Below are 56,499 nucleotides of genomic sequence, written 5' to 3'. Positions count from 1 at the left end.
AGGCCGTCAACCCGGGTCTCAAGCCGGACATGCCGGTGGCCATGGCCGAGATCCAGTTCTTCACCCGGCAGGAGTCATGAGCGTACGGGCCGAACTCACCGTCCCCGAGGACGTCATCACCCCCGGTGACACCGTCACCGCCCACCTGCGTGTGTGGAACGAGAGCCGCATCGTCGACGCCTACCGTCTGCAGCTCGTCGGTCCGCCCGCCGAGTGGCCGGACACCGATGCGCAGCTGGGCAAGCTGCCCGTCTACCCGGGCAACCACGAGAAGATCAATATTTCGCTCACGCTGCCGCGCGACAGCGAACTCGCCCCGGGGCGGCTGATGTTCGCGGTACGCGTCGCCTCGGTGGAGGACCCGGCGGCCGTCGCCGTTCCCGAAGCGGTCATCACCGTGGGCGAGTTCCACGACCTGGCCGTCGAACCGGTGCGCTCGCGGGTGCGCGGGGCCCTGTGGAGCAGCAACCTGGTCGTCCTGGAGAACACCGGCAACGCCACCACGGCCGTACGGCTGCGCGTGGCCAACGAGGCCGAGGACGCGCCCCTGCGGCCCAGGCTGCGGCGGGCCCGGCTCACCCTCGAACCGGGCGAACAGGCCCGGATCAGCCTCATGACGCGCGTGCTGAACCCCAAGTTCACGGGCACGGCCGCCGACTGGTCCATCGGGGTCACCGCCGGCCGGGGTGACGGCCAGGAGCACACCGTCGCCTACGTCCACCGGCAACACCCGCTGGTGCCCAAGCCCGTCCTCAAGGCGCTCATCGCGGTGACGGCCCTTCTGCTGGCGTTCGCGGCGCTGTGGTTCTCCCCCGTCGGCGGCAAGAAGCCGGAGGCGAAGACCGAGAGCGCCAAGGGGCCCACGCAGCTGGACGAAGTGAAGAAGGCGGAGAAGCAGGCGGCGGACCAGAAGAAGAAGGACGAGGAGAAGCAGAAGGACGACGAGAAGAAGGCGGAGAAGGACAAGGCGGAAAAGGACGCCCTGAAGAAGAAGCCGTTCCAGGAGTCGCTTTCCGTGGACACGAAGAAGAAGAGGACGAGCGACACGTACACGGTGGAGAGGGGCTACCGGCTGCTCCTCAAGACGGTGCAGATGAGCGCCTCCGGCCCGGACAACGCCACGGTCTTCCTCACCGCCGGCGGCGATCCGCTGCAGACCACGAACGTCAAGAACATCAAGGACTACACGCCGCAGGCGCCACGCTCGCTCAAGGAGGGCGAGAAACTCACCGTGCAGATGGACTGCCCCACCGAAGCACCCGCCCCGACCCCTTCCGCCTCCGGCACCCCATCCGCTCCCCCGGCGGCCGCCTGCAACGCCACAGCGGTCGTCGTCGGCGAGCTGATCCCGCTGACGGGCCCGAATGCCGAGCCGGACAAGCCTGCGGCCTCGTCCTGAACGCCACCACCCCTTCCTTCCCCAGGAGTCCGACCCTTGAGCATCGTCCAGCACGTAGACGACACCCTTGAAAAGGAGTTGCGGCGCGTCCCCCTGCACAGCGTGAACGCCCAGGTCGTCTTCGAAACGCCGAACTCCGACTGGTCCGCGCGCCGTTCGGGGCTGTGCGTGAACCTCTTCCTCCACAGCATCGAGGAGGACACCACGCAGCGGCAGACCGGTGACTCCAGCATCATCGACGAACACGGCGTCGTGGTGGGCTACCACCGCCCCGCCCGCCACTTCAGGCTCGGCTACGCCCTCACGGTGTGGGGGCAGAGCCCCCGCGACGAACACCGGCTGCTCGGCACCCTCCTGGAGTGGTGCGTGGCCACGGAGCAGCTCACCCCATACCCGGGCCTGTCCGCGGGCCCCCTGATCCTGAAGCTGCGCGAGACCCCGGAGGGCGCGGAACCCCTGGCCACCAAGCTCTGGTCCAGCCTCGGCACCCCGGCCCGCCCCGTTCTCGACCTCATGGTGACCGTGCCCGTGACCCGCCCGGGCACGACGGTGGAGACCGAGCCGGTCAAGGGCCTCACCCTGCGGGCGGCACGGCTGGACCCGCCGGTCACGCCCGAGGACCCTCCGGCCCGCGCGCCGCGGCCGCGCGGTATGCGGCGGCCTCGGCGGAACGTCGAGGAGATCGTCTGATGCAGCCACCCCGGCGCCGCCACACCCACATCTGCTCGGAGGCCAATGATGTCCGTGTACAAGCCTGAACGCGCGGCGCGCCCGCCGCGCCCCGCCGTGTCGGCACCGGTACAGCATCGCCGTCTGCTCGATGCGGAGGCCGCGCGGAAGGACACGTGGCATCGGCAAAGTCTCTTGCAGCTCAGCCATCCCCACCTGACCGCAATGCAGTTGTGGGCGCTGGGCGAGGCGGCATCCGCGCATTCGCTGGACCGCTCGGAACTGGAGAGAGACGGCGAAGTCGTCATTCACCGGAACATCGGACTCGAGCTGGAGGAGCAGCGATGGCGAGTGACCGACGCCGACGGGGCCAAGGTTCCCACGAAGACGGTCATCATCAAGCGCCCGCACTTCGAGCTCCAGGCGGAGAGCTCGGGCGACACCACATCCGTCCTCGAGATGGTCACCGACTCGCCGGGGGTCACCCGGGCCGAGGAGTGGCTGGCGATGAAGCGGGAAATGTGCGCACTGGTGGATGAGCTGAAGGCGGCAACGGGCAGGAGAAAGCGCCCGGTGAGGTCCGGAAAGGTCGCCGGCGGGACTCCCGGCTATCTCATCCACCCGCCACAGCTTCCCGGGAAGGCGCCGGCCTGGAACCCCTTCCTCCAGGTGACTGCGGGGATTCCGCTGGCCGCCATTCCCCGGCTGCTCCGCACCCTGCACGACGACCGTCTGGCCACGGTCGTGTCGCCCGGTACATACGCCGACGAGAAGCTGGTGAGCCGGCTGTCTCCGGTATTCGGCAGAGTGGGCCGACCGTCGGCCGAACTCACCGGCATGGCAACTTTGCTGGTGGCCATGCTGACCGAGGGCGCTTCGCGCGGCTGCTCCGCCATCCCCTTCCTCAAGGGCGCATTCGCCGTGATGCCGCGCACCGCCCTGTCCCACATGTTCATGCTGTTGCCCGAGGCAGACCGTGAACTGCTGGCGTCGAACCCCGACGCATGGGCCGAGTCCCTGGCCGGGATCAGCGGCCGGTCTCTCGATGAGCCGGTCATCGCCCCGTCGTTGGCCGCTCCTGGGACCGATCTGCCCGTCGCGCGGCTGACCACCAGTTGCGGCTCATGGCTCCGTGCCATGCTTCCACGCGTCACTGATCAAGGCATGACCGCCGGCGTCGACCTCCTGACGGTCGAAGGCAAGCTGGCGGGACTCACTGATCGATCCGCTCACGGCCGGGCTGCGGCTCTGTCCCGTGACGTGGCCGTGCTGTCCCCCGCGGACAGCTCGTTCTCGCCGATCCTGCTCCCCCAGGAACCCGAACGGCTCGAGAAGTTGCTGACTCAGCTCCACCGACTGCACGACGCGGGCTCGCTGGGCGGGCTCGGCCCGGTGCACGACACGGTGACGTACTCCGGCAACCGCTCGCTTCCCGCGGCCGTTCTGGAAATCCGCCGCCCTGCGGAGAAGTCCTGGACGCAGTACATGGACAACTATCTCGACCGCATCTACCAGGCTGTCGGCGACGCTCTCGCTGCCGCGGGCGGCACAGGAAGGTAGAAGGAGAACCATCGCAGCTTGTTCACAAGACTGCGGCAATTCTTCACACGACGGTAGAGGCAGGCCGGGGGCCGGGGGCGAGCCGTCGAGCTGCGGTTCACTCACCCCCGCCCCCGCGTGCCGTTCGGCGGCGTCAGCAGCTCCGTGTCCGTCCAGCGCAGTCCGGGGGTGCCGGGATGGAAGGTGGTCGGTGGGAGCGGTCAGTACCGACCACCAGTCACAGGGTCCGGGGCTGTGATACTGGTTAGTAGCGGGATTGCCATTGGGTGCAGCGCACAACCAGGACCGCGTGAGCCAGGCGGGCCAGCTTCCGCCGGAACTCTTCGAGCGATCGGGTATTGAGGACTCTTACGGCCTCCTCCTGCGCCAGCTCAGACTTCCGTTGCTCCGTCAGCTGCTTGAACTCCTCGTCGTCCCCTGCCCGCAGTCGCCGCAGCACCCCCTTCCCGTCACTCAGTTCGCGCAGTGCATTGAGGATGGCCTCCGCGTCCGGCGGAAGCGTGCCGCCGTCGCGCTGGAGAAGTTCATCGGCTGCGCCAGTCATGCGGTTGACGTACTTTGAGCTCTGGTAAAGGGCCTTGCCCAGGTCGTCCCCGTAGTGGCGCAGGTCCTTGAGAGCATCGCCGAACTGCTCGTTGAACGATTGCCCGTAATCCGATCCGACCAGGTCGTCAGCGGTGATCCTCTTGGCCTGCAGACGGTGGACGATGTCGAAGACCGGTCCGGCCGCATGGTACGCCTCCATGGCGTAGACCTGGGCGCGAGCGTTGAGTTCGGCGATGCCCGGCTTGGAGCGCCAGCCCTCGCCACCGGGTCCGAACTCATGAGCGAGGAAGGAGCGGGCCAGGTTCTGGGCGCCGCGCATGTGTATGCCGTAGAGGACGTTGCGGGCACGCATAACTGCGTTCTCGTCGTGCTCCTCCAGGTTCCTGACGAGTTGCTCGTCGTCCATGGCGACGTCTGCGGCACCGTATCCCTGCATGCGCAGTACCCGGGCCACATCACGGACGTACGCGCCATAGAGCCGGTCCGCCGAGCCGAGGAGGGACTCCGTCCGGCGTGCCTGCAGGAACCGGTCGGCTGCCTTCCGGCCCGTACCGCTCTGCGGGGCCATGACGGCGTCGGTGACGGCCCGCGAGAAGCTCTGCCACTCCTCCTCCGGCATGAAGCGTCGGATTTTGGCGAGTGAGGCGACTTCCTGGACGCGCTGCCAGCCAGGGAGAGTGGTGGGGCGGCCGCCACGCATCTGCCACGAGGCGTCGTCGGTCACGGGATTGCTCTTCGGGGGCTCGACCAGGTCGACGTACACATTGGTGTCGAAGGTGACGCCGGATTCGGTGCCCCACACCTCGCGCATGATCTTGTTGAATTCAGCCAGGACCCGCCAGGTCCCTTGGCCGCCGAGGACGGCGACGTCATAGTCGGAGGTTTCATTGACGCTGCCCGGAGCAGCGGTGCGGGCTCCTTCGTAGCCCTGCAGGAGTACCTTGAGGACCGTGTCGACGTACTCCCGCCGGAAGGCGGCAAGTTGCAGCATCGGTGCTCCCGGGCGGCCCACATGGGCCGCCTTCGCGTTGACCCAGTTGTTGCCCACGTTGGCCAGCATGCTCAGCTCGTTCCCATGGCCCGCCGCCCAGCAGGCCAATTGCGCACGCTCCGCCGCACGTAGCCCCTGTCTGGGCGCCATCACGCCCGGTGGGCGCACGGCCGACTGCTGACGGGAGGGACGGCGCTCGGCGGCGGGCCGGGGCGCGGTCTCGGGGCGGGTCTCGTGCATCAGCGGATCACCTGTGGGTACGCGAAGGGGGATGGGATCGTCGGGGCGCCGCGGGCTCCGTAACGCCGTGAACACCTAGGCCTCCAACCGCGCGAAGAGCCGCCCCAGCTTGCCGTACTCGGTCTCGATGCCTTGCAGCAGGTCCTCGCGGTTCAGCGCACGTCCCGCGGCGGCAGCCGCGAAGGCGGCGCTCTCGACGCAGGCGCGGATGCTGCCGCCGGCCAGGTCGTACGCCTCGGCAAGAGGCTCGACGGACAGTCCTTCGGCGGCATCGCCGAGCAGGGAGCGCCACAGGAGGGCGCGCACGTCGGGGCCGGGGCTCTCGAAGTGCACCACTTCGTCGAAGCGGCGGGTGAAGGCGGTGTCGATGTTGGCGCGGAGATTGGTGGTCAGGACGGCGAGGCCGTCGAAGGCTTCGAGGCGCTGGAGCAGGTAGCCGCTCTGCATGTTGGCGTGGCGGTCGTTGGAGCCCTTGACCTCGCCGCGTTTGGCGAACATGGAGTCGGCCTCGTCGAAGAGGACGACGGCGTCGAGGTTGTCGGCGGCGGAGAAGATGCGTTCCAGGTTCTTCTCGGTCTCACCGATGTACTTCGAGACGACGGAGGGGAGGCTGACGACGTACAGGTCGAGGCCGAGTTCGCGGGCGACCGCCTCGGCGGCCATGGTCTTGCCGGTGCCGGACTCGCCCGCGAACAGGGCGGTGGTGCCCTGCCCCCGGCCGCCGCCCCGGCGCAGCCCCCAGTCACGGAAGACGGCCTCGCGGTGGCGGACGCGCGCCACCAGCATGTCGAGACGGGTGCGCACGGTGCCGGGCAGGACGAGGTCCTGCCGTCCGACGGCGGGGGTGACGTGCCGGGCCAGGGCCCCGAGTTCGGCGGCGGAGCGCAGACGGGCGGCCGTGCGGACCTCGTCCGCCGAGGGGGTTGCCGCGTTGAGGGCGGCGGCGCGGTGGACCCGTTCGACGGCCGCGGAGGCGGCGGCGCCGAGGCGTTCGCGAGGGCCGCGCGCGTCGGCGGGGCGCAGGTCGGTCTCGGCGGGCAGGGGCGCGTCCCATTCGTACGCGGCCCAGGGCGTGCTGCCGTACAGCAGCAGCGGCACGGGGGCGTCGTCCAGGGCGGCGACGAAGCGCTGGAGCAGGTCGGCGCGTTCGGGTGCGGCGGTGCCGGGCGGGGCGAGCGGGACGAGGACGGCGGCGCCGAGCAGCCGGGCCTCCAGGGCCGTCCGGTCGGCGAGTCGGGCCGGACTCTCCTCGCCGGCGGCGAGGGCGTCGGGGTCGACGAGCAGGGGGACGCGCCCCAGCAGGGCGAGCGCCGCGACCGCGGCGGGCAGGACTTCGCCGTGGATGCCCTGCCGCAGGTACCTGGTGCGGTACGGGGCTGCGGCGAGGGCCTCCCGCAGGGCCCGTGCGGAGCCGTCGCGGGGCCCGTGGGGGTCGTCGGTCCGGGCCGGCAGTACGCGCAGCCAACGGCTCCCGGTTGCCGGGCCGGTGTCGCGGCCGACGAGGAAGTCCAGCAGCCGGTCGGGGACGTTCAGCACCCGCTCGGGGAAGGCCGCGTCGGGAGCGCCGTAGCTCACCAGACCGCCTTCGAGCAGGGCGGAGCCCTCACGCAGCAGTCCGTCGCCGATGGCGTCCGGTACAGCGATACCGTGCACGGAGAGGGCGACGGAGACGGTGGGCCGGGAGGTGGGCAGCCCGCTCAGGAAGCGGAAGGCGGAGCCGCAGATCGGGTTGATCTCCGGGAGGAGACAGCTGACCAGCAGGTCCGTCTCCCGCTCGGAAAGGTCGAACTCCCGGGCGAGACAGGCCAGTCGGTCACCGGCTGCGACCAGCTCCGCCAGGCGTTCCGGTCCGGGCCATGGATGCGCGTCGGCGGAGGGCACGCCGGATCCCTGCTCTCCCTCGTACCCGTCACCGCCCTCGTGCCGCAGATAGAGGCGGCGCAGCCGCTCCTCCGCCACCGTGAGTCGTTCCTCGAACAGGCTCTGGGTCATGGGAAAGCGGTGTCCTCCGATGGTGTGGGCAGGTGGCGCCTGGGGCCGAGGTTAGGCATCGGGAGCGCCTTCGGTCTGTCGGCCCGAGTGGATCACGCGATGCCGAAAGTTGACATAAATCCGGGACCAGAGAGGGACTTTGTGCTCTGGAGCCCTGCCGAGCGGCAGTGGATTCTGGGACCGCATATAGACCCTTGCACGATTGCAATCGAGGTCATGTCCAACAGAATCTCGATGACCGGCCCGGCTCCTCGGCTCCCGCATCGCGTCGGCGCATTTCTTCTGATGCCCGATGTCAGCGAGCTCGCCCTGGGCGGCGTACCCGTATTCAACATGGAGATCGCCCGTGGGCTGGCGATGCGTCATGACGTCACGCTGCTCACCGTCGACCCGGATCCGTCTTAAAGCCAGGAACGGATGGCGGAGCGGCATCTGCCGTCGGCGCACAGCAACCCGTTCGACATCGTCATCAGGCACTCCCGGCTCTCGGGGCCGGCCGCCGCGTCGCTACGCGACCGGTGGTATCCGCGAGCCCGCCTCGCGCACTTCCTGCACACCAGTTCCGTGCGCCTGGACTGGGTCAGGGGCCGGCGGGAGAAGGGCGCCCGTAACCCCGCAGCAGTCGCCGTGTCCGAGCCGACGAGACCACATAGATGAATTGCTTCCACCGATTGGGATCAAGGAGTTGCGCATGCAAGCGGACAGAAAACAGTCCGCGGCTTGGGACAGCCATATTACTGCAGCTCGGGACCATCAGCCGTTCTCCATCACACACCAGGCATAGCCGAGGAACGCGACACAATGAAACACGTACGCGAGACACGCCCTGCCCCTGACCGCATATCACGCAGAGAGGAGGCCAGGGAAAGGGAAGAGAACGAAGCTCGGGTCAGTGCGTTGCCGGGCATAGATCAACGACGCTTGGAAGAATGGGCGATTGGGTCAAACCAGAACCGCGATCACCAGTCGGACAGTACCTGCAGCTCTACCCGAAAGAATATGCCAGGGTACCGTCGCACGCGCGGAATCGTGACCGATTCCGAATCTTCCGATCCTGGCATCGAGGCCGATGTCATTATGACTGCTGCAGTCTTGGGACTCGCGGTCTCGCACATCAAGAGTCAGATTCCGATCCAATTCGACATGGACCCTCGGGACAAAGGAAAAGACGAGGAATCCTTCAGGGCGGTGATCGGGCAACTCAAAACCGCCGCCGCAGGATACCTCAGCCGAAATAACCTGCTGCCAGCTGCCACGATTTCTGCGGGATTCGCCCCACAACATACCAAGGGAGCGGTCATCGTCGGCGTCTACCGCATGGCCGGCCAGGAACCGCCCTCATCGGTTAACGAACCGACGCTGTCACCGAACGGAAAGGAGCTTTACGAGAGGATCCGGAACGAGAAGGTACCCCAGTACGTAGGGCGCGGCGCCTACACCGGCTTCGTCGACAACAGAAATACCATCGGCAACACAGACCCAATTGGTCCGCTGTCCACCACCCGCTTCTTGGTCCCAGGCTCCCTGCATGAGACGCCGGGGCCGCATCCACGATGGTTGCCGTCGAATCAAAGCCCACTGTGGGACCCACGTCTGCGGCGGGCGCAGGATTCACATATCCCCTGGGGAATGATTGGGGGCGACAAGGCGAGGAACGCACCGAATCCACATATATGCACGGGAGCAGCGAATGAGGCCGACCAGATCACCGGTCTGATGAAGACGCAAGGAATGGTCTTTGAAGGCGAACCCCTGTCGGACCGCATCACGGGATACACGCATGGCATGATTCAGGCGATCTACAGAGCGTATGCCCTCGGTCCTAACACCACGCCATACGAAATCACGGTGGGGACCGGGACGACCAAGCTGGCCTCGTGCCTGCCGTGCAGTCTGTTCATGATTGCGCTGGGCTACCCCCCGACCTCGATCCACCTCGGTAGGGGGGAGTCATGGGTGCCCCTGTTCGAGCCGTATATCCCGGGCCGAAGCAGTGAGCCAGCCGAGCAAGCCGTGATCCGGGATCTCAACAGCTCCTGGCAGGACAAGTGTGCCGAGTGGCTTGCTCTCGGATTGGATGTGCTGGGGCAGGAGGGGGTAACCGTCGACCATCAGGAATCGGTTACCGCTGTGCGGAACTACCTCGATACGCACTCGCGGGACAAGTCAGTGGCCTCAGTGCTCATTCTCGACGCGGTGACCATCCATGAGAGTGAGACGAACCGAATCGCCCGCACACTCAGGCCGGCCTCGACGTAACGGCTGAAATCCTGGCCGACCGCGAAGGGGTGGACGCCATCGTCATGCCCTCCCTGCACGAGGGGTTCGGCCTGGTGGCCGCAGAGGGAGCCGGACGGGGCGTGCCCGTCCTGGTGAACGACGAGAGCGGCGCGGCCGGCTTCCTCCGCGCGGCACCGGACGGTATCGGCGATCCGCGCATCGTCGGCGACTCCCGTCGCCCCGAGTCGTGGGCACAGGCTGTACGAGTTCCTCAGGCAGTTCTCCTGGGAGGACGGCGGCCAGGCCCTGGTCGACGCGGCCATGCAGACCACTCCGGCGACGCTGCTTCCGGACTTCCGGCCGTACTACTGAGGCATCACTGCGCAGGCCCCCGACGGCAGGCTGGAGAGCACCGGCAGGAGCCGGCAGCCCTGGACGGCGAGTTCGCGCTACGACGACTCCACGGGCTGGGCGCCCGACGCGCGGCCCAGCCGGGCTCCTTGGCACGAGCGGCGTCGCCTGGTCCGCTCCCAGAACATGGGCTGAGCTCCTCTGACGGTCCGTCAAGAGGCGCCCCCGCTGCGGAGCGGGGGCGCTTCCCTTTCTTCAGTCTCCTCAGTCTCCTCAGTCTCCTCAGTCTCCTCAGTCCATGAGCATCCGGCGAAGCCCCGCCCGCACCTCCGGCGTGAGGACCGCGCCGACGCGGTCCACGAGCCGGGCCGCCTCGTAGGCCACGAGCCCGATGTCGCAGCCCACGCCGGTCAGCACGGTGAGCGCCGATCCGTCCGAGATCGTCATCGTGCACAGGAAGCCGCCATCCATGTCCACGACCGTCTGGTTGACCCATCCCGTCCCGCACACCTCGGCCGCTCCGCGGGTCAGCGAGACCAGCCCGCACGCCACGGCGGCCAGCCGCTCGGCCGCCTCGCCGCTCAGGCCGTTGCCGGCGGCGGCGAGCACCAGCCCGTCCGCGGACACGGCGACGGTGTGCCGGACGCCCGGTGTCCCCCGGACGAAGTCGTGGATCAGCCAGGCCACATCGCCGGCCGTGGTCCGCGGGTCCGCTTCGTGGACCGTCCCGTTCGTCTTCATGCGCCCGTGCCCTTCTCGTGTGTCGACTTGTGAATCGGGGGTTCGCCGTGTCCCTGCGGTGCATGCCGGCTCCGCGGCACACCGGCGGCTCCGCCCTCGTCCCGGGCCCTGCGCACGCCGCCGTGGAACCCGGCCATGCGGCCGCGCAGTTCGTCGGGCGAGAAGCCGGTGCGGGAGGGCCTTTCGGCACCCGCGCCCGCCTGCTCCCCGGTGTCCGTGTCGCCCAGTGTCGCGCGCGGCACGCGGCGCGGCAGCCCGGAGCCGGTCGGCCGTTCGCCGGGCCCGTGCGCGGCGACGGGGCCGCCGGGGCGGGGAGGCGGCATGGGCCCGGGCGGGACGGGGCCGGCCGGGACGGAGTTCGGGGCCATGGGGGTCTCCTGCGTGCGAAGGCCTGCGGTTTCGGGCGGCTCGTGGTGCGGCGTGCGGACGACGAGCAGGGCCGGCGGCAGCTCCACCGCCACCGTGCAGCCGACGCCCTTGCAGGACAGCACGACGGCGATCCCGTGCCGTTCGGCGAGCCGGCTGACCACGTACAGGCCCATCTGCCGCGTGGTGGCCACGTCCACCAACGGCGGGTCGCTCAGGCGGGCGTTGAGCTCCGCCGCCTTGGCGGGGGGCATGCCGACACCCCGGTCGCGGATCTTGACGACGACGCCGCCCGTCGGGCTCGCCCCGGTGGTCACGTGGACCGGTTCTCCGGGCCCGGAGTACTGGGTGGCGTTCTCCAGCAGTTCCGCGAGCAGGTGGCTGACGTCGTGCACGGCGGGGCCGGAGACGTGCACGTCCGGCAGGTCCCCGATGCGTACGCGTGTGAACTGCTCGACCTCGGCCGCCGCGGCCCGGACGACGTCCAGCAGCGGCGCGGGGACGGCGTGCACCCGGCCGGGGCGTTCGCCGGCCAGCACCAGCAGGTTCTCGCAATGGCGGCGGATGCGGGTGGCCAGGTGGTCGACCCGGAAGAGACCCTCCAGTTTGGCCGGGTGGGCCTCGTGCCGCTCGAGTTCGGAGATCATTTCGAGCTGCCGGTAGACCAGGATCTGACTGCGGCGCCCCATCGAGGCCAGCATCGCGTTGACGCTCTTGCGCAGCATCGCCTGGTCGGCGGCCTGACGCACGGCCTCGTGGATGACGGCGTCGAAGGCTCTGGAGACGTCCCCGACCTCGTCGCGGGTGCCGACGTCGACGGGTTCCGTGGTCAGGTCCACCTGGCCCGGCTCCCCTTGGGAGACGGAGGCGACCAGGTCCGGCAGCTGGTGCTCGGCGGCCTGCAGGGCGGCGCGGCGCAGCCGTCGCAGCCGGCTGACGAGCGAGTGCGCGGCGGCCGCCGCCACCAGCAGGGACAGTCCGAGGGCCACGGCGACGAACGCGCTGTCCAGGGCGGCGTCCTTCCGGGCCTGTGCCTTGGCCGCCGTGATGGAGTCGAGCATCCTGTCGGTGACCTCGGACTCCACCGTGCGCAGGCCCTCCAGGGCCTGACTGGCCGTCCGGTGCCACTCCTGTGCCTGCAGCGTCGGTACGGCGCCCTTGGCGTCGCGCTGGGCGGCGGCCGCGGCGGCGCGGGCCATGCGGCCGGCCTCCGTGATGTGCTGGGTGATGCGCTGGTAGGCCGCCGCGTCCTGAGGGACGGCTGCGGAGCGGAACTGGCGCAGGGCGATGTCCTGGAAGCCCTGCGAGACCAGCAGTGCGGCGGCCACGTCGGGGGTGACGCGCCCGTGGGCGATGGCGGCATTCAGCAGGGCGCGTTCGCTGGACAGGGACAGTTTGCCGACGGACAGCGCGTACAGGGCCCAGCCTTCGGTGGATGCCGTGTCGCCTCCGTTGTTCGCCTCCGTGCCCAGGCTCAGCAGGGAGAGGACGAGGTCGGAGTAGGCGGTCTGGCTCGTCACCGTGCCCGCGGCGTCGGTGAAGGCCTTGGTGCGGACGTCGGTCAGCGTGTGCAGCGCGGACTCGGCGTCGGCGACGCGCTGTTGGACGCGCGCGTCCGCGTCGGTGTTCTGCACCTGGGAGCGGAAGGCGGCCAGGGCCCGGTCGGTCGCGGCGCGGTGTTCGCGTACGGTGTCGCCGGTCCTGCCAGGGGTGAGCGCGGCGATGTCGCGTTCATTCTCCAGGGCGTGGGCGAGTGTGGTGGCCGAGACGACGAGACGGACGGTGGCCTCGGTCCGGGTCAACTGGTCCGCGCGGTCGAGGGAGTGGGTCACGCGGGGTACCGCGAGGCTGATGCAGAGGGCTGCGGGGAGGACGAGGACGAGTGTCATCCGGGTCCTCAGGCGCCAGTGGCGCGGGCGGGAGAGGAGCCGCAGGTGTCCGTCGCCGCGGTGGGCCCGGCTCCGGGCCGATCGGGCGCCGTCCTCGCCCGGGGCCGGTCGCGAGGTGTTGCTCAGGGGAATGTTCATGATGATCGGCGCCCACGCTAGGGAGCAGCGACTTGGGAGTCTTGCGGCAAAGGTCGCGTTCCATGTCACCAAAAGAAGACATTTTCCAAACCGATCGTCCTCTTCATCTCACCGCATCCCCACAGGAATCGGCTGCGGGCGCACCTCAGGAGGACGACGAGCAGGTGATCGCGGCGAGGACGTCGTGGAGGGCGGAGCCGCTCACCGGGCGGTCGCGCAGGCGGGCGGCGATGTGGCCGTCGGGCCGGATCAGCAGCGCTCCCCGGGGGCCGATGCCGCAGAGTTCGGCGTGCTCCTCGGGGAGGGCTTCGATGTGCAGCGGCCAGGGTGCGGCGGCCTGTTGCGTCCAGTGGGCGGGATCGGGGGTGAGCAGGGTGAACCATTCGCCGACGGCGTCGAGCGTGGAGCGGTCGTGCGCGAGCCACAGGTGCGGCATGCGACGGCCAGGTTCGGCAGTGGGGACGTAGTCGGTGCCCGAGCCGGACGGTTCGGGCGGGGTGCCGTCTTCAACGAGGACGGCGTCGGACCGGTAGGTGACGCCGAGCACGAAGCCGAGTTGGGCGAAGTACCGTTCCGACCACGGCAGTTCGACCCGGCCCGACGCCGCTTCGCCGGCTCGGAGCTGCTCGCGGCGCCGGTTCTGCACCTGCATCATGAGCTCGGTGTTCGCCACCGCCTGACGGAGCGTCCGGTCCGCGACGGGGTGCCGTTCCGTCTCGTAGGTGTCCAACAGGCCCGGTCCGGCCCACCCGTGGAGCACGCCCGCCAGCTTCCAGCACAGGTTGTGCACGTCGGAGACGCCGGCGTTCATGCCCAGGCCGCCGACGATGGGGACCGCGTGCGCGGCGTCGCCGGCCAGCAGGATCCGGCCGCGGCGAAAGCGTTCGGCGACGAACGCGTTCATCACCCAGTGCTGCACCCGCAGCACGTCGACCCGTACACCGGCGCCGGGGCCGAGGGCGCGCGAGACGAGGCCGGGCCAGTCGGCGTGCGCAGGATCGTCGGGAGTGGGGACGAACCAGGCCCAGCCCCCTTCGGGGTAGAGCGGGGCGAACAGTCCCTGCGCGGTGAAGTAGACGCCGGCGGGCTGACGGGCGCACCAACGGGTGAGGTCGGCGTCGAACACCACGGTGGTGAAGTCCCCCATCGCCCCCGGGCCGGTGGTACCGATGCCCAGCCGCTGTCGGACGGTGGAGTTCGCCCCGTCGGCGGCGAGGACGTAGCGGGCCCGCACCCGGGTCTCTGCACCGCACCGGTGGTCGACGAGTACGGCCGTGACGCCGTCGCCTTCTTCGGTCAGGCCGACGAGCTCGGTGCCGAACCGCACGGGCGCGTCTGCCGCCGCGAGCAGGAGGGGCTCCAGCCGGTCCTGCGAGGTGGCCACGCCGAGCGCGGGGCTCTCGGGAACCGGCGCGTTGATGCCGACCATTGCCGCCGTGGCGAAGTCGTGGCCGTCCAGGGTGTCGCGGAAGCGGATACGCCCGTACTCCGGAGCGAACGCGGCGGCCGTGATCCGGGCGGCGAGCCCGAGTCGGCGGAAGATCTCCATCGAGCGCACGTTGACCAGCCGGGAGCGGGGAAAGGGCGACAGCTCCCGGTGCTTCTCGACCAGCAGGGTCCGCACGCCCCAGCGCTCCAGCAGCGCCCGGGCGGTGAGCCCGACCGGGCCGCCGCCGACGATCAATACGGGCGCCTCGGCGTGTGTGAGGGGCATGCCCGCGATCGTACGCCGACCGGGACGCCGGACCCGGCACACCTTCGTCGCCCCGTCAGGGGCGCGGGGAACTGCGCGAGCAACCACCACCGGCCTGCAGCCGACGCATCACCCCAGGGGTCCGGGCGCAGCCCCGGCATCGTCGGCTGCGGGTGCGTCGTGGCTGGTCGCGCAGTTCCCCGCGCCCCTGACGGGGCAGCGCAGACCCGCCGGACAGGCCTTACCGACCGCTCTCCGTCAGCCCGGCCTCGTACGCGAGGATCGCCGCCTGCGTACGGTTGTCCAGGCCGAGTTTGGCGAGCATCCGTGAGACGTAGGTCTTCACGCTCGCCTGCGACAGGTACAGCCTGCGCGCTATCTGAGCGTTCGTCAGGCCCAGGCCGACGAGCTCCAGCACGCGCCGTTCGCTGCCGCTGAGTTGGGACAGCCGCTGCTCGACTCCCTCGCCGCCCGCGCGGTCGGTGGTGGAGGCGCGGCGCACCAGGCTGTCGAGGACCTCCGGGGAGACGACCCGGCCGCCGGCGAGGACGGTGCGCAGTGCGGAGGAGAGCCGCCGGGGGGACAGGTCCTTGAGCAGGAATCCGGAGGCCCCGGCCTCCAGGGCGTCGAGGACACGGTCGTCGACGTCGAAGTTGGTGAGCATCAGCACCTTGGGCGGCTGTGTGAAGCGCATCAGCTGTTCCGTGGCGGCGACTCCGTCCACGCGCGGCATACGGACGTCCATGAGGACGATGTCGGGGCGGTGGGCGCGGGCCTTGGCGAGGGCGTCGGCGCCGTCCTCCGCCTCCGCCACCACGTCGAACTCCGGCGTGGAGTCGAGCAGCAGGCACATGCTCGACCGGATCAGCGCCTGGTCGTCGACCACCAACACGGACGCGGTCACGCGCGCTCCCTCACTGTTCTCGGTGCAGACCGTTCCGACCCTGTCATGCACGGGGAGAGCCCCAGAAGGGACCTAAGTCCCGGTCCGCCCCTGTCGAAAGTCCTGCCGCGCGAGGCGCGGGACAGCTCCGCTCATCCTTCAATTACTTACCGGTAATCCCGTAATTGACGTTGTTTTATGGGGGCGTCCACCAGGGGAAACGCTTTGCTTTTCGATCGATTTCGTGGGCTAGAGTGGGAAATCCGATGCCGCACCGGTTCTCCGCTCCGCCGGGGCGTGCGTGCACCGACAGGCTTCCGAGACGCCGAAAGCAGCTCCATGGTCCCCTGTGTCACCCCCCGCCACAGCTCGCAGACCGTCCCCGCCTCGGAGGTCCGGCCGGCCCCGCCCCGGGAACGGCCGCCCACCGTCCGCGTGTTGATATCTGACGAAGCGTCATTCATCCGTCGCAGCCTGCGATCGGTGCTGCAGGCGTGCGCCGACATCGATGTCGTGGCCGAGACGGCCGACTGCCGGGAGACCGTTGCGGCGGCCCGCGCCCTCGAACCGGACGTCGTCCTGACGGACATTCCCGCGCCGCCCCCGGAGTGCGGGCTCCCCGAGCTGCAACGGCTCCCCCGGCCGCCCGCGGTCGTCGTCCTGACGACGGGCGCCCGCCTCGACTCCGTGGACGAGGCCCTGGCCGCCGGAGCCGTCGGATTCCTGCTCAAGGACGCGCCGCCACGGGAGTTGGTCGCGGCCGTCCGCAAAGTCGCCCAGGGCCACGGCGTGCTCGCCCCCGAGGTCACGCGCCGCGTGATCGACACCGCGCTCAGGTGCCCGCCCGGCGTCACCCCCGACCAGCGCCGCCGCCTCGGCCGGCTGACCCGGCGCGAGCACGAGGTGCTCGCGCTGCTCGGCGCCGGACTGCCCAACTCCCGCATCGGCGAAGCCCTCGGGATGAGCGAGGGCACCACCAAGGGGCACGTCAGCCGCCTCATGGCCAAGCTCCACGCCGAGAACCGCGTCCAGGCCGCGCTCCTCGCGCAGCGGGCCGGCATCCCGGCCGACGCCCCGGGCCGGGAGTGACGGTCCGGGCCGGTCTCCGCGGCCGTGGACCACAGGTGCGGACCGACGTCCGGTGCACAGGGGCAGAATCATGAACGCAGAACATTCCCTCCGTCCGGAGGGCCTCGCCGGCGGCCGGACGCGCCCGGCCCGGCCCCCGGTCCCGGCTCCCCCGCGCCCGGGACGTCTCGCGTCCCTGGCCGCGGCCGCGCGCTCCGCATGGCGGCGCCCGCTGCTCCCGGCCGCCCTCGGCGGCCCGCGCCGGCACCTGCTCTGCGACACCGGCATCGCGCTCCTCGTCGCCGTCGCGTCGTGCCTGCAGATCCACTCCCTGAGCGCCACCGGCCTGGTGCACGGCTACTGCCTCTCGTCGGCGATCGCCGTCACCGCCGCGGCCACGCTCGTACTGCGCCGCCGCACGCCCGAGCTCTGCCTGCTCGCCGGGCTGGCCGCCAGCTTCGCCTCCGACGAGCGGACCCCGCTGTTCGCCGCCTCGTACGCCGTCGCGCACTACGGGGGACGGTCGCGGTTCGTGCTCGTGGCCGTCGTGGCCGCGGTCTACCTCGTCACCCGGCACTCCATCGGCATGGCCGACGCCACCACGGCGCAGCTGTACTACGGGGTCGTCGTCGAGATCGCCTTCCCTGCAGTGTTCGGCGGGCTCGTCCGGCACCAGCGCTCGGTACGCAGACTGCTGAAGGAACGGCTGGAGCGGTCGGGGAGCGCCGTCGAGAGCGCCACGCGGTTCGCGCTGCTGGAGGAGCGCACCCGGCTCGCCTTCGACATCCACGACCACATCGGCCACCAGGCCACCTTCCTGGCACTGCGGGCGGGCGCGCTCGAACGGGTGCCGGGCCTTCCCGGCGAGGCCCGGCAGGGGGCGGTCGCCGTACGGGAGGCGGCGCACCGGGTGATGGCCGACCTGCGGCAGATGCTGGAGGTGCTGCGGGACGGCGACGGGCGCCGGGCGGCGCTGGCCGGCCCCACCAGCTGCGCGGAGTTCCTGGGCGGGCTGGTGCGCAACATGTCCGCCGTGGGCATGGCCGCCGAGTACCGGCTGCACGGCACCGCCCGGCCGCTGCCCGCGGAGACCGAGCGGCTGCTGTACCGGATCTGCCGGGAGACCTTCACCAACGCGGCCAAGTACGCGCCCGGCGCGGCGGTTTCGGCCGAGCTCTCCTTCGAGGAGGAGCAGGTCGTGCTGGAGGTGCGCAACGGGCCGCCGTCCGGGGCCGTTTCGCTGCGCAGCTCGGGCCGGATGGGCCTGACGGGGCTGCGGCTGCGCACCGCCGAGGCAGGCGGCCTGCTGAGCGCGGAACCGCTGCGCGACGGGGGCTTCCGGGTGCGGGCCGAGCTGCCCGTCCCCGCGGAGCCGCCCGCACCGGCACCCGCACCGTGAACACGCCCTGCACGACCATGATCTGTGAGAACCGAGACCGAAGGGGACTCATGTCCATCCGCGTAGTGATCGTGGACGACCAGGCCATCATCCGCATGGGCCTGACCATGCTGGTGGACTCCTCGGACGACTTCGAGGTGGTCGCCGAGGCGGGCGACGGGGCCGAGGCGCTGAGCCAGGTGGCGGCGCACCGGCCGGACGTGGTCCTGATGGACCTGAACATGCCCCGCGTCGACGGGGTCGAGGCCACGCGCCGGCTGATGCGGCTGCCCGAGCCGCCGATGGTGCTGGTGCTGAGCGTGTTCGACACGGACGAGCGGGTGCTCGAAGCGCTGGAGGCCGGGGCGTGCGGCTTCCTGCTGAAGGACCTGCGGCCGGAGGAGCTGTTCGCGGCGCTGCACACGGTGGCCTCGGGGTGCCGGGTGGTGGCGCCGGAGGTGCTGACGAGCCTGGTGCGCCGGGCCGCCGACCACACGCCGATCCGGGTGAACGGGGCCGGGGAGAAGCTGTCCCTGCTGAGCCAGGGCGAGCGCCGGGTGCTGGCCCTGGTGGGTGCGGGGATGACGAACGCCGAGATAGCCCGGGCCCTGCACCTGTCGGGGGCGAGCGTGAAGACGTACGTGTCCCGCACCCTGGCCAAGCTCGGGCTGGACAACCGTACCCAAGCGGCCATCATCGCCTACGAGATGGGCCTCGCCCAGGGGACGCAGTCCCCGACTGGTTGAATTCTTCCCCTTTCTCTTCATCTTTTGCCCGACATACCCGACCGTTCGGTATGACAGCGTGGCCGTTCTTGTCCGAACGGAGAGCGAGTCGAAGCGGAATGCGTATGTGGGCCACGGGGCGGCAGCTGACAAGGGGTTCCTGCCGGTACGGCGAACCGTCCGACATCGGCACGGTCGTCCTGGCCGGGCTCCTGTCCGTCCTGGTCCTGGACGACAAGACCCTCGGCACGGGTCTCGTCGACGACTACGGCGTCTCGCTCGCCGTCGGGCTGGGCGCCTCGCTGACCTTCCTGGCCCGCCGCCGCCGGCCCGCCCTGTGCGCGGTCGCCGCCGTCGGCGCCACGCTCGTCACCGACGACCGCACCCTGATGGTCTTCGCGGCCTACACACTCGCCCAGTACGGTGGCCGTTCCCGCTACGCCCTGTGCGCGGGCATGGTGCTGACCTACCAGACGGGCCGCATCTGGACGCAGACCCTGGCACCGGCCACCGTCGTCACCGACTTCCGGAGCCTGACGGCGATCGCCGTTCCGGCCGTCATCGGTGAACTGATGCGCCGCCGCAACGCGATGATCGACCAACTGCGTCGCAGAATCGCCCAGGTGGAACTGTCCGTCGAGCAGGCTGCCCGGCACACCCTGCTCGAAGAGCGCAGCCGCATCGTCTCCGGCCTGCACGACGGCATGGGGCACGAGGTGACCGCGCTCGTCCTGCAGGCCGGTCACCTGCTGCGCACACCCGGCCTTCCGGACCGGGCCCGGCCGACCGCACTGGCCGTGGAGGCCGGGGCACGCCGGGTGATGGCGGACCTCAGGGAGTCCACGAAGGTGCTGCAGGGACGGCGGGAGGCGCTGGACCACAGCACGGCCTCGCTCATCTCCTACACCGAGCTGATGGCCGGACTGGTACGGAACATGGAGACCATCGGCGTGGAGCTCGAGTTCGGGACGACCGGGACACCCCGTGAACTCCCCGTCCGTATCGAGCGGATGGTGTACCGGGTCGCGCTCGAAGCACTGGCCAACGCGGCCAAGCACGCCCCGGGCGCCCCCGTCACGGCCCGGCTGGCGTTCACCGCGGACGCGGTGGAGCTGGAGGTGGCGAACGGACGCGCCGAAGGCCCCCGCATCCACGAGGACTTCGCCCCCGCCGGACTGGACGCGCTGCACCAGGCCGTGACCGGAGCCGGCGGAACCCTCGCCGCGGGCTGGGCGGGGGCGGACCGCTTCGTCCTCCGGACCCGCTTCGTCCTCGCGCCGAGCGCCTGGGACCGGATGCTGCCCGAGGCAGCGGCTCCGTCCGCGAGGTGACGTCAGAGCCGGGCGGCCCAAGTCTGCAGCGCACGACGGGTGTTCGCCCCGTACTCCCCCGCGACGTCCCCGCGCACCCCGTCCCACTCCTGGAACTTCCGGACGGAGTCGGCGGTGTCCACGTCGTACGAGCCGTACTGATGCCCGTGGTAGAAGCCGAGGCGCCAGAGGGTGTACTGCAGGTCGTGAACGGCCGCACCGGAGTCGCCGCGGCGGAGGGTGTCACCGGCGGGAGCGGAGGTGGATGCGCTGCTGGGGGTTTGAGAGGCACTCGTCGCACTGCGGGCGGGCTCCCTGGCCGGTGTCACGGAGGGGCTCGACGACGTGGCGGTGCGGTGTGTGGCGGCCGCCGCGTCGGAATGTCCGGGAACGGCGGCAGCGGATGAACTCCCCGATCGCTCCGTGTTGTTGGCGCTGTGACCGAGCCCGTCTGCTGCGCCGCCGGCATCGGGCAGACTCACAGCCGTACTCGGACCGCCGCCCACAGTGGTGAGCGCAGTGACGCCCAGGGCGGCCAGCAGAGTGGCCCCGCCCGCGGCGTACGGGATCCACCGGCGCCGTCCCCGCCGGTGCGAGGCCGGGCCGGGCAGGGAGAGGTCGATCCGTTGCACGGCTACTCCTTCTCAACGTGTGTGCCCTGTAAGGGGCGCCCCGTCAGGGGCGCGGGGAACTGCGCGACCAGCCACGGACGGCCTGCAGCCGACGCACTGCCCCAGGGGTCCGGGGCGAAGCCCCGGGTACTTCGGCTGCGGGCGCGTCGTGGTTGCTCGCGCCCACGCGGCGGAGCCGCATGATGTAACAGCCCCGCGCCCCTGACGGGGCGCAGCCCTACCCCTTCAGCAGGCCCGCGTCCCGGTACGCCTGCTTCTGCGCCGCCAACTGGGCCTCGTCGGGCGCGAGTCGGGGGTCCCACTGATAGGGCGGCGTCTTGCGCAGCACCTCGATCTTCTGGCCGGTCGCCTTGGCGAGCACGGCCAGAGTCTCCTCCGACGTCACTCCCGCACCCTGCAGATCGGCGGCGCCCTTGCGCAGCGCGGTCAGGAACTTGTCGGCGGCCGGCTTCCCGGCGAAGGCGGTGCCGAAGACGACGCCCGTGGCGGAGGTGCCGCGCGGCGGCACGGCCACGGGCTCGGCCACGTCGGCCTCTTCCATGGCCGTGGTGAACGGCGCGGGGGCCAGGGCCGCATCGACACCCCCGTCGGCAAGGGCGCTGCGCATGTCGGGGATCGCGACGTTGACGACCGTGACGTCCTTGAGCGTCAGGCCCGCCCCGCGCAGGGTCGCGGCGAGCTGATATCCGCCGGCGGCACCCGCACCGCCCGCCACCGCGACCTTGCGGCCCTTGAGATCAGCGGCGTTCTTCACTTCTCCGGAGTCCAGCACGCGCCGCGCGACTTCGAGGGCGGTGGGCGAGGGCCGGTCCCCGGTGGAGGCGCCCATCGAGGCGACGACCTTCACCTTCAGGCCCTGGTCCATGCCGTTGAACAGACCGGCGGAGAAGCCTGCGACGACCGCGTCCACCTTCCCGGTGCCGGCCAGCGGGACCGCGTCCTGTCCGGCCTGTACCTTCCGCAGGTCGACGTCGAGTCCCTGCTCCTTGAAGTAGCCCTTGGCCTGGGCGAGGTAGAGCGGGGCGAAGAGCGTGGACGGCACGTGGGCCACTGTCACACGGGTGGGCCCGGAGGCGTCGCCCCCGGACGCCTTCCCGCCGCTGCTCTGACAGGCGGCGAGGAGGGCGAGCGCGGGCAACAGGGCGACGGCGGACGGCATTCGGCGGCGCACGGGACGGTTCCTTTCGGGAGCCGGGTGAGGGGGAAGGGGGAAAAGGTGGAGCGGGCGCGGTCAGGGCTTGGGGGTACGGGCCCGCCAGGGCGCGAACAGCGGGGGCCGGGCGGCCTGCCACGGCAGCAGCCACCGCTCGGCCAGGGCCAGGGCCGCGGACAGCACCGCCCCCAGCACGGCGACGGTCACCAGCCCGACGTACATGCGGTCGGGCTGGAAGAGGGTCCAGGAGTTCCAGATCAGGAAGCCGAGACCGTTCTCGGAGTCCACGAACTCGACCGCCACGACGACCACGACGGCCAGCCCGACCGCGGTCCGCAGCCCGGTGAGGATCGCCGGGGCGGCCCCGGGCAGCAGGACGAACCGCAGGAGCCTGGGTCCGGACGCCCCGTAGGACCGGGCGGTCTCCAGGACGCGCGTGTCGATCCGCCGTACCCCGGCGAGGGTGTTGATCTGGGTCACGAAGAAGACGGTGATCGCCACGGAGAGCACCTTGGGCGTCTCGCCCAGCCCGAAGACGAGCAGCAGCAGAGGCAGCGTGGCGATCTTCGGCAGGCAGTACAGCGCGGCGAACAGCGGCCCGAGGGCGGCGCGCAGGGTCGCGGACACCCCCATCGCGAAGCCGGTGAGCGCCCCGGCGAGCGCGCCCAGCGCGTAGCCGGGCAGCAGCCGGCCGAGGGTGGCCGCGAGGTGGCCGCCGAGTTCGCCTTCGCCCGTCATGGCGGCCAGTTGCGCAGCGATGCGCGAGGGCGGCGGGAAGAGCAGCGCGTCGACGACGCCGGTGCGCGCGGCGGCCTCCCAGCCGGTGAGCAGCAACAGCGGCACGGCGGCACCGAGGACGGCGGCGCGGGCGGCGTCCCGGCGCGCCCCGCGAACGGCCGTACGGACGGCCTCTTCTCCGGCGGTCTGCGGGCGGGCGCTCATTCCTCGCCTCCCTCGGCGCCGGCATCCGTACCGTCCGTGCCGTCCGTGCGCTGTGCCGGGATGCGGGGGCCGCGGAGCGCCTGCCGGACGCGGACGCGCAGGCGTGCGAAGGCCGGGGTGTCCTGGATCCCCGGGGTGCGCGGGCGCGGGAAGGGCACCGTGAAGGTGTCCGTCACCGTGCCGGGGCGGCCGGACATCACGAGGACCCGGTCGCCGAGCAGGAGCGCCTCGTCGATGGAGTGCGTCACCATGACCACGGTCTTGCGCTCCTGCTGCCACAGCTCCAGCAGGTGTTCCTGCATCTCCAGCCGGGTCTGCGGATCCAGGGCGCCCAGCGGCTCGTCCATCAGCAGCACCGGACTTCCGGAGGCGAACGCCCGGGCCAGCGCGAGGCGTTGGCGCATACCGCCGGAGAGCCGGCCGGGGTAGGCGTCGGCGAACTCGGACAGGCCGACGCGGCCCAGCCACCGGTCGGCGACCCGCTCGGACAGCCGCCGGCCGACGCCCGCCATGCGCAGGCCGAACGCCGCGTTCGCCCGGACGGTGAGCCAGGGCAGGACGCCGAAGTCCTGGAAGACGAAGGCCACCGGCGGGACGACCGACAGCCCCGGCCGCAGCCGGACGCTGCCACCCGAGGCCTCGTCGAGGCCGCCGAGAACGCGCAGCAGAGTGGACTTGCCGCAGCCGGAGGGGCCGACGATGCAGACGAACTCCCCGTCCTCCACGGCCAGGGAGACCCCGTCGAGTGCGTGGAGCACCTCTCCCTCGGGCGAGACGAAATAGCGGTCGATGTCCTGTGCGGCCAGCACGGGTCCGGGGTTTTCGGTCGCGGGGGTGTTCACAAGGGAAAACTACGAACGCCGAACGGATCCGGACCAGTCGCCATTGGAAAACAATTTCTGGCCGAATGGCCGAGTTACCGCCTCCTCACCCGCTCGCGGCCGAGGCCTCCCTGGCCGCCCGCACGAACTCGGTGATCAGTGCCGGGTCCTTCACGCCGCGCCGCACCTCGACCCCGCTGGAGACGTCCACTCCCCAGGGCGAGAGCGTGCGCACGGCCCGGCCGACGTTGCCCGCGTCCAGTCCGCCGGCAAGTACCCACCGCCCGGCGGGCGGTACGAACCGGGGATCGCTCCAGTCCCACGGCCGCCCGGCCCCCGGCGCCGGGGCGTCCAGCAGCAACAGGTCCTCCCCCAGTGCACCGCAGGACTCCGGCCGCTCCGGTGCGGGTGCGGTGGCCCGTACCAGCGTGTAGCCCTCCGGGCGCAGGGCCTCGTAGTACTCGGGGCCCTCGTCCCCGTGCAGTTGCACGGCCCGGATCCCGGAGGCGGCGGACAGCTCCCGCACCTCCTCCAGCGGCTGGCCGCGGAAGACCCCGACGGTGAGCACCCGGTCCCCGGCGCGTGCCGCCAACTCCCTTGCTGTCGCGACGTCGACGCGGCGCGGGCTGTGGGCGAAGACGAACCCGACGGCATCGGCACCGGCGGCCACGGCCGCGTCCACGTCCTCGGCGGTCCGCAGCCCGCAGATCTTGATGAACAGCTCACTCACATCCTCGGCACGTTGCGGCACCGCCCGCGGCAGGCCGTCGTGTGCAGCGTAGGCCAGCCCGGGAACGCACCGGGAAATGGCGCGAAGGTGAGGTGTTCAGTCCGGCGCCGAGGTGATCAACTGGGTGGACATGTCACACGGAAAGGGACACTCCACCATGCGCGACATCTTCCGGAAGGCGGCCGCAGCGGCCGTCGCGACCGCTGCGCTCGCGGCAGGCACCGTGTTCACCGGCGCCCAGACCGCATCGGCCGCCCCGACCGCCCCGGGCGAAGTGACCGCCACCTGCCGGACGTCCGGCCTGCGGGCCGAACTCACCAGCACCGACCCCGAGCAGGCCGGCATGTCCCACCGGGGCAAGCTGCTCCGGCTGACGAACACCTCCGACCGCACCTGCGCGCTGCGCGGCTATCCGGGGCTGGAGGTGGAGGACGCCGGGCACCGGCCGCTGGGGGCCGACACCCGGTGGGGCAGCACCTGGTTCGTCCAGGACCCGGGCAAGCAGACCCTCTTCCTCCAGCCCGGCCAGTCGGCCGAGGCCGACCTGGTGTGGGGCGTCGCCGACGGCACGCGCGTGCTGCACGCCTCCTACCTGGAGATAACGCCGCCGGCCTCCACCGACCACCTCACCATCCCGTTCGAGGAGCGGGTGACCAACGGCGCCCTGAGCGTGACGGCCTTCGCCTACCGGATCAGCGTCCCTTAGCCGGCTTGGGAGCCTGCTTGGGCTGCGCCCCGGCCTTCTTCTTGGGCTGCGGGGCGTGCGACGGGGCCTTCCCCTTCGCCGGCTTGGCGGGCTTGGACGCCTTCGGCTGAGGCGCCGGCTTCTTCTTCGGCTTCGCCTTCGACTGCGGCCCGGGGTTCGGCGGCTTGATCCAGCCCTTCTTCACCAGTTCGTCGCAGTGCCACTTGGCGTACTCGGGGCTTTCCTTGTGCTGCTTGGCAGCGTCGAGGCAGTCCGCGTAGGGCCAGGGCGGCTGCTCACCGGGCACCAGCACTGCGGCAGGGGCAGCGGGCGCAGCCTGGGCGGCGGCCGCCGACGCTCCCATTCCACCGACCGCAAGGGCGGCTGCCAGGGCGATACTCATCCGACGCACGGGAATTCTCCTCTTCATTGACGCCGCATCACGGCGTTCCGGCTGAACAAGACCCCTTGCGCCCAACGAGGGCGGCGGCCCGAAGAAGCTCCTTGCCATGCGCTTGGCTGCGCGAAGCCACTCGACCGGAGCAGCGTGCAGAACGGTCGGCTTCCGGGCTCTTGCGAGCCCGGAAGCCGACGAGTCCCGCATTCCACGGTCAGTTGTCTATGACCTCCAGCGTCACCTGCGTCAGCCCCTTGTCCGTGTCCGCGATCCGGCTGAACGCACCTCTGGTCAGGTCGATACAGCGGCTCGTGTCCGTCGGGCCCCGGTCGTTGACGCGGACGGTGACCGACTGCCCGTTGTCGGTGTTGGTCACGCGCACCTGCGTGCCGAAGGGCAGGTCGCGGCTGGCCGCGGCCATCGCCTCGGCGTCGAACGGCTCGCCGCTGGCGGTGGGCCAGCCCGGCGGTATCTCGCCGGGGGCCCCGTACCACGAGGCGGTGCACGTCTGCACCCCGCCGTCGGCGTGGGCCGGGAGGGCGACCGTCGTGGCCAGGCCCGCGGTCAGGGCCGCAGTGGCCAGGACGGTGCTGATCTTCTTGGCAAGCTTCACGGAATTCTCCTGAGTCGTATGGATCGTACGAGTTGTCTGTGGTGTCCGGGTCAGCCGAGAACGGCCGGGAGGTCGTCGGTGTAACCGTTGTCGGCCAGGTCGGACAGGATGTTGCCCATGGCCTCGACGCTCTGGCTGCGGTCGTTCTCCTGGGAGCCGTCGTGCATGAGGATCACTCCGCCGCCCTGGAACTCCCGCTTGTAGTTCTGGAAGATCGCGTCGACGCCCGGTGTCTCCCAGTCGCGGGTGTCCACGGACCAGCCGATCGGCTGCATGCCCTGGCTCGCGGCGTACTGCTGGACGTCCGGCGTCCAACCGCCTTCCGGCGCGCGGTAGTAGTCGATCTGCGCGCCGGGGGCGGCGGCGTGTATCGCGTCCGAGGCCTGCTGGAGGTCGGCACGCGCCTGGTCCGGGCTCTGCTGGGTGGGGTTCACGTGGTGCATCGAGTGGTTGCAGAGGTGGTGACCCTCGGCGACGATGCGCTTGACGAGGTCGGGGTACTGGCGGGCGTGGTCGCCGATGACGCAGAAGGTGGCGGTGACCTGACGGTCCTTCAGCAGGTCGAGGACCTGGTTCGTCCAGGTGGGGCTGGGGCCGTCGTCGATCGTGAGGGCGAACGTCCGGGAGCCGGCCCCGGCGTTGGTGTGGTTCACCACGTCGGTCGTCGCGGCCGAGGCCGTGCCGGGCGACGCGGCGAACAGGGCGGCTGCCGCGAGTACGGCACCGGCACCCTTCAGGGTTGCACCGAGCAGCTTCATGGTGTGGCGTGTCCTCCATGTGGCGGGCGAGCAGGTTCCGTGCCGACGCCGGTGGGGGCGGTGCGGCACGGAAGGGATCCTGCAGGCCCGGCATAGACAAACTGTCACCACTTGTGGAACATGCGCCTCATCAGCACGCCCGCGGCACACGTTGACCCGTTGTTGACTCCGCTGCCGGACGGTGATGTCCGCGGCCCACGACCGGGCCGCGGACCCCCCTGAAGGAGAGCGTCAACCGTGCACAGAACCCACCGCCGCCGCACCGCCGCATCCGCCGTCGTCGTCGCCACAGCCGTTCCGCTGCTGGCGGGACTCACCTCCACGGCCGCACACGCCGAGGACCACCGGCTCCCCACCTCCGGTCACCAGTACCGCATCTCGAACTACGCGGGCGGAGCCCTCCAGTGGGACTCCAGGGCCAACGGCGCCGGAGTGCACGCGCGGGACTGGGACGAGCGGCGCAGCGAGCAGATCTGGCAGCTCAACGACAACAACGGCAACTGGTCGATCACGGTTCCCGGCACGAACAACGTGGTGGACCGCGACCTGCGCGCGAACAGCGTCGGGCTGTGGAACACCATAGGCAGCCGCAACCAGCAGTGGTGGCTGCAGGCCGTCGCAGGCTCCCGGGCATGGCTGTTCCACAGCTCCGAGGGCGGCGACCGCTGCCTCGCCCGCATCGGCGACCGCAACGGCGACCAGGGCGTCGAGGCCCGCCCGTGCGACGCGAACGACGCACGGCAGCTGTGGAACATCGACGAGGCCGCCGCCCCGCCCGTCGGCCAGGTGGACATCCGGGGCAAGGTCATCGACGCGGGCGGCTACGACCCGGCTCGCCTGATGGCCTGGTACGAGGCGAACAAGGGCCTGCTGCTGGACCAGTACCCCAGGATCCAGCAGGTCCTGACCGGCGGCGCCTACCAGGTCAAGCCGTACATCAACGTCGTCTTCGACGCCTCGTACTTCGCCCCTGGATCGGGCGCGGCCGCGGTGTGGGACCCGAATCCCCGTCCCGAGTGGGACAACAAGAAGACCATCGTCATCCGGCCCAGCCAGGTCATCAACAATCCCGGTGACATCGGCCTGTTGGTCCACGAGCTGACGCACCAGGTGCAGGACGCGAATGTGCGCGAGGCGTGGCTGCTGGAGGGCATCGCCGACTACTACCGCAAGTACGTCTACAACGTCCACGAGAAGCCGGGCACTCCGACCGGGGCGGACTACAACGGCGGCTACAACCCGACCGCGTACATGCTGAACTACATCGTCAACCGGCAGTCGGCGGGCGAGGGCATCATCATGCGGCTCAACAACCGCATCCACCAGAACGGTTCTACTTCCCCGGACGACATCCTCGTGGAGATCACCGGCAAGTCCGGGCGGCAGTGGTGGACGGAGATGTGGAACGAGATCCACGCCGGGACGTGGAACAACCACGCGCTCCGCGATTAGGACGCTTCTCGGCCGTCGAACACGGAACCCAGCGCCTTCTGGAGATCGGCGGGCTCGCGGTAGTGCACACCGGTCATGCCGAGTGCGCCGGCGGCCTCGACGTTCTCCAGTCGGTCGTCCACAAACAGGCACCGGCCGACGGCAGTTCCTGCCCGGCGGGCTGCGATCTCGTAAATCTCCCGGTCAGGCTTGGCCACCCCCGCCCGGGCACTGCTGACGACGTGGTCCGCGAGATCCGCCAGCCCCATCGACTCGAGGTCGCGCTCCAGCTCCAGGGTCGCGTTGGTCACCAGGACCAGGGGCATGTGTCTCCGCGCCCGGCGCAGCAGGGCCACCACCGTGGCGTCGGCCCGGAACGGAGCATCGGCAAGCGCCATGCCCAGCCGACGGGCCTGCGCCGGCGGTATCCGGTCGGAGAGCGCCGATGTGATGGAGTCCACCCACTCCTCTTTGGTGATCCGGCCGAGGAGGAGCGGCAGGTCCACTTCAGGGGCGAAGGCCACTCCCGCGGTGGTGCCCTCGGCCAGTCCCGCAGCACGTTCCAGCTCGGCCAGCGGGGCCGTGTCGTAGAAGCGGATCACGTTGTCGAGGTCGCACAGCACCGCATCGAAGGGCCTGTTGGATATCCCGGAAGCCGTCATCGCCCATGAATAGCACGGCGTTCCGCCGTCGGCCCGTCAGAAGCCCGGCGGTGTCTCCGCCCAGACGCACACCGCCGGCTCGGTGCCCGGGTTGTGGTAGCGGTGCGGGGTGGTGGAGGCGAAGCTGACAGCGTCTCCGGGGTGCAGGCGATGGTGAACTCCGTCGACCCAGTAGTCGAGTTCGCCGCTGAGCAGCACACCCGCCTCCTCGCCGACATGGGTGTGGGCCTGACTGCCCGAGGACGCACCGGGTGCGACCTCCAGCATCATCAGCTCCAGGCGGCCGCCCGAGGCCGGGTTGAGCAGCGTGTACGTGACACCGTCCACCCCGGCACGGGTGAGTTCCACCCGCTGGTCCGGGCGGGTCACGACGCGGCGCTCGCGGCGGTCGATCTCGTGGAAGAGGCGGCTGAGCGTGACGCCCAGGGCGTCGACGATCGTCCGCAAGGTGTTGATCGTCGGGCTGTTGACGTTCCGCTCGACGTTGCTGAGATAGCTGCGGGACAGCCCGGTCGCCTCGGCGAGACGCTCCAGGGTGAACCCCTTGTCCAGGCGTTCACGTCGCAGATGCTGTCCGATCCCGGACTGGTCCTCCTGCGATTCGTCGGCCTGTCCCATCGGACGCTCCCTGTCCAGTAATCGATACGTGCCGTCCGGAAACGGAACAGCTGCGTCTAGGATAGTGGACGGACCGTACGAGATAGTGGAGAACGTGATGACCGCTGAGCTGCGTCTCGACCTGGCCGCCCTGGAGCACAACACCGACCTGATGGCCCGCTGGTGCCGCGAGCGTGATCTTGAGCTCTGTCCTCATATCAAGACCACGATGACCCGGGAGATCGTCGAACGGCAGCTCGCCGCCGGCGCCTGGGGCGTCACGGTGGCCACCGTCGATCAGGCCGAGGTCGCCCTGGAATGGGGCGTCCGCCGCATCATGATCGCCAACGAGGTGGTGGACGAGGCGGGTCTGGCCCGGATCCGGGCCCGGCTGGAGACGGTGACCGGCCTGGAGCTGTACGCCTTCACCGATTCCGAGGCCGGCCTGGCCCGCGCCGTCGCCGCCCTGGAGGGCGTCCGCACGCCGCTGCGCCTCCTCGTGGACGTGGGCGCCGAAGGCTGCCGCACCGGCGTGCGCAGCACCGAGGCCGCCTCCGCGCTCGGCCGCGCCGTGGCCGCGGCACCGGGCTGCGTGACCCTGGCCGGCGTCGCCGCCTACGAAGGCGTGCGCCCCAACCGCCGCGACCCCGACACCCTCGGCGCCGTCACCGATCACTGCCGCACCGCCGTCGAGGCCTTTCGCGTGCTGGCACCGCTGGTGACCGCCGGACCGCCGGTCTTCACCATCGGCGGCTCCGCCTTCCCCGACCTGGCCGCCGACGCCTGCCACGAGCTGGGCGAGCAGTCCCCCGGCCGCGAGCCGGTGCGCGTCCTGCGCTCGGGCTGTTACGTCACCCACGACCACGGCACCTATCAGCAGGTCACCCCCGTCCCCGGCCTCCGGCCCGCGCTGACCGTCCGCGCAGTCGTGGTGTCCGTACCCGAACCCGGACTGGCCGTCGTCGGCGCCGGCAAGCGCGAGCTGCCCCACGATGCGGGGCTGCCGGTGCTGGTGGGCCCGCCCGGTGCGGCAGGCACCGCGACGCAGATCTTCGATCACCATCTGGTCCTCACCGGTGTCTCCGGCCTGGCCGTCGGCGACGTCGTGCACCTGGGCATCTCCCACCCGTGTTCTGCTTTCGACAAATGGCAGGAGATCGACGTCATCGCCCCGGACGGATCGGTCTGCGCGACTTGGCGCCCGCGCTTCCGGCCCGGCGGGTGATACTGCGCTGCCCTGGTCGTCCTGAAGACCGACCAGGGCAGCGAGTCAGGCCGCGAGGGCCCTCACAAGGTTCAACCGCCGTGCGTGTTGCGGCGCTTGCGGCTGAGGAACGCCACGCTCGGCCCTGCTTCCGGGGCTCGGTCGGGCCGAGTTCCGCGCCGGGTGGGCAGAGGCGTGGCGCGGAAGACGTCGTCGGGGTCGAATCGGCGCTTCGCTGCGAGAAGTCGTTCGGCGTTCGGCCCGTAGGCGTGTGCGATCTGTTCGGTCTCGTCGGGCCCGAGCAGGTCGGGGCAGCCTCCTGGCAGCGCGGCAGGTCTCAGCGCGGCGGACAGGCTGCGCGCCCAGGCGCGGTGTTCGTGTTCTCGGGCATCGCCCGGTTCCCAGACGGCGATGGCCTCCGCCGTGAGGTGGGGGGTGCGGTTGGCGAACGCCGTTGCCGTCGCGGGCACGCGGGCTGCGGCGCCGTGCAGGCTGTGCAGGGAGACGGCGGACAGGGGCGAGGTCAGGGCGTTGCCCGCGTCGTGGAGGGCCGCCCGTACCGAGGAGTCGAGTGCGGCGACGGTTCGCGGGCGGATCTCGACGTGCCTGCCGAAGGGGAAGCGCGCGTCGGTGCCCGCGAGCAGCTCGGGCATGGTGGTGGGGCCGAGTCGGGCGGTCAGGGGTTCGCCGAGGGCCTGGAGCTGCGCCAGGGCCCGTTCGCCCGCGCGGGCGTCGTCGCCGCTCCAGGTCGGGGCGACGAACACGACGGGCGCTCCCTCCGGGCCGTCGAGGATGCCGCACTGCACCGTCAGCTCGTCCGGCCCGTCGGGCACGAACTCCTCCAGCCGGGCCAGCACGGTGGCCGCCTGCCTCCAAGGGAACACGATGGTGCCGGACAGGAGCGTCGACACCGTGTGGAGCCGGACACGCATCGCGGTGACCAGGCCGAAGTTGCCGCCTCCGCCGCGCAACGCCCAGAACAGGTCCGGTTCCTGCTCGGCGTCGGTCGTGACCAGTGAGCCGTCGGGGAGTACGACGTCCGCGGAGAGCACGTTGTCCAGCGCGAGTCCGAACCGGCCGCTCAGCGGCCCGTATCCGCCGCCCAGGCTCTGGCCCACCATGCCGGCCGCGCCTGCGGTTCCGGCCGCTGCGGTCATGCCGAAGGGCTGGGCGGCGGTGACGAGATCGGCGGCCGTCGCGCCGCCGGCGACCTGTGCCACTGCTGCTGCGGGGTCCACCTGCACATGGCGCAGGCCGGACAGGTCGACGGTCACGCCGCCGTCGGTCAGTGCCCGGCCGGCCCAGTCGTGGCCGCCGCCGCGCACCGACAGCGGCAGGCCGAACTCCTGCGCAGCAAGGACCGTCACCCGGGCGTCGGTTGGGCCGGTGCACCGAACGATCACGCCGGGGCGGTGCGGCACCGCGCCGTTCCACACGGTTGCGCCGGCGTCGTAGTCGGGCCCGGAGGTGACGACCCGGTCGGCATCGATGGTGCGCCGCAGGGCGTCGGCCAAGCGGTCGAGCTGCTTGCTCGTCGGGGTGGTCACGAGAGGCCTCGTTTCGGACCGCGGCCGGCCGGGAGTCCCAGGGTATCCGTCCGTTCACCGATGTCACCCGGTCCTGCAGTACTGGACGTTGTCGAGAGATTCGATTCGACTGCCCAGCCGTCATGACGGGTCGCCGGGGACGTCGGAGAGCAGGCTCCGGACGATGGGCCCTGCCGAAGCGCCACCGGTCTTCCCCTGCTCGACGACACACGCGATGGCGACGTTGCCGCGATGAGCCACGATCCAGCCGTTGTTGGGGGCGTCCTCGGTGACCTCGGCGGTGCCGGTCTTCGCTCCGACGCCGCCGGGCAGGCCGTCCAGGACCTTCGCCGTGCCGTCGGTGACCGTGGCGCGCATCATCTCCTTCAGCCGGTCGACCACGTTCTGCGGCAGCTCGGAGGTCGTCGTCGTGTCCTTGTTGCCGCGCGTGATCGTGGGCTGGTGGAACGTGCCCGAGGCCGCGGTGGCGGTGACGGACGCCATGATCAGCGGGTTGGCCAGCACCCGGCCCTGCCCGATCATCGAGGCGGCCTTCTCCGTCTCGTCGCGGGGAGCCGGAACGGACCCGTCGAACGACGGTATGCCGGTGTGCCACTCCTGGCCGACGCCGAAGTACTTCCTGGCGACATCGCCGAGTTCGCGGTCGCCGAGCTTGTCGCGCAGGCTGATGAAGGCGGTGTTGCAGGACTCGGTGAAGTCCTTGAGAAACGTCGCGTTGCGGTGTTCGGACGTCTCGACGTTGTGGAACTGCTTTCCGACGGTGAGGTACTTGGGGCAGTCGACGATGTCGTCGGGCTTGACCGCGTCCTTGAGCATCAGCGCGCTCGTGGTGACGACCTTCCAGGTGGAGCCGGGCGCATAGGTGCCGGAGACGGCGCGGTTGAATCCGGAAGGGGAGTTGGCCACGGCCAGGATCTCGCCGTTGTCGACCCGCAGGGCGACGAGCGCGGCATTCTTGCCGTCGGCCTTCGCAGCGAGGGCCTTCTCGGCTGCGGCCTGCCAGGTGGAGTCGATGGTGGTGCCGACGGGCCGGTCGGCGGACCGGGTGGGCTTCTTGCCGAAGGTGGCCTCGGTGTCCTTGACCTGCCCGGTGGCGCGGTCGACGCGCTGGATCGCACCGCGCGGACCGGCTCCGGCGGCACGGGCGACCTGGGAGAGCACGGGCCCCAGGGAGGGATACGTGTCCTTGGACAGCGCGCGGCCCGCACGGTCGGTCACCTTGGCCCCGTCGCCGCCCTCGCGGTCCAGCCGGAACTTCTCCGTGTCGCTCAGGTGCGGGTGGACGACGGAGAGGGCCCAGGCCACCTTCCAGGAGCCGTCCTCCTGCTTGCGAAGAGGGAGGGTCGCGTCGTAGGTCCATGTACCGAGGTCGCCGACGGGCATGTCGGCCGTGAACGGAACAGTGACGCTGCCGTCCTCGGCGACCGTCGCCGAATGCGCAGTCAACGTCGGCTTGTTGATGCCGAGTCCGGAGGTGAAGTTGCGCAGCACCTCCTGGGCCTTGCCGGGGCTGGTGGTGCGCTCGCCGGCGTTCGGCAGACGTCCTTCGGCCCAGTCGACCAGGAAGGCCCGTGCCTGAGCCGTGGCGTCAGGGTCGGGAACGGGCGGGCCCTGGGCGAACGGGCCCAGTTCGGCGGCGTACGCGCCGCCGGCGACGACGGCGAGTGCCAGGGCCGCCGCACCGGCCGTCCGGATCACCGGGCCGGTTCTGCGGCGTTTCGGGGCGGGGCGTTCGGCTTCGGTCCTCGACGGACCTTCGTTCGTACTCACGGGACGAGGAGAGCAGCGGCCTGCACCGCATGTCCAAGAGTCCTATCAATCTGAGATCGATCAAAAAACGATATGCTTCCTGCTCATGGACCTGATCCGGCACCTCGAATGCTTTGTGGCTGTTGCAGAAGAGTCACATTTCGGCCGTGCCGCAGCGCGTCTGGGCATCGCCCAGCCACCGCTTTCGCAGCGCATCCAGCGTCTGGAGCGCGAACTGGGCGTGCGCCTCTTCGAGCGCACGAGCCGACAAGTGACGATCACGAAGGCCGGAACGCTGCTGCTGGACGAGGCACGCGAACTCCTCACCCGCTCCGAGGCCCTCATGGCCACCGCGCGCCGCATCCGGGACGGGGAGAGCGGGCTGCTGCGCGCCGCACTGCCGCCGGACATCTCCGGCGAGACCGTCGCCGCGATCCTGGCAGGCTTCCGGCAGCGCCACGCCGGTGTCGAGCTGGAGCTGCACGAACTGTCCACCGCCCAGCAGCTCACCCGGCTTGCCTCGCACGATCTGGACGTCGGGCTCATCCACCACCCCTGCGACATCACCGGTCTCGAACTGGGCCCGGTGCTGCGCCGCGAGGTGGGCGTGCTGCTCCCGCGCCACGCACCCGCCGCCGCGCTGGACAAGGTCCCGCTCGCCGCCCTCGACGGACACGAGCTGGTCCTCTTCCCCCGCTCCGGTGCTCCGGCGCTCCACGACGACATCCTGACCACGTGCGCCCGCAACGGCTACACGCCCGCCGTCGTCCGGCAGGGCCAGGGCGCCAGCTTCGTCCGCGGCCTGATCCTCTCGGCGGGCGCCGTCGCCTTCAGTCCGAAGGACGCCCACAGCACGCACGCCGCCGAAGCAGACCCGGACATCGCCTGGCGTCCCCTTGCAGGGGCTCCCCTGACCTGGCGGCATTCCGTCGCCTGGCCCCGAGGGCGCGGCGACGCCGCCGTCGGCGCCTTCACCGAAGCGACCACCCGCGCCCTTCTGGACGCGGCCGCAGGCGGCGCGGAGGAACCCGCGCGGCCGCTCTACCTGCGCCCGGCATCGGAGTACTGGCTGTGACGACCACGACCACCACCCGCCGCCGCATCCACGCGGCCTTCGCCGCAGCCGGCGTCACCGGCCGGCTGCACGCGCTCGACATCGACTCCGGCGCGGAGGTCGACGCGGGCGCGGACGACGCGGTCGTCACCGCCAGCGTGCACAAGCTCTGTCTGCTCGTCGCCCTCCACCAACAGGCCGCGGCAGGGCGCGTGGATCTCACCGAGCAGATCGAATGCCCGCCGGCAGGCCGCACCGCCGGTCCCACCGGGCTCGCCGCCATGCTCGACACCGTCCGCATGTCCCTGCGGGACGTCGCCTACCTGATGATGGCCGTGAGCGACAACACGGCCGCCGACCTTCTCCTGGACCGGGTCGGCCTCGATGCGGTGAACTCGGCCACGGCCGGCCTGGGGCTGACGCGGACGCACGCCGTCCACACGTTCCACGAGATGCTGGCCACCGTCAGGGAGGACGCCGGTCCCGGCCAGGCCCGGGCGCTGACCGATCCGCAGGTCGTCGCCCGGCTGACGGCTCTCGACCCCGCCCGTACCAACCGCAGCACCCCGCGCGAGATGACCCGCCTGCTCGGCGCCGTATGGCGCGACGAGGCATGCCCCGCCGAACACGGCGCGGCGATCCGCCGTCTGATGGGCCTTCAGGTCTGGCCGCACCGGCTGGCCTCCGGCTTCCCTTTCGACGACGTCCATGTCGCGGGCAAGACCGGGAGCCTGCCCACCCTGCGCAACGAGGTCGGTGTCGTCGAGTACCCGGACGGCGGCCGTTACGCCGTCGCGGTCTTCACCCGCGCCGCCGGCACGGCCGCCACGCTTCCGGCAGCGGACGCCGTCATCGGCACCGCCGCCCGGATCGCGGTCGACGCGTTGCGGTCCCCGTAGGACCGCTCGGTCCTACGGGGAGTTCAGCGGCACCACGGCGCCCCGTCAGGGGCGCGGGGAACTGCGCGATCAGCCACGACGCGCCCGCAGTCGAGGTTCCCCCAGCTACCGCTGGGAGGTGCCCCCAGGGCTTCGCCCCGGACCCCTGGGGTAGTGCGTCGACTGCAGGCCGGTGGGGGCTAGTCGCGCAGTTCCCCGCGCCCCTGACGGGGCACGAACATCCGCCGGACAAGCCCTAAAAGGACGAGGGCAGGTCCTGCTCGGCCCAGATGGTCTTTCCCGTGGCCAACGGACGCGTGCCCCAACGGCGGGCGATCTGGGCGATGATGAAGAGCCCGCGCCCGCCCTCGTCGGTCGTCCGGGCGTGGCGCAGGTGCGGCGCGCTGCTGCTCTCGTCGGTGACCTCGCAGACGAGGGTGAGGCCACGGATGACGCGCAGCGTTATCGTGCCGACTCCGTACCGGATGGCGTTGGTGACCAGTTCGCTGACGATGAGCTCCGTGGTGACCTGCAACTCGTCCAGCCCCCAGGCGTGGAGCCGGTCGTCGACCAGGCTCCTGGCACGCGAGACCACGGCCGGGTCCCGCTCGAGTTCCCACTCCGCCGTCCGGTCGGCACGGAGCGCCCGTGTCCGGGCCAGGAGAAGGGCCACATCGTCGCTCGGAGGCCTCGCGGGAAGGGCGTTGACGACGCCGTCACAGATGTCGTCGAGCAACCGGTGCCCGGGGGTGAGCACATGGACGAGCCGGTCGGGGCCGGACTCCGTGTCCCGGGTCAGTGCGTGCAGGAGCCCGTCGGTGTACAGCACGACGACGGTGTCGTCGGGCAGTTCCGTCGCCATGCCCTCGAAGGGCAGGCCGCCGACGCCCAGCGGTGGACCGGCAGGGAGATCGGGCACCGTCGCCGTGTCGTCGGGGCGGAGGAGGACGGGCGGCGGGTGACCTGCCGTGGCCATGGTGCACTGCCGGCTCACCGGGTCGTAGACGACGCACAGGCAGGTGGCGCCGAGGCTCTCCGTCCCGGGAGGGGCGTGCTCGGCCAGGCGCAGGACGAGGTCGTCGAGCCGGGCGAGGAGTTCGTCGGGAGGCAGGTCCATGGCGGCGAGGGTGTGTACTGCGGTGCGCAGCCGTCCCATGGTGGCGGCGGCCTGGATCCCGTGTCCCGAGACGTCGCCGACGATCAGCGCGGTGCGGGCGCCGGAGAGCGGGATCACGTCGAACCAGTCACCACCGGCTCCCTCGCGCGCGTGTGCCGGCAGATACCGGGAGGCGATCTCCAGGGTCGTCTCCCCCGCCAGGCCGTGCGGCAGGAGACTGCGCTGCAGCGTCACCGCGATGGAGTGCTCCCGGGTGTACCGGCGTGCGTTCTCCAGACAGAGGGATGCCCGGGCCGCGACCTCCTCCGCCAGGAAGAGGTCGTCGTTGTCGAACGGCTCCTCCAGGTTGTGGCGCACGAGGACCGCCACGCCCAGCACGATGTCGGAGGCACACAGCGGTACGACCATCGCCGAGCCCGGACGTCCGGACACCGTGCCGGAGGCGGCGTCCCGCACCGGCCTTACGGAGAGGGCGAGTTCGGACTCGGAGGCCAGTACGGCCCGGCCCGTGGTCCGGCTCTCCACGACGGAACCGGGCCCCGCGTACCGCACCGTGTCGCCGGCCCCCACCGCCGGACGCCAGCACTCGTGCACCGAACACAGCCTGCCCGAACGGACCAGCACGGCGTCCTCGCCGAGGGGTTCCCTGACCGGCTCGTGACCCTTGACGACCCAGTCCGACAGCTCGACGGTGCAGCAGTCGGCCAGCCGCGGCACCGTCACGTCGCAGAGTTCCTGCGCGGTGCGCATCGGGTCCAGGGAACGCCCCAGCCGGCTGCCCGCCTCGTTGAGCAGCATCAGCCGCCGTCTGGCCTGCCAGCGGTCGGTGACGTCCAGGGTCATGAAACCCACGCCGACACTGCCGGTGTCGGCGTCCTCCAGGCGGAAGGCGGACAGGGCGAAGGCACGCTCGTGCGTCGGGTCGGCTTTGACGTGTCCGTGATAGATGTGATCGATCACGGGCTGTCCCGTGTCCAGCACCCGCTGGATATGGGCCCGGGCCTCCCGCACGATCAGCCCCGGCTGGAGCTCGCCCCAACGGCGCCCGACGGCCTGCCCCCGGGCCACTCCCCCGCCGTGCTCCAGCGCGCTGTTCACCCACACGTACCGGAGGTCGTCGTCCAGGACGGCCATGGCGACCGGTGACTGGCGGAGAAAGTCCTCGTAGAGCGAGGCGATCAGCCCCGGCCGGGGCCAGGGGCGCATGGGGGTGCCCGTGATCAGCCAGTACACCCGTTCCGGCGGGAAGACCAGCCGGGAGATGCCCACGGTCAGCCGGACGTCGTCCCCGTCGCGGTGCCGCAGGGCCAGGACGCCCCGCGACGGGGCCGCCAGTGCCCCCGGCGCCAGCTCGGGTGCCCAGAGCAGCCGGTCCGCGCGCTGTCCCACTGCCTCGTCCGCCGTATGGCCGAGCAGGGCCTCGGCCCCGGCACTCCAGCCGGCCACGGTTCCCTCCGCGTCGAGCAGGGCGACGGCCACATCGAGCTGCCCGGCGGGCTCCGCGGCAACGCCGTTCTCATCCCTGCCGGAGGTCGTCACTGCGGCTCCTCCGCTGCACTCAAGGTCGCATGGTGACCGACAGGCACAAGTATGGTCTCGGCTCCGGGGAGACGCATGCGCAGGAAGCAGGGGTCCGGTCACCGGTTCCCGGAGCGGGCGCGCAGCAGTTCCACGACGACCGGCAGCGTGGCGATCACCACGATGGCGATGATGATGGGCTCGATGTTCTCGCGGACGAATGCGACGGTGCCGAGCCCCGCCCCGAGCAGGATCAGCCCGGCCCCCCAGAGGACTCCGCCGACGACGTTGTACGTGAGAAAGGTCCGGTAGTTCATCCGGCTCGCACCGGCGACGATCGGCGTGAACGTCCGGGCCAGCGGTACGAAGCGGGCCAGGATCAGCGCTTTCGGCCCGTGCCGCTCGAAGAACCGGCGCGTGCTGTCGATGTGCCCGCGCTTGACGAGCCGGGAGTCCGGGCGCTCGTGGAGCGAGACACCGGCCCTGCGGCCCAGGACATATCCCGCCTGGTCGCCGAGAACGGCGGCGACCACCACCGCCGCGCACACCAGCCACAGCGGTTCGTCGAGTTCGCCGGTGGTGACCAGCAGGCCGACCGCGAACAGCAGGGAATCGCCCGGCAGGAAGAAGCCGACGGGGATGCCGGATTCGAGGAAGACCACGACCAGGACCCCGATCAGCCCGAACCGGCCGACCAGTTCGTGCGCGTGCGGTGATGCGAAGCCGGGGGCTGGCATGACGCGAGCATATTCCGCGCAACCGGCCACCGGCCTCTCGCGGACGAGCGCGGCCGGGGTGATCTCACGGCATTCGCGCGTACTCCCTGCAGTGCAGCCCGGACTACGGTGCGCACCCGGTTGCCCGTACGACCTGCGGCCAGTGGTGGACGTCGAGATCACGGGTCTGCGGAAGGGCAGGATCACCGGTCCGCGGAATCTTCCTCGTACGGCGGGAGTTCGACCCGCACGGTGAGCCCGCCGCCGGGGTTGGCGACGGCGGCGACCGTGCCACGGTGGGCCACGGCGATCGAGCGCACGATGGCCAGCCCGAGTCCGTGGCCCGAACGGTCACCGGACAGCCGGGACCGTGGCCGGTAGAAGGGTTCGAAGAGACGGTCGACGAGTTCTTCGTCGACCGGCGTTCCGGTGTTCACGACCTCCAGGGTCACGGTGGCGTCCCGGTGGACCGCCAGCTGCACCGAACCGCCGGGCACGTTGTAGGTGAACGCGTTGTCGAGCAGATTCAGCACCAGCTGCCGCAGGAGCGTGCTGCTGCCGCTGACGACGCAGCCTGCATTCTCCGCTTCGACGGTGAGCAGGAGCCCCTCCGCCTCCGCCCGGGAGGTCCGCTCGGCGGCGGTGCGGGCTGCAAGGGCCGCCAAGTCCACGGGCTCCGGGTCGAATTGCGCATGGTCGGCGGAGGCCAGGTCGAGGAGCGCGTTCACGATGGTGATGTTGCGTTCGTTCGTCTCCCTGAGGACCGGGGCGAGTTCCGCCAGTTCCTTCCCCGAGCCGTCCTCCGCCGTCACCTGGAGAATCGCGCGGGTGGTGGCGAGCGGCGTGAGCAGTTCGTGCGAGGCGTTCGCCGCGAAGCGCCGGTGGGCGGCGAGGGACTCCTCGATCCGGGCGAGCATCGCGTCGAAGGTGTCGGCGAGTTGTTTCAGCTCGTCGTCGGGGCCGTCGGCACGGATGCGGTGGTCCAGCTCGCCTGCCTCGGCCTTCGCGGCAGCCTGGCTGATGGTCTGCAAAGGAGCCAGCAGCCGCCGGGTGAGGAACCAGCACGCCGTCAGGCCCGCGATCATCACCAGCAGCATTCCGCCCACGGACACGGCGAGTACGGTCGCCCAGACGTCCTCCTTGGTACGCACCCCGCCTTCGGGGACCGGACGGGGATCGCTCCTCAACGGCTCCCCATGGGTGTACGAGGACCCGGAGCCGCCGGAGGGAACGCTGACGGTCGTGGTCAGGTCGTAGGTCGGGATGTAGCGAATGCCCACGTAGATGGCGGCGACCAGCAGGGCCCCGGAGGCGCACAGAGCGCCGGCGAACCACAGGAACAGCCGGCCGTGGATACCGAGCGTGCGACGCCTGCCGCCGCGGCGCAGGCAAAGTCTGCTGCGCCACATCCTCAGTCTTCTGCACAGCGCGGCGGTTATCACTCGGACCTCAGGAAATAGCCGGCGTTCACGGCCGTGTGCACCAGTCGTGGTTCCCCGATTTTCCGGCGCAGGGTGTGGACGACGAGGCGCACCGCATTGGTGTGGGAGTCGGTCTGTGCGTCCCACGCCTTGTCGAGCAGGTACTCCGTGCTGAGCACGCCGCCATCGGCGCGCATGAGCAGTTCCAGGACGGTCAGTTCCTTCGGCGTCAGCCGGATCTCGACGCCTCCGCGCCGGACTTGGCGGCGGTGGGTGTCGAAGGCGAGGTCGGCGAAGGCGAGCACGGGCGGGTGGGCCATGGGCGTGCGCCGGTACAGTGCCCGCAGTCTGGCCACCAGTTCGGGGAAGTCGAACGGCTTGGCCAGGTAGTCGTCGGCACCGAGGCCGAGCCCGTCGACCTTGTCGCCGAGCCGGCCGGCGGCCGTCAGCATCAGGATCCGGCAGGCCAGCCCCATGGCGACGATGCGGCGGCAGACCTCGTCGCCGTGGACACCCGGCACGTCCCGGTCCAGGAGCACCGCGTCGTAGTCGTACACGGCCAGCCGCTCCAGGGCCGTCGTCCCGTCGTGCACGACATCGGCCGGTATTCCTTCCTTCCGCAGTCCCAACTCCAGGACCCGCGCCAGGTGCTTCTCGTCCTCGACCACCAGCACGCGCACGAGCAACCACCATTTCCTGAGAATTCCATGAGAGTTTCCCGGTCCACCGGCCGACCGGAATCCGTGTTTCCAGTATCCACTGAACCGCGACACAACCGTTCAAACACCGCTCAAATCCCGCCTCCCCTAGCGTCCGTATCCGTTCGGGACGATTCCGTTCACCGGGAGAGAAATGAATCTGTTCAAACGGGCGTGGTGGCGGATCGGCGGTCATCCGGGGAAATCCCTGATGCTCGTCGGTCTGTTCTTCGTCATCTGCACGCTGGTCCTGTCGGGATTTCTGATCCGGTCCGCGGCGGCCCGCGCCGCTGCGGATGCCAAGCAACGCGTCGGTGCCGTCGCCACCATGCAGCTGGACATCAACGCCCTCATCGAGTCCGGGAAGTTGCAGTCCCAAGGGGGCGGCGGCACGCCCGGCCTCATCGGCAAGGAGGGCGACCTGCACCGCGATCTCGTCGACAAGATCTGCAAGTCGCCGGTCGTGAAGCAGTGCAACTACACGTCGGACTCCGGCGCTGCGCCGACGCAGAGCACCGGGCTCTACCAGCCGGTCCCTGCGCCGCCCGGACAGGACACCCAGGGCACCGACTTCTTCAAAGCGGACGGCGTCCGCGATCTGAACTCCGTAGCAGCCTTCCGCAACGGCGACTCGAAGATCGTCTCCGGTTCCGGCATCGGGCCCGGCTCGAAAGGCGACGCCGTCGTCGTCGAGGAACGCATGGCGAAGCAGAACAAGCTGAAGGTCGGCGACAAGGTCAAGCTCAAGGTCGGCGAGCTGCCGCCGCCAGGAGAGAAGCCGAACACCGACGAGCACGAGTTCACCGTCGTCGGCATCTACAAGAGCAGCACCGCGGACACCGGCAAGTACGTACCGGCCATCACGAACCCGGCCAACCAGCTCTACGTCACCCCGGAAGGGGCCACCAGGCTGAACGGCAAGGACCCGGCCCAGGGCGCCACGGTCAAGCAGGCCACGTTCACCCTGGGCGACCCCGCCGACATCGACCGGCTGAAGAAGGACGCCGAGGCGGCCGGAGCGGACCTGAAGATCTTCCCGCTGAACGTCAACGACAAGCAGTACAAGACCCTGGTCGGCCCGATCACCAGGACCGCCGGCTTCGCCACCGTCACCGTCTGGCTGGTCGCCGTCGCCGGTACGGCCGTCCTCGCCCTCGTCGTCGCCTCTTCGCTGCGCGAACGCCGCAAGGAACTCGGCATCCTGCTCTCCCTCGGCGAGAAGAAGACCAGGCTGCTCGGTCAGCACCTCGTGGAAGTCGTCGCCTGCGCGCTGCTGGCGATCGGACTCTCCGCCGCCGGCAGCCAGTTCCTGTCCCAGGGCGTCGGCGACTGGCTGCTGGCCGGCGAGGTGTCGTCCGCCAAGGACGATGCGGCGAACGCGGACAGCGGCCCCGACCACAGCGCCGTCACCGGACCGGGAGGCCCGTCGCCGGACGGCTCGTCCACGGGCGGGTCCGACGTCGGCCCCATCGACAGGATCGACGTCAGGCTCGGCATGGCCGACATCGGCAAGGTCGGGGCCACGGGCCTCGGCATCGCGGCACTGGCCACCCTCGTCCCCGGCACCCGCGTCCTGCGCCTCAACCCGCGCGACATCCTCGTGAAGGGAGACTGACCATGACCGCACAGCCCCCCGTCCTCCAGCTCACCGGACTCACCCGCTCCTACCCGACCCGCAACGGCAGGCGAGCCGTCCTCAAGGACGTCAACCACTCCTTCGAAGCAGGCCGCATGTACGCGGTCGTGGGCGCGTCCGGCAGCGGCAAGACGACCCTGCTGTCCCTGGCCAGCGGCCTCGACACCCCCACGTCCGGCTCGGTGCGCTTCCGCGGCCGCGACGTCGCCGAACTCGGCCTCGGCCGCTACCGCAACCGGCACGTGGCGACCGTCTTCCAGTCCCTGAACCTGCTCACGTACATGACCGCGGTCCAGAACATCACCTCGGCGATGGAGATCACGGGCGTGAAGGGGGTCCGCAGGAAACAGCGCGCCAGGGAACTCCTGGAGCTGCTGGGCATCGGGGACGAGGATCGGAATCGCAGGACCCTCCAGCTCTCCGGCGGGCAGCAGCAGCGCGTGGCCATCGCCCGCGCGCTCGCCTGCGAGGTGGACGTCCTGTGCGCGGACGAGCCCACGGGCAGCCTCGACCACGAGACCGCGGCCGGCATCGTCGACGTGTTCCGGAAGCTGGCCCACGACCAGGGCAAGTGCGTGATCGTGGTGACCCACTCCCGCGATGTCGCCGAGGCCTCGGACGAAGTCCTCCGGCTGAAGTGGGGCCGTCTCACGGCACAGTGAGAAAGGGGGAAATCGGCGCATCGCCCACCGGCCGGTCCATCCTCCGACGCCGAGTGTCGACTTTCTTCCACCACGAAGCAACTTTGGTATGCGCCCAGGTGTCCCGCGTGCCGTTAGTTTTTGTGCGCGGCCCGCACTCCGGCAGGGGCATGAGTAGCCGGGCCCGGAGTGCGACGTCGCCGTGTGGCCCTCGTCGCACTCCTCGTCTGCCTGTGGCCGTCATCCCCCGTTGCGGCCACGGGCAGCCACCGCGCAGTGGCCCGGACCGGACGAACGGCATCGATTGCAGTCCGGGCCACTGCGCGGATCTTCACGGCTCTTCTCGCACCGCCTGACGGTCGAGCTCGCCCCGTAAGGGGCGCGGGGAACTGCGCGAGCAGCCACGACGCGCCCACAGTCGACGTCCCGGAGCTGCGCCCCGGACCCCTGGGTAGTGCGTCGGCTGCAGGCCGTCGGTGGCTAAGCGCGCAGTTCCCCGCGCCCCTTACGGGGCACCCCTCAGCGCACGTCGCCCATGAGCGCAGCGACCCTCTTGCGGTACATGAAGATCGCGAATCCGGCGACGCTCGCGAGGACCGCCCCGGCCCCGATGGCCCCGGCACCGCTGGGTTCCACGCCGACGAGGGCCAGCAGGCTCGTGATGCAGTTGCCTGCAGTGACCGCCAGGAACCACACGCCCATCATCTGGCCCGCGTACTTCCGCGGAGCCACCTTCGTGGTCACCGACAGACCGACCGGGGAGAGGCAGAGTTCGCCGATCGCCTGGATCATGTAGATCGACACGAGCCACATCGCGCCGGCGATCAGGTACAGGACGAGGAGCGCCTTCATGCCGTAGAAGCTGAAGCGCTCCCACAGGTTGACAGCCGGAGAAGTGACCGAGGCGTTGCCGACGCCGCGCGCCCTCCGTCCCCTTCGCCCTCACGCGCCTTGTGGCGGGGCCGGAGGCGTGGCCCGGAACGGCGGCACCCAGCCCGTGCCCCGGCCCTGTGCGTCCAGGAGGCGCCCGGCGCGTTTGACCGTACGCACCCCGGTGAGCCAGCGGCGGACTTCGGCATCCGGAAAACGGGCGGCGAGCGCAGCGGTCATCCGTGGAATGTCCTGGAGGGAGGGCAGCCACAACGTCACCAGCACGTCTGTCACGCCCACGCAGGACGCCACCAGCCGCGCCTCGGGAATCATCGCGAATGCCCGGGCCATCTCGCCCAGGCGCTCCGCCGGGACGCGTGCGGCGAGCGTCGCCGAGACCGGCCAGCCCGTGACCTCCCAGGCCATTTCGCAGCGGACCACCACTTCGCCGCTCGCCAGCAGGGCCTCCGTCCGGCGCCGGGCCGTGCCTTCACCGAGCCCGCACGCCGCGGCGATCGCCGCGTACGAGGCCCGCCCGTCCTCCGCAAGGGCTGCCAGCACCTGCTGGTCCACCTCGTCGAAGGCCCGACGGGGCTCCAGTTGTCCGCGACGCTCGGCTGCGGCGCGCATTCTGCCGGCGGCTTCCGGGGACAGAGCGCGCAGCCGCCATTCGCCGCCGTGCAGATGAAGCCTGACCAGCAACGCCGTGTCGAAGGAGAGCAGGCCCGGAACCGCAGGCAACGGGCCGAGCAGATATTCGCCGAGCGCCATTCGGCTGGGCGCGACGACGGTGGCGAACAGATCCCGGTCGCCCACGGTCAGTTCCACCGAGATCGCCTCGGAGTGACGAGCCATGGCGGTGGCAGCGCTGAGCGCCTCGCCGGAGGCACAGGACGCGAACACGAACGCGGCCGCCGGATCCGCCGCGCCCTCGCGCACCTGGCCCGGGTGCGCGGTCGTCCAGGCCAGCCCCGCCTCCTTCAGCCGCGCCCAGTGCCGGGCCACGGTTGCCGGATTGACGCCCAGGACGTCTCCGAGAAGGGTCCAGGAGGCTCGGGGATGGATTTGCAGGGCATGCAGGATCTGGAGGTCGATCGGGGTGACTGTGGTGACCGGGGTGGGGTCCATCGCCCCCGAGGGTAACCGCAATGTCCGCCGTCACCCGGTTTGATCTCGCCGTAGTCGGCGCACAAGGCGTAGACACGATGCGTGAAGGATTTCGCCGTTCCGGGCCGTCCTCCGAGCGGAATAGTGCAGGAGCAGGGCCGCGCGCGAACCGATCCTGCGGACAGCGGCCTGCCGCCCGACGCTCGGAGAAGATTCAGGGCAATTGCGCTGCACCCGGCGCGTCCCGATCAGAGATCCCATCAGAGCGGCAGCAGTACATGAGCCCCCTCATCCCCGGCGAGCACCCCGGCCGCCTCCTCGGCGTCCGGACTCTCGATGTCGTCCGGCAACCCAGGGTCGTCGACGGTGCCACGTGCATCGCGGCGTGTGCCGCCGCGCTCCTGGCCCTGGACCAGGTTCACAAGAGCGGTCTGGTGTCCGGCTATGCGGCTTCGTCCTTGGCCGTGGGCCTGGCGTCCAGTGCGCTGCTGCTGCGGCGGACGGCACCCACGCTGGTGATGGTGGCGGCTCTCCTGAGCACGCTGGCCTCCGACGACGCCACGCTGCTGATCTTTGCGGCCTATTCCCTGGGCAGCTACGGCAAGCGCAGCAGGTGGGCCGGGGTCGCGGTCGGCGGCCTCCTGTACCTGCTCACGCGGACCTGGGTGGAGCCGCTCCCCCCGGAGGCGTCCGCCATGGCGTACGACGCCGTCGTCAAGATCGGTTTCCCTGCCGCACTGGGCGAGTTGATGCGCCGGCGGCGCGAAGTGGCCTGGCTGCTGCAGCGGCGCCTGGTGGCGGCGGAACACGCCGTCGACCAAGCCACGCGTCAGGCCGTCCTCGACGAGCGGACACGTCTCGCCTTCGACATCCACGACGGCCTGGGACACCGGGCGACGGTGCTCATCTTCCAGGCACAGGCGCTGCGTTCCACGCCGGGGATGCCCGAGCCGGCTTCCGCCCTGGCGTCGACGGTGGAGGAAGGGGCCCGGGGAATGCTCCAGGACATGCGCAGCATCCTCGACGTCCTGCGCGACGCGACGGATCCCTCGGAGCAAGGCGGGCCGCCCTACGCCCAGTTCGCCGCTTCGCTGGTGTCGAATCTGTCTGCTGCCGGCATCGACGTCTCCTTCCGGCAGACCGGCGAGGCACGGCCCCTTCCTGCCGGCGCGGACGGCATTCTGCGCAGCTGCGGGCGGGAGGCACTGACCAACGCGGTGAAGCACGGACATGGCGCTCCGATCTCCCTGCACCTGGCGTTCACCTCGCACGAGGTGTGCCTGGAGGTGTGCAACGGGCCCGGCATCGCCTCGTCGCTCTCCCGGCTGCCCGGTGGGCTCGGGATGGTCAGCATGCGGGAGCAGGTTGCCCGGTCAGGAGGCCGGATCCAGGCCGGGCCCACCGATGACGGCGGCTTCCGGGTCCACGTCGCTCTGCCTGCACCGCACAGCACGGACGAGGAGCACTGACCGGTCACGCGGCTGGGGACCGAAGGTCGACCGATCGGCAGTGGAGAGTTGACTCCCCGGCGGCAGTACGGTCAGTCTCCGGATTCCTTGTTCCGGTCGGTGACCACCAGGCCGGCTTCGTAGGCGAGAATTGCGGCCTGCGTCCTGTTCTCGAGTCCGAGACGGGCGAGCATGCGCGAGGCATACGTCTTGACGCTGGCGAGCGAGAGATGGAGTTCCTCGGCGATCCGTTGGTTCGTGTAACCGGCACCGATGAGGGCCAGGACGTCGCGCTCGCCGTCCTTCAAGGAATCGATCTTCTCTTGCAGTCCGCCGGCTCCCGCCGGCATCCGTGCATGGGCCCGGCTGACCAGTTTGGCCGTGATCTCCGGCGACATCACGGTGCCGCCCACCGCCACCGTCCGCACGGCCGCGATCAGTTCCTCGGACCGCAGGTTCTTGAGCAGGAAGCCGGCGGCTCCGGCCTTCAGGGCCTCGATCACCAGGTCGTCGGTGTTGAAGGTGGTCAGGGCCAGCACCTTCGGCGGGTTGTCGAGCCTCATCAGCCGGACGGTGGCCTCCACACCGCCGATACGGGGCATGCGGAGGTCCATGATGACGACGTCGGGCCGGTGCTTCTGGCAGGTGCTGACCGCTTCCGCGCCGTCCGCCGCCTCTGCGACGACCGCGATGTCGTCCTCGGCCTCGAGTACCGAGCGCAGCCCGGAGCGGATGAGGCTCTGGTCGTCAACAATCAGAACCCGAATGGTCATTGCCGTTTCCTTAGGTGCGACAGGGTGGGCTCGTTGTCTCTCGGGCAAGAAATCCACGGCCTCGTTGAAGCGATATACGGAGCCCGGCCGACCGGGGCCGACCGGATATTCCTTGAGTTCCCGGCGGGTGCCGGCAAGAAGGTCCACGCATTTTGACCTTATCGCGTCGAGGAAATCGTCCAACTGCGCGATCGGACACCACGCCGGAGACGTCGGCGACCAGGCCGTCGGCCTCGTCCGCCGGCAGGTCCGATTCACCCGGGCGGCGGCATACATCTGCACCTGCAAGGGCCCGGGTGTCACGCTGAGGCCATGTCCGAGGAGCGCAGCGGGGCGGAAGAAGCCGATGCCGGGCACATACCCGGCCTGAAACGCTCCACGAGGACCTGGCTCCTGATGGCCGCCCTGACCATCGCGGCGACCGCGAACGCATGTGCCTCCGACCCGTCCGGGTCGCCTGCCCCGCTGCGGGGCGTCGCACTCACCGATCACACCTACCAGGTGCCCCGGCCGCTGCCGTCCGGTGCCCCCGGCACACTGATCGCCGCCACCGACCACGGCGCGGACCCCCTCCTCGCCGCTGCAAGACGCTGGACCGTGCTGTACCACTCGACCGATGTCCACGGGACCGACATCGCCGTCAGCGGCACGGTGCTCCTGCCCGGCGGCACGCCTCCGCCCGGCGGCTGGCCCGTGGTGTCCTGGGCGCACGGCACCACCGGTGTCGCCGACAAATGCGCGCCCTCGCAAGCCCCGGACCTCGGCTACGACTCCTACGCCCGGCAAGTGCGCACCCTGATACAGGCGGGCTACGCCGTCACCGCATCGGACTATCCCGGCCTGGGCACACCCGGCATGCACACCTACCTGGTGGGCGCCGACGAAGGCAACGCCGTCGTCGACATCGTCACCGCAGGACGTCACCTGGCGCCGTCCCTGGCCCCGACATGGTTCGCCGTCGGGCACTCCCAGGGCGGACAAGCCGCTCTCTTCGCTGCCAACGCAGCGCACAGGGCACCCGCGCTGCACCTGGCCGGCGCCGTCGCCATCGCACCGGCCAGCCACCTCGGGACGATGCTTCCCGGCGTCATCGCGTCCCACGTGTCCAGCGAACTGTCCTTCGCCCTCTACTCGTTGGCCGGACTGAGCGCGACGGAACCGTCGGTCGACCTCCACCACCTGATCGGGCCCACGGCGCTGCCGGCCGCCGAGCAGGCTCTGGCCTCGTGCCTCAAGGACAGCTACGCGCCCCTGTCCCGGGTCACCACCGACCAGGCCCTTCCCCTGACCCAGGAGCAGCTGAACCGGCTCGGGAGCACCATGGCGTCCTACGGTGACCCGGACCGTGCCGCGATCGGGGGCCCCGTCCTGGTCGTCCAGGGCGAAGGCGACCTCGACGTGCCGCCGCAGTGGACCGAGGAAGTGGTTCGTCACCTGCGTTCGCTGGGCTCCCCCGCCGTCACGCTGCAGACATACCCCGGCGCCGACCATGACCAAGTGCTGGGCCGGTCCTCCTGCGACCTGCTGAACTTCCTTGCCACGCACGGGGGACGCCCGGTGGGCCACTGCACGCCGTACCGGACACAGAGCTGAGGCACCGTCCCGTCGAACGTCCCACCTCGCTGTGCGCGGTGGGACGTTCCGTCGAGACCGGCAGTCGTCGGTCGTCAGTCGACCGTGGCCGGTGCCTCCGCCTTCTCCGCCCTCGCCGGGCCGGCGTCGGCCGTCGGGCCGAGTCTGCCGCTCCGTACCAGCGCGAGGAAGGAGTCGAGCTCCTTCTTGACCACAGGAGCCAGCAGGTAGAGGCCGGTGATGTTGACGACCGCGAGGAGGAAGAGCACCGCGTCGGCCATGTCTATCAGGGAGGTCAGGGACAGCAGCGAGCCCAGCGCGACGAATGCCGTGTAAGTGGCCTTGTACGTGAGTTCGCTGGCGCGGCGGCGCCCGAACAGGTAGGTCCACGCCTTGAGTCCGTAGTAGCCCCACGTGATGATCGTCGAGAAGGCGAAGAGCAGCACTGCGACGGTCAGGATGTAGGGGAACCAGGGCATGACCGTGGCGAACGCGTCCGAGGTGATGGTCACGCCTTCGGGGGACGCGCCGGACTCGGCTGCTGCCGAACGGGCCTTGTCCCAGCCGGGGGTGGAGGCGATGACGATCGTCAGGGCCGTCATCGTGCAGACGACGACGGTGTCGATGAACGGTTCGAGCAGCGCCACCAGGCCCTCGGTGACGGGGTGCCGGGTCTTGACCGCCGAGTGGGCGATGGGGGCGGATCCGGTGCCGGCCTCGTTGGAGAACGCCGCCCGCTTGAATCCGACGATCAGTGCGCCGATGACGCCGCCCGTCACGCCTTCGGGGGAGAACGCGCCCCCGATGATGGTGGAGACGGCAGCCGGGACCGCGCTCGCGTTGACCAGGATGACGACCAGACAGGCCAGGATGTACGTGCCCGCCATGAGGGGGACGAGCCGGACGGTGACCTTGGCGATGGACCGGATTCCGCCGAGGAGGACGAGTCCGGTCAGTCCGGCCAGCAGCAGCCCGAAGATCAGGGCCCCGGAGGAGGAGCCCAGCAGGCCGTTGTCGCCGCCGGTGACGGACTTGAGCTGCGAGAAGCTCTGGTTGGCCTGGAAGAGGTTGCCGCCGAACAGGCCGAAGAACAGCAGGGCGACGGAGGCCGCCACGGCGAGCACCTTGCCGAGGCCCGCCATGCCGCGCTCGGCAAGTCCCTTGCGGAGGTAGTGCATCGGGCCGCCGGAGACCGTTCCGTCCTCGTGGACTTCCCGGTACTTGACGCCGAGTGTGCATTCCACGAATTTCGTGGCCATGCCGAGGAGGCCGCACAGGATCATCCAGAAGGTGGCTCCGGGGCCGCCGATGGTCACGGCGACCGCGACACCGGCGATGTTGCCCAGTCCGACCGTTCCGGACACGGCAGCGGTCAGGGCCTGGAAGTGGCTGACCTCTCCCGGATCGTCGCTCCTGGAGTATTTTCCGCGCACCAGGTCGAGGGAGAGGCGTATCCCCCTCAGCTGCACGAACCCGAACCAGAAGGTGAAGACGGCTCCTGCGACGACCAGCCAGGCGACGATCCAGGGGAACGTCACACCGAAGACCGTGACTTCGCCGAAGACGAATCCCGACAGGCTCTCGGCAACGGGGTCGAAGACCCCGTTGACGGTGTTCTCGATGCCGGAGGTGAGGGAATCCAGAGAGGACATCAGCACCCCCTCCGCACGTCACGTACTGCTGCCCGGCAATGTCTCGGACAATCACGGTCCGGCATGTGAACTCCTCTATTCATGGGACTGGTTGCCGCCGTCGGTCGCAAGCTGGGGAACCAGCAGTTCGCACCAGACGTGTTTGTGCCGGCCCTGATCGCGGGCCGCTCCCCACGCGTGGCTCACGGCAGCCACGATCTCCAGGCCGCGGCCGCATTCACGAAGAGATGCGCCGGCGCCGCCGCATGCTTCCCGGCCGACGCACGGCAGTTGTGGGCTGGGGTCGTGCGCGCTCACCCGCAGGGCCCCCGGCGCACCGGTCCGGGGCGGCACGATGTCGAGGCTCAGCGCGGTGAGGCATCCGCCGTGTTCCACGGCGTTGGCGGCCAGCTCGGCAATGACCAGCTCGACGGTGTCGACGAGATCATCGCCGTACTCGTGCTCGACGAGCCATTGACGGGCCCGTTGCCGGACATCGCGCAGGGGCTCCTCACCGAGGCAGTTCCGGGTCCATGTCACTGTGTAGCAACGCCGTGATGCAGGGATGACCGATGGCATGGGGCCGGCACCTTTCCGGAGGGCGTCCGGCCCCGGCGGATCTTCGGGGCCCGGACGCTTCGGCCGGGGCCTTCCCGTCCTCTGAGGGGCGGGAAGTCGTACCAAAAAGAACAGCACGTGCCCGGCAAAGGCGGTAATCCTCCATGGTGTGCAAAGGAAGCCAAAAGTAGACTGCCGCGATCAGGAAAAGTGAAGGCGTTTTCGGCCTGTGCCCTATTTCAAGGCGCACCTGTGCCGGGGTCGTGCGAGCGTGCACACGACCCCGGCACGGCAGTGGCCTTTCCTGCTCACCCCGCCTGGAGGGCGAGGGTGGGCGAGAGCCGGGCGGCGCGGACTGCCGGATACAGTCCCGCCACCGACCCGATGAGCAGGGTGGCGCCGAAGCCGCCGCCGACCGCCCACAGGGGGACGACCCAGGGCATGCCGCCCGAGGCGGCGAACACGTACGTGGCCGCCGAGCCCAGCACGACCCCGGCCAGTCCGCCGAGTCCGGACAGCAGCAGCGACTCGGTGACGAACTGGATGCGGATCTGCCCCCGGGTGGCGCCCAGCGAACGGCGCAGGCCGATCTCGTGGCGGCGCTCCAGCACCGAGATGATCATGGTGTTGGCCACCCCGACACCACCGACCAGCAGTGCCACACCGCCCAGTCCGAGCAGCAGATTGTCGAACGCGCCCTCCGTGGCGGCCTTGGCCTGGAGGGCCGAGGACGGGTTGGAGACCTCGACGTTCTGCGGATTCTGCGGGTCGGCGGTGCGTGCGAGCAGCTTGCGGACCGTCTCCACGGAGGCGTCCGTGGAGCGTTCGTAGATCTGGCCGGGGTGACCGTCGAAGTCCAGGAGGGTGCTCGCGGCCTGCCAGCCGACCAGTGCCGCCCGTTCGATCTCCGGCGCCAGCGGAAGCGGGTCGAGGATGCCGATGACCGTGAAGTACTGGTTGCCGATGAAGACTTGCTGACCGGGCGCGGTGATCCCCAGGCGTTCGGCGGCGACGCTGCCGAGCACCACCGAGGGGTAGCGTCCGTTCGCGTCGTTGAGCCAGGTGCCCGCACCGACCGTGCCGCGCAGGGCCTTCAGCAGGCCCTCACTGGCAGCCTTCACGGTGAGACCGCCGGTATCGCTCTTGGAGATCTTCTCGCTGCGCCGGACCGACGGTTTCAGGTCGCCGGTCGCGCCGACGTGCTCGACACCGGGGATACGGCTGATCATGCCCGGCGCTTCCTCGGGCAGCTTGGTCTTCTCGCCACTGAACATGTCCTGGCCGGGGGCGACCTTGAGCATGTTGGTGCCCAGCTTGTCGAGCTCCTGGAGCAGTTGGGCCTTGCTGGAGGCCGAGATGCCGACCACCGCGATCATCGTGGCGATGCCGATGGCGATGCCCAGCGCGGACAGCACGACCCGCATCGGCCGGGAGCGCAGCCCCGCCGAGCCGACGTGCAGCACGTCACGGGGGCCGAGGCGGGCCGGGGTCAGTCGGTCGCGCGGCACTGTTCCTCGCCTCCTTCCGGCCCTTCCGGCTCCGGCGGCTTCGTGCACGTGTCCTCGACGACCTCGCCGTCGCGGATGCGCACCTGGCGCGGCAGGGCACCGGCGATCTCGCCGTCGTGGGTGATCACCGCGATGGTGGCCCCGTCGGCGTTGAGGTCGTGCAGCAACTGCATGACGGCCTCGCCGGAAGCGGAGTCCAGGGCGCCGGTGGGCTCGTCCGCCAGCAGCAGGTCCGGCTCTCCCACCACCGCCCGGGCGATCGCGACCCGCTGCCGCTGGCCGCCGGACAGTTCGTGCGGCCGGTGGTGCATCCGGTCCCCGAGCCCGACCCGTTCCAGGGCCGTGGCCGCGCGCTTGCGGCGCTCGGCCCGGGTCAGACCGGAGTAGAGCAGGCCCTCGGCGACGTTGTCCTGGGCGGTGACCCCGGACACCAGGTGGAAGGACTGGAAGACGAAGCCGATGTGCCGGGCGCGCAGTGCGGACAGCCGGCGGTCGGAGAGGGCCGCCACGTCGTGGCCCGCGATGGCGACGGTGCCGGCGGTCGGGCGGTCCAGAGTGCCGACGATGTGCAGCAGGGTGGACTTGCCCGACCCGGACGGGCCGACGATCGCGAGCAACTCCCCGCGCCCGACGCGCAGATCCACCCCGCGCAGCGCCGCGACCCCGCCCGGGTACTCCTTGGTGACCTGGTTCAGTTCGACGACGGTGTTGGCGACGGTGGTCATGTCCTGGGCACTCCGACCTTCATGCCTTCCTTGAGGCCGGATCCGCTGACCTCGACCCTCCCCTGCCCGAACAGGCCGAGCTTGACGGGGACTTCGCGGGCCTTGCCGTCCTCCACGACCTGGATGCCGAAGCCGCCGGCGGGCAGGGCGAGCAGCGCGTTGACCGGGACGGTCAGCACGTTCTCGTGCGTCTCGCCCTTGAGCTCGACAGTGACCGGGGCCTGGTCGATGCCCTTGACCTCCGACGGATCGGCGAAGGTCACCCGGGCGGTGATCTTGGCATCGTCCTTCTCGCCGCCGCCCTTGTCCTTGTCGTCGTCCGAACCGGCACTGCGGTCGACGGAGGAGACCTTCCCTCCGACCTTGTCACCGCCGGGGAGCGTGACCTCCACACGGGTGCCGGGCTCGGCGAGCCCCGCATCCGAGACGTCGAGCTTGATCTGCACCTCGCGCTCGGCCCCGGTGACGGTCAGCACCGGGCGGCCGGGGGCCACCTGGTCGCCGACGGCCGCATCCTTCTTCTTGATCCGCACCGAGCTCGGCGCGAAGGCGATCTGGTCCGGGCCCGTCTCGCCGGTCTGCTTCAGGCCGTGGGACTTCTGCCAGCGCTTGAGCGCCGCCGCCGTTCCGGAGGTGAACTCCTCGTCCACGGTCAGGCCCGCTCCGTAGCCGAGGTCGCGCAGGTTCTGCTTCAACTGCCGGACGTCCGGCCCCTTGTCCCCGGCCTTGAGCTTCCGGTACATGGGCCGCTCGCCGTACAGCAGCCGGACCTTGGCACCGTCGGCCTCGTAGAGCGCCTCGTTCTGCTTGACCACCGAGCCGGTGTCCGGGAGCCAGGTGACCGTGCCCTGCGCGCCTCCGTTGAGCTTGCGCTCCTCGGAGTAGCCGAGGGTGCCGTCCACCTGGGTGCGGCTGCTCAGGTCCTGCCGCTTGATCGTGTCGGTCTTCTGCGGCAGGCCGTCCGTGCGCCGCTCCTGGCCCTTGCCGTCGTCACCGCTCACCGAGACGACCGCCGCCCCGCCCACCAGTGCACTCGCCACGGCCAGCGAGGCGATCACGTACTTCCTGGCAGGGCGCCTGCGTTCACTCCCCGAGCTTGTCACTGCACACCTTCTGAGCCTTCTCCATCTTCTCCTTGGGCACGTCGGCGCCGCCTCCCGCCTTCGCGGTCAGGTTGCCGTCCTTGAGCTCCGGGTCCGGCATGTCGACACCCTGCTCGCGCATGCACTGGGCGAACTTGATGGACTTGTCGAGGGCCTTCTGCTGCTCTTCCGCGCTCATTTCCTTGCCGGCACCGGGCAGGTCCTTGCAGGCTTCTTTCGCCTTCTTGAACGCCTTCTCGTCCTTCACCTCGATGCCCGCGGCCTGGCCCTCCTTGGGCTCCTCCACCTTCACACCGTTGTCACGCAGGCACTGACGGTATTTGTAGGCGTCGTCCTCCGCCTTTCCCTTGCCGGACACGTCCGAGCCCTGTGCACTGCTGTCCTTGCCGGAATCCGCACCGCCCCCGGTGCAGCCGACGGCGAACAGCGCCATTCCCGTAACGAACGCAGCCGTCATGCCGTACCTGACGTTCCCCATGGAATTCCTCCGTATCCAAGACCCGATGGCCGATGCCCCGGAGGCTGGCACACGCCCGTGTTTCGTTTCTCTCAACGAGGACGTTTACACCGACGAAAGGCCGCTCTCAGGTATATGTAGATGTCATGCGCGTGCTGGTCGTGGAGGACGAGGAATTCCTGGCGGAGATGATCGCCGAAGGGCTGCGGCGCGACGCCCTGGCCGTCGACGTCGCGCACGACGGCCTGACGGCGCTGGAACGGCTGCGCCTCGGCGAGTACGACGTGCTCGTCCTCGATCGCGACCTCCCCGGCCTGCACGGCGACGAGGTGTGCCGTCGCGTGGTCGAGGCACGCCTGCTGACGCGGGTGCTGATGCTCACCGCGGCCGATTCCGTGCGCGAGCGGGTCGCGGGCCTCGGCCTGGGTGCGGACGACTACCTCTCCAAACCGTTCGCCTACGAGGAACTGCTCGCCCGCGTGCTGGCCCTGGGCCGCCGCGCCCGGCCCGCCCTGCCGCCTGTCATCGAGCGGGCGGGCATCGCCGTGGACACGGCCCGCCGGCAGGCCTTCCGGGACGGCCGCTACCTCGCACTGTCGCGCAAGGAGTTCGGGGTGCTGGAAGTGCTGATGCGCGCCGAGGGCGCCGTCGTCAGCGGCGAGGAGCTGATCGAGCAGGTGTGGGAGGAGAACACCAGCTACCGCACCAACGCCGTCCGGGTCACGCTCAGCAAACTCCGTACGAAGCTCGGAGATCCCCCGGTCATCGACACCGTGCCGGGTCACGGATACCGCATCGGTGGAGCCGCGTGAACCGGCCTTCGGCACTTCGCGCACGGCGCATGCGGCTGCCCGGTGGCGAACGGGCCCGGCTGACGGCGCTCTACGGCGGACTGCTCGTACTCGCCGGAGCCATGCTCATCGGCCTGATCAACTTTCTCGTGGCCCAGGGCCTGTACACCACCATCAGTGGAGCGGTGGTAGCACGT

Annotated in this window: 53 protein-coding genes and 1 pseudogene (2 of these 54 cut by a window edge); 23 read left to right on the top strand and 31 right to left on the bottom strand. The window is 70.5% G+C overall.

Features of this window, described 5'->3' with window-relative positions; genetic code table 11:
• The 4 genes in view from ACWD4B_RS03065 to ACWD4B_RS03050 are tightly spaced (at most 54 nt apart) and all read left to right on the top strand, a layout consistent with a single transcriptional unit that may run on beyond the window.
• On the top strand, window positions 1-80 hold the 3' end of the coding sequence (locus ACWD4B_RS03065) for an NADase-type glycan-binding domain-containing protein (RefSeq protein ID WP_451419125.1). Its footprint begins 1,324 nt before the window's first position; only the last 80 of its 1,404 coding nucleotides appear in the window; the start codon falls outside the window, past its left edge; it ends in the stop codon at window positions 78-80.
• Window positions 77-1,399: a COG1470 family protein gene (locus ACWD4B_RS03060; protein ID WP_451419124.1), complete on the top strand. Its 1,323-nt coding sequence runs from the start codon at window positions 77-79 to the stop codon at window positions 1,397-1,399. Before ACWD4B_RS03065 ends, ACWD4B_RS03060 begins: the two co-directional genes overlap by 4 nt.
• A 36-nt stretch (window positions 1,400-1,435) precedes the next feature.
• Window positions 1,436-2,089 (top strand): DUF4255 domain-containing protein, encoded by a 654-nt coding sequence (locus tag ACWD4B_RS03055; protein WP_451419123.1) that lies wholly within the window; start codon window positions 1,436-1,438, stop codon window positions 2,087-2,089.
• Between the two features lie 54 nt (window positions 2,090-2,143).
• Window positions 2,144-3,628, top strand: coding sequence for a hypothetical protein (locus ACWD4B_RS03050; RefSeq protein ID WP_451419122.1), 1,485 nt, complete (start codon window positions 2,144-2,146; stop codon window positions 3,626-3,628).
• Between the two features lie 244 nt (window positions 3,629-3,872).
• Here the strand turns inward: ACWD4B_RS03050 and ACWD4B_RS03045 are convergent, their stop codons facing one another.
• Both ACWD4B_RS03045 and ACWD4B_RS03040 read right to left on the bottom strand, forming a co-directional pair.
• Window positions 3,873-5,405 carry a hypothetical protein gene (locus tag ACWD4B_RS03045; RefSeq protein WP_451419121.1) on the bottom strand — a complete coding sequence of 511 codons (1,533 nt, stop codon included), beginning with the start codon at window positions 5,403-5,405 and terminating at the stop codon, window positions 3,873-3,875.
• A 75-nt stretch (window positions 5,406-5,480) separates the two neighbouring features.
• Window positions 5,481-7,397 carry an ATP-binding protein gene (locus ACWD4B_RS03040; protein WP_451419120.1) on the bottom strand — a complete coding sequence of 639 codons (1,917 nt, stop codon included), beginning with the start codon at window positions 7,395-7,397 and terminating at the stop codon, window positions 5,481-5,483.
• Between the two features lie 216 nt (window positions 7,398-7,613).
• Between ACWD4B_RS03040 and ACWD4B_RS03035 the strand changes: the two genes are divergently transcribed.
• From ACWD4B_RS03035 to ACWD4B_RS03020, 4 genes are all read left to right on the top strand, one after another.
• A complete protein-coding gene (locus ACWD4B_RS03035; protein WP_451419119.1) occupies window positions 7,614-7,802 on the top strand; it encodes a hypothetical protein in 189 nt (62 codons plus the stop codon).
• Window positions 7,803-7,814: 12 nt separating this feature from the next.
• Entirely contained in the window at window positions 7,815-8,054 is a 240-nt protein-coding gene (locus ACWD4B_RS03030; protein WP_451419118.1) for a hypothetical protein, read from the top strand.
• Window positions 8,055-8,426: 372 nt separating this feature from the next.
• A complete protein-coding gene (locus ACWD4B_RS03025; RefSeq protein WP_451419117.1) occupies window positions 8,427-9,656 on the top strand; it encodes a hypothetical protein in 1,230 nt (409 codons plus the stop codon).
• Between the two features lie 8 nt (window positions 9,657-9,664).
• Window positions 9,665-10,270 (top strand): hypothetical protein, encoded by a 606-nt coding sequence (locus tag ACWD4B_RS03020; protein ID WP_451419155.1) that lies wholly within the window; start codon window positions 9,665-9,667, stop codon window positions 10,268-10,270.
• Here ACWD4B_RS03020 and ACWD4B_RS03015 read toward each other — a convergent pair.
• The 4 genes from ACWD4B_RS03015 to ACWD4B_RS03000 form a co-directional block, all read right to left on the bottom strand.
• A complete protein-coding gene (locus ACWD4B_RS03015; protein ID WP_451419116.1) occupies window positions 10,260-10,709 on the bottom strand; it encodes a roadblock/LC7 domain-containing protein in 450 nt (149 codons plus the stop codon). The two genes, ACWD4B_RS03020 and ACWD4B_RS03015, sit on opposite strands and share 11 nt — an antisense overlap.
• Complete coding sequence (locus tag ACWD4B_RS03010; protein ID WP_451419115.1) at window positions 10,706-13,102, bottom strand: sensor histidine kinase; 2,397 nt, start codon at window positions 13,100-13,102, stop codon at window positions 10,706-10,708. The genes ACWD4B_RS03015 and ACWD4B_RS03010 overlap by 4 nt, the downstream gene beginning before the upstream one ends.
• A gap of 145 nt (window positions 13,103-13,247) precedes the next feature.
• On the bottom strand, window positions 13,248-14,816 hold the full coding sequence (locus ACWD4B_RS03005; protein WP_451419114.1) for an FAD-dependent monooxygenase: 1,569 nt from the start codon (window positions 14,814-14,816) through the stop codon (window positions 13,248-13,250).
• A 220-nt stretch (window positions 14,817-15,036) separates the two neighbouring features.
• On the bottom strand, window positions 15,037-15,699 hold the full coding sequence (locus ACWD4B_RS03000; RefSeq protein ID WP_451419113.1) for a response regulator: 663 nt from the start codon (window positions 15,697-15,699) through the stop codon (window positions 15,037-15,039).
• A 177-nt stretch (window positions 15,700-15,876) separates the two neighbouring features.
• Here ACWD4B_RS03000 and ACWD4B_RS02995 point away from each other — a divergent pair, with 177 nt between their 5' ends.
• The 4 genes from ACWD4B_RS02995 (at window position 15,877) to ACWD4B_RS02980 (ending at window position 20,180) form a co-directional block, all read left to right on the top strand.
• Window positions 15,877-16,767 carry a LuxR C-terminal-related transcriptional regulator gene (locus ACWD4B_RS02995; protein ID WP_451419112.1) on the top strand — a complete coding sequence of 297 codons (891 nt, stop codon included), beginning with the start codon at window positions 15,877-15,879 and terminating at the stop codon, window positions 16,765-16,767.
• 70 nt (window positions 16,768-16,837) lie between these two features.
• Complete coding sequence (locus ACWD4B_RS02990; protein ID WP_451419111.1) at window positions 16,838-18,145, top strand: sensor histidine kinase; 1,308 nt, start codon at window positions 16,838-16,840, stop codon at window positions 18,143-18,145.
• A gap of 50 nt (window positions 18,146-18,195) precedes the next feature.
• Entirely contained in the window at window positions 18,196-18,870 is a 675-nt protein-coding gene (locus ACWD4B_RS02985) for a response regulator transcription factor (protein WP_451419110.1), read from the top strand.
• A 104-nt stretch (window positions 18,871-18,974) separates the two neighbouring features.
• Entirely contained in the window at window positions 18,975-20,180 is a 1,206-nt protein-coding gene (locus tag ACWD4B_RS02980) for a sensor histidine kinase (RefSeq protein WP_451419109.1), read from the top strand.
• 2 nt (window positions 20,181-20,182) lie between these two features.
• Here ACWD4B_RS02980 and ACWD4B_RS02975 read toward each other — a convergent pair whose 3' ends face one another.
• The 5 genes from ACWD4B_RS02975 to ACWD4B_RS02955 form a co-directional block, all read right to left on the bottom strand.
• A complete protein-coding gene (locus ACWD4B_RS02975) occupies window positions 20,183-20,791 on the bottom strand; it encodes a peptidoglycan-binding domain-containing protein (RefSeq protein ID WP_451419108.1) in 609 nt (202 codons plus the stop codon).
• A gap of 217 nt (window positions 20,792-21,008) precedes the next feature.
• The gene (locus ACWD4B_RS02970; protein WP_451419107.1) at window positions 21,009-21,962 is read right to left on the bottom strand and encodes an ABC transporter substrate-binding protein; all 954 of its coding nucleotides are present in this window, start codon (window positions 21,960-21,962) and stop codon (window positions 21,009-21,011) included.
• Window positions 21,963-22,022: 60 nt separating this feature from the next.
• Entirely contained in the window at window positions 22,023-22,886 is an 864-nt protein-coding gene (locus ACWD4B_RS02965; protein WP_451419106.1) for an ABC transporter permease, read from the bottom strand.
• Window positions 22,883-23,728, bottom strand: coding sequence for an ABC transporter ATP-binding protein (locus ACWD4B_RS02960; RefSeq protein WP_451419105.1), 846 nt, complete (start codon window positions 23,726-23,728; stop codon window positions 22,883-22,885). The genes ACWD4B_RS02965 and ACWD4B_RS02960 overlap by 4 nt, the downstream gene beginning before the upstream one ends.
• A gap of 85 nt (window positions 23,729-23,813) precedes the next feature.
• Entirely contained in the window at window positions 23,814-24,428 is a 615-nt protein-coding gene (locus tag ACWD4B_RS02955; RefSeq protein ID WP_451419154.1) for a phosphoribosylanthranilate isomerase, read from the bottom strand.
• 166 nt (window positions 24,429-24,594) lie between these two features.
• Here ACWD4B_RS02955 and ACWD4B_RS02950 point away from each other — a divergent pair, with 166 nt between their 5' ends.
• The gene (locus ACWD4B_RS02950) at window positions 24,595-25,143 is read left to right on the top strand and encodes a DUF4232 domain-containing protein (RefSeq protein WP_451419104.1); all 549 of its coding nucleotides are present in this window, start codon (window positions 24,595-24,597) and stop codon (window positions 25,141-25,143) included.
• On the opposite strand, the gene ACWD4B_RS02945 is transcribed toward ACWD4B_RS02950, so the two are convergent.
• From ACWD4B_RS02945 to ACWD4B_RS02935, 3 genes are all read right to left on the bottom strand, one after another.
• On the bottom strand, window positions 25,130-25,534 hold the full coding sequence (locus tag ACWD4B_RS02945; protein WP_451419103.1) for a hypothetical protein: 405 nt from the start codon (window positions 25,532-25,534) through the stop codon (window positions 25,130-25,132). The genes ACWD4B_RS02950 and ACWD4B_RS02945 overlap by 14 nt on opposite strands.
• A 199-nt stretch (window positions 25,535-25,733) precedes the next feature.
• Window positions 25,734-26,132 (bottom strand): septal ring lytic transglycosylase RlpA family protein, encoded by a 399-nt coding sequence (locus ACWD4B_RS02940; protein ID WP_451419102.1) that lies wholly within the window; start codon window positions 26,130-26,132, stop codon window positions 25,734-25,736.
• Window positions 26,133-26,182: 50 nt separating this feature from the next.
• Window positions 26,183-26,890, bottom strand: coding sequence for a polysaccharide deacetylase family protein (locus tag ACWD4B_RS02935; protein WP_451419101.1), 708 nt, complete (start codon window positions 26,888-26,890; stop codon window positions 26,183-26,185).
• 237 nt (window positions 26,891-27,127) lie between these two features.
• Here ACWD4B_RS02935 and ACWD4B_RS02930 point away from each other — a divergent pair, with 237 nt between their 5' ends.
• On the top strand, window positions 27,128-28,342 hold the full coding sequence (locus tag ACWD4B_RS02930; protein WP_451419100.1) for a basic secretory protein-like protein: 1,215 nt from the start codon (window positions 27,128-27,130) through the stop codon (window positions 28,340-28,342).
• Here the strand turns inward: ACWD4B_RS02930 and ACWD4B_RS02925 are convergent.
• Complete coding sequence (locus tag ACWD4B_RS02925) at window positions 28,339-28,983, bottom strand: HAD family hydrolase (protein ID WP_451419099.1); 645 nt, start codon at window positions 28,981-28,983, stop codon at window positions 28,339-28,341. The genes ACWD4B_RS02930 and ACWD4B_RS02925 overlap by 4 nt on opposite strands.
• A gap of 36 nt (window positions 28,984-29,019) precedes the next feature.
• On the bottom strand, window positions 29,020-29,601 hold the full coding sequence (locus ACWD4B_RS02920) for a helix-turn-helix domain-containing protein (RefSeq protein WP_451419098.1): 582 nt from the start codon (window positions 29,599-29,601) through the stop codon (window positions 29,020-29,022).
• A 97-nt stretch (window positions 29,602-29,698) separates the two neighbouring features.
• Between ACWD4B_RS02920 and ACWD4B_RS02915 the strand changes: the two genes are divergently transcribed.
• The gene (locus ACWD4B_RS02915) at window positions 29,699-30,805 is read left to right on the top strand and encodes an alanine racemase (protein WP_451419097.1); all 1,107 of its coding nucleotides are present in this window, start codon (window positions 29,699-29,701) and stop codon (window positions 30,803-30,805) included.
• Window positions 30,806-30,876: 71 nt separating this feature from the next.
• On the opposite strand, the gene ACWD4B_RS02910 is transcribed toward ACWD4B_RS02915, so the two are convergent.
• A complete protein-coding gene (locus tag ACWD4B_RS02910; protein ID WP_451419096.1) occupies window positions 30,877-32,331 on the bottom strand; it encodes an FAD-binding oxidoreductase in 1,455 nt (484 codons plus the stop codon).
• Between the two features lie 120 nt (window positions 32,332-32,451).
• A complete protein-coding gene (locus ACWD4B_RS02905) occupies window positions 32,452-34,101 on the bottom strand; it encodes a penicillin-binding transpeptidase domain-containing protein (RefSeq protein ID WP_451419095.1) in 1,650 nt (549 codons plus the stop codon).
• Between the two features lie 85 nt (window positions 34,102-34,186).
• Here ACWD4B_RS02905 and ACWD4B_RS02900 point away from each other — a divergent pair, with 85 nt between their 5' ends.
• On the top strand, window positions 34,187-35,155 hold the full coding sequence (locus tag ACWD4B_RS02900) for a LysR family transcriptional regulator (protein WP_451419094.1): 969 nt from the start codon (window positions 34,187-34,189) through the stop codon (window positions 35,153-35,155).
• Window positions 35,152-36,033, top strand: coding sequence for a serine hydrolase (locus tag ACWD4B_RS02895; RefSeq protein ID WP_451419093.1), 882 nt, complete (start codon window positions 35,152-35,154; stop codon window positions 36,031-36,033). Before ACWD4B_RS02900 ends, ACWD4B_RS02895 begins: the two co-directional genes overlap by 4 nt.
• 235 nt (window positions 36,034-36,268) lie before the next feature.
• Here ACWD4B_RS02895 and ACWD4B_RS02890 read toward each other — a convergent pair whose 3' ends face one another.
• The 4 genes from ACWD4B_RS02890 to ACWD4B_RS02875 form a co-directional block, all read right to left on the bottom strand.
• The gene (locus ACWD4B_RS02890; RefSeq protein WP_451419092.1) at window positions 36,269-38,668 is read right to left on the bottom strand and encodes a SpoIIE family protein phosphatase; all 2,400 of its coding nucleotides are present in this window, start codon (window positions 38,666-38,668) and stop codon (window positions 36,269-36,271) included.
• 98 nt (window positions 38,669-38,766) lie between these two features.
• Entirely contained in the window at window positions 38,767-39,384 is a 618-nt protein-coding gene (locus tag ACWD4B_RS02885) for a DedA family protein (protein ID WP_451419091.1), read from the bottom strand.
• 182 nt (window positions 39,385-39,566) lie between these two features.
• A complete protein-coding gene (locus tag ACWD4B_RS02880) occupies window positions 39,567-40,772 on the bottom strand; it encodes a sensor histidine kinase (RefSeq protein WP_451419090.1) in 1,206 nt (401 codons plus the stop codon).
• Window positions 40,773-40,801: 29 nt separating this feature from the next.
• Window positions 40,802-41,464, bottom strand: coding sequence for a response regulator transcription factor (locus ACWD4B_RS02875; protein ID WP_451419089.1), 663 nt, complete (start codon window positions 41,462-41,464; stop codon window positions 40,802-40,804).
• 172 nt (window positions 41,465-41,636) lie between these two features.
• On the opposite strand from ACWD4B_RS02875, the gene ACWD4B_RS02870 reads away from it, so the two are divergent.
• Window positions 41,637-43,097, top strand: coding sequence for an ABC transporter permease (locus ACWD4B_RS02870; RefSeq protein WP_451419088.1), 1,461 nt, complete (start codon window positions 41,637-41,639; stop codon window positions 43,095-43,097).
• 2 nt (window positions 43,098-43,099) lie between these two features.
• Window positions 43,100-43,780 (top strand): ABC transporter ATP-binding protein, encoded by a 681-nt coding sequence (locus ACWD4B_RS02865; protein ID WP_451419087.1) that lies wholly within the window; start codon window positions 43,100-43,102, stop codon window positions 43,778-43,780.
• A gap of 498 nt (window positions 43,781-44,278) precedes the next feature.
• Here ACWD4B_RS02865 and ACWD4B_RS02860 read toward each other — a convergent pair.
• Both ACWD4B_RS02860 and ACWD4B_RS02855 read right to left on the bottom strand, forming a co-directional pair.
• Window positions 44,279-44,572 (bottom strand): annotated as a pseudogene (locus ACWD4B_RS02860) (POT-type proton-dependent oligopeptide transporter); the annotation flags it as partial.
• A 129-nt stretch (window positions 44,573-44,701) separates the two neighbouring features.
• Complete coding sequence (locus ACWD4B_RS02855; RefSeq protein WP_451419086.1) at window positions 44,702-45,757, bottom strand: Lrp/AsnC family transcriptional regulator; 1,056 nt, start codon at window positions 45,755-45,757, stop codon at window positions 44,702-44,704.
• A 257-nt stretch (window positions 45,758-46,014) separates the two neighbouring features.
• On the opposite strand from ACWD4B_RS02855, the gene ACWD4B_RS02850 reads away from it, so the two are divergent.
• The gene (locus ACWD4B_RS02850; RefSeq protein ID WP_451419085.1) at window positions 46,015-47,205 is read left to right on the top strand and encodes a sensor histidine kinase; all 1,191 of its coding nucleotides are present in this window, start codon (window positions 46,015-46,017) and stop codon (window positions 47,203-47,205) included.
• A 71-nt stretch (window positions 47,206-47,276) separates the two neighbouring features.
• On the opposite strand, the gene ACWD4B_RS02845 is transcribed toward ACWD4B_RS02850, so the two are convergent.
• Window positions 47,277-48,140 (bottom strand): response regulator transcription factor, encoded by an 864-nt coding sequence (locus ACWD4B_RS02845; RefSeq protein ID WP_451419084.1) that lies wholly within the window; start codon window positions 48,138-48,140, stop codon window positions 47,277-47,279.
• Window positions 48,141-48,269: 129 nt separating this feature from the next.
• On the opposite strand from ACWD4B_RS02845, the gene ACWD4B_RS02840 reads away from it, so the two are divergent.
• Window positions 48,270-49,550, top strand: a complete 1,281-nt coding sequence (locus ACWD4B_RS02840) for an alpha/beta hydrolase family protein (RefSeq protein ID WP_451419083.1) — start codon at window positions 48,270-48,272, stop codon at window positions 49,548-49,550.
• Window positions 49,551-49,624: 74 nt separating this feature from the next.
• On the opposite strand, the gene ACWD4B_RS02835 is transcribed toward ACWD4B_RS02840, so the two are convergent.
• From ACWD4B_RS02835 to ACWD4B_RS02810, 6 genes are all read right to left on the bottom strand, one after another.
• On the bottom strand, window positions 49,625-51,181 hold the full coding sequence (locus tag ACWD4B_RS02835) for an alanine/glycine:cation symporter family protein (protein WP_451419082.1): 1,557 nt from the start codon (window positions 51,179-51,181) through the stop codon (window positions 49,625-49,627).
• 75 nt (window positions 51,182-51,256) lie between these two features.
• Window positions 51,257-51,700 carry an ATP-binding protein gene (locus tag ACWD4B_RS02830; RefSeq protein ID WP_451419081.1) on the bottom strand — a complete coding sequence of 148 codons (444 nt, stop codon included), beginning with the start codon at window positions 51,698-51,700 and terminating at the stop codon, window positions 51,257-51,259.
• 326 nt (window positions 51,701-52,026) lie between these two features.
• On the bottom strand, window positions 52,027-53,226 hold the full coding sequence (locus tag ACWD4B_RS02825) for an ABC transporter permease (RefSeq protein ID WP_451419080.1): 1,200 nt from the start codon (window positions 53,224-53,226) through the stop codon (window positions 52,027-52,029).
• Window positions 53,208-53,951, bottom strand: a complete 744-nt coding sequence (locus ACWD4B_RS02820; protein ID WP_451419079.1) for an ABC transporter ATP-binding protein — start codon at window positions 53,949-53,951, stop codon at window positions 53,208-53,210. The genes ACWD4B_RS02825 and ACWD4B_RS02820 overlap by 19 nt, the downstream gene beginning before the upstream one ends.
• Complete coding sequence (locus tag ACWD4B_RS02815; protein WP_451419078.1) at window positions 53,948-55,009, bottom strand: efflux RND transporter periplasmic adaptor subunit; 1,062 nt, start codon at window positions 55,007-55,009, stop codon at window positions 53,948-53,950. The genes ACWD4B_RS02820 and ACWD4B_RS02815 overlap by 4 nt, the downstream gene beginning before the upstream one ends.
• Window positions 55,010-55,034: 25 nt before the next feature.
• Window positions 55,035-55,532, bottom strand: a complete 498-nt coding sequence (locus ACWD4B_RS02810; RefSeq protein ID WP_451419077.1) for a hypothetical protein — start codon at window positions 55,530-55,532, stop codon at window positions 55,035-55,037.
• Window positions 55,533-55,657: 125 nt separating this feature from the next.
• On the opposite strand from ACWD4B_RS02810, the gene ACWD4B_RS02805 reads away from it, so the two are divergent.
• Together ACWD4B_RS02805 and ACWD4B_RS02800 are read left to right on the top strand one after the other, a co-directional pair.
• On the top strand, window positions 55,658-56,323 hold the full coding sequence (locus ACWD4B_RS02805) for a response regulator transcription factor (protein ID WP_451419076.1): 666 nt from the start codon (window positions 55,658-55,660) through the stop codon (window positions 56,321-56,323).
• A 29-nt stretch (window positions 56,324-56,352) separates the two neighbouring features.
• Window positions 56,353-56,499: the start of a sensor histidine kinase gene (locus ACWD4B_RS02800; protein ID WP_451419153.1), read on the top strand. The gene runs 1,056 nt beyond the window's last position; only the first 147 of its 1,203 coding nucleotides appear in the window; its start codon is at window positions 56,353-56,355; its stop codon lies off the right edge, out of view.

This window comes from Streptomyces sp. NPDC002536 (genome assembly GCF_053594995.1).
The sequence above is the reverse complement of the archived record's forward strand: the minus strand, read 5'-3'. Positions and strand labels throughout refer to the sequence as shown.

Coding starts and splice junctions, on each gene's coding strand:
- ACWD4B_RS03060 (WP_451419124.1), top strand. CDS start 77: ATGAGCGTACGGGCCGAACTCACCGTCCCCGAGGACGTCATCACCCCC.
- ACWD4B_RS03045 (WP_451419121.1), bottom strand. CDS start 5,405: ATGCACGAGACCCGCCCCGAGACCGCGCCCCGGCCCGCCGCCGAGCGC.
- ACWD4B_RS03040 (WP_451419120.1), bottom strand. CDS start 7,397: ATGACCCAGAGCCTGTTCGAGGAACGACTCACGGTGGCGGAGGAGCGG.
- ACWD4B_RS03035 (WP_451419119.1), top strand. CDS start 7,614: ATGTCCAACAGAATCTCGATGACCGGCCCGGCTCCTCGGCTCCCGCAT.
- ACWD4B_RS03030 (WP_451419118.1), top strand. CDS start 7,815: ATGGCGGAGCGGCATCTGCCGTCGGCGCACAGCAACCCGTTCGACATC.
- ACWD4B_RS03015 (WP_451419116.1), bottom strand. CDS start 10,709: ATGAAGACGAACGGGACGGTCCACGAAGCGGACCCGCGGACCACGGCC.
- ACWD4B_RS03010 (WP_451419115.1), bottom strand. CDS start 13,102: ATGAACATTCCCCTGAGCAACACCTCGCGACCGGCCCCGGGCGAGGAC.
- ACWD4B_RS03005 (WP_451419114.1), bottom strand. CDS start 14,816: ATGCCCCTCACACACGCCGAGGCGCCCGTATTGATCGTCGGCGGCGGC.
- ACWD4B_RS02995 (WP_451419112.1), top strand. CDS start 15,877: ATGGGGGCGTCCACCAGGGGAAACGCTTTGCTTTTCGATCGATTTCGT.
- ACWD4B_RS02990 (WP_451419111.1), top strand. CDS start 16,838: ATGAACGCAGAACATTCCCTCCGTCCGGAGGGCCTCGCCGGCGGCCGG.
- ACWD4B_RS02985 (WP_451419110.1), top strand. CDS start 18,196: ATGTCCATCCGCGTAGTGATCGTGGACGACCAGGCCATCATCCGCATG.
- ACWD4B_RS02980 (WP_451419109.1), top strand. CDS start 18,975: ATGTGGGCCACGGGGCGGCAGCTGACAAGGGGTTCCTGCCGGTACGGC.
- ACWD4B_RS02965 (WP_451419106.1), bottom strand. CDS start 22,886: ATGAGCGCCCGCCCGCAGACCGCCGGAGAAGAGGCCGTCCGTACGGCC.
- ACWD4B_RS02950 (WP_451419104.1), top strand. CDS start 24,595: ATGCGCGACATCTTCCGGAAGGCGGCCGCAGCGGCCGTCGCGACCGCT.
- ACWD4B_RS02935 (WP_451419101.1), bottom strand. CDS start 26,890: ATGAAGCTGCTCGGTGCAACCCTGAAGGGTGCCGGTGCCGTACTCGCG.
- ACWD4B_RS02925 (WP_451419099.1), bottom strand. CDS start 28,983: ATGACGGCTTCCGGGATATCCAACAGGCCCTTCGATGCGGTGCTGTGC.
- ACWD4B_RS02920 (WP_451419098.1), bottom strand. CDS start 29,601: ATGGGACAGGCCGACGAATCGCAGGAGGACCAGTCCGGGATCGGACAG.
- ACWD4B_RS02915 (WP_451419097.1), top strand. CDS start 29,699: ATGACCGCTGAGCTGCGTCTCGACCTGGCCGCCCTGGAGCACAACACC.
- ACWD4B_RS02900 (WP_451419094.1), top strand. CDS start 34,187: ATGGACCTGATCCGGCACCTCGAATGCTTTGTGGCTGTTGCAGAAGAG.
- ACWD4B_RS02885 (WP_451419091.1), bottom strand. CDS start 39,384: ATGCCAGCCCCCGGCTTCGCATCACCGCACGCGCACGAACTGGTCGGC.
- ACWD4B_RS02880 (WP_451419090.1), bottom strand. CDS start 40,772: ATGTGGCGCAGCAGACTTTGCCTGCGCCGCGGCGGCAGGCGTCGCACG.
- ACWD4B_RS02870 (WP_451419088.1), top strand. CDS start 41,637: ATGAATCTGTTCAAACGGGCGTGGTGGCGGATCGGCGGTCATCCGGGG.
- ACWD4B_RS02865 (WP_451419087.1), top strand. CDS start 43,100: ATGACCGCACAGCCCCCCGTCCTCCAGCTCACCGGACTCACCCGCTCC.
- ACWD4B_RS02855 (WP_451419086.1), bottom strand. CDS start 45,757: ATGGACCCCACCCCGGTCACCACAGTCACCCCGATCGACCTCCAGATC.
- ACWD4B_RS02850 (WP_451419085.1), top strand. CDS start 46,015: ATGAGCCCCCTCATCCCCGGCGAGCACCCCGGCCGCCTCCTCGGCGTC.
- ACWD4B_RS02840 (WP_451419083.1), top strand. CDS start 48,270: ATGTCCGAGGAGCGCAGCGGGGCGGAAGAAGCCGATGCCGGGCACATA.
- ACWD4B_RS02835 (WP_451419082.1), bottom strand. CDS start 51,181: ATGTCCTCTCTGGATTCCCTCACCTCCGGCATCGAGAACACCGTCAAC.
- ACWD4B_RS02820 (WP_451419079.1), bottom strand. CDS start 53,951: ATGACCACCGTCGCCAACACCGTCGTCGAACTGAACCAGGTCACCAAG.
- ACWD4B_RS02810 (WP_451419077.1), bottom strand. CDS start 55,532: ATGGGGAACGTCAGGTACGGCATGACGGCTGCGTTCGTTACGGGAATG.
- ACWD4B_RS02805 (WP_451419076.1), top strand. CDS start 55,658: ATGCGCGTGCTGGTCGTGGAGGACGAGGAATTCCTGGCGGAGATGATC.